Genomic DNA, 57671 nt, shown 5'->3' with positions numbered 1-57671 from the left:
GCCGGGAAAAGGAAGTGCCTGACTATCGCCGGCGGTGGGTCAGCCTGCCCAAATCGCTGGGCGACACCTTGCATATAGTCATCCAGGCAAGCAATTTTCATTACAACCGCTCGGGGGTGTATTTGCCTATCATGATAGGCACCCGGGCAGCCATGAAGCAAAAGTTCAATCGCGGGCGCCAATGGGAAATATTCGTCATGGGGGCGCTTTTCTTTATGTTTTTTTATCACCTGGTGCTCTATTTCTTTATGCCCACCTACCACAAAAGGGCTGTGGTTTACCTTGCCTTAGCTTGCTTGCTTTTTTTGATTCGAATCCCCATTGTCAACTCCGGCACTCAAGTGGTTTTTGATTTGCTTCCTGCTGCTTCATTTCATGTGCTACTCCGGCTGGAAGTTCTAAGTGTGTTGTTAGGCACACCTCTTACCGTCTTGTTTGTGCATAGCCTTTTCCCCATGCAGGGAAGGCGTAAGGTAGAGCGCCTGGTATTATTGCTTTCCGGGCTCATGATGCTGATTACTTTGTTGATGCCTGCTTACATTTACGGCTACCTGCTGCCGGTCTTGTATCTGATGCTTGTTTTTGTGTATCCCTATGTGATTGTACTTACCTACAAAGCCTGGCGTAAAAAACGCAGTGGCGCTTCTTGGCTCATGCTGGGCTACATTTCGGTGGCGCTTTTGGTGGGGCTGGAAGTGCTCTTTTTCCTTGGTGTAGTGCCACTGCCCTATGGCAATACAGCCTCAATGGGCATGTTTCTTTTCTTGCTGACGCAGTCTATAGCCCTTGCACAAATTTTTTCTGATGCGTTTCATAGAGCCGAGCGCCTTTCCGCTACTTTGGAAACGCGTGTGCAAGAGCGTACCATTGAGCTGCAAATGCAAAAAGAATACATGACACAGCTTAACCAAAGCATGATGGACAGCCTGAATTATGCCAAGCGAATACAAACGGCGGTGCTTCCGCCGGAAAAAGAGCTGAAACGGGTATTCCGGGATGGCTTCGTGCTTTATCTGCCCAAGGCAATAGTCAGCGGGGATTTTTATTGGGTATATGAAGAAAACAGTACCGTATGGGTTGCAGTGGGTGATTGCACCGGTCACGGTGTGCCGGGTGCCTTCATGGCTTTGCTGGCTAAAAATGCCCTGGATAGCGTGGTCATACAACAAAAAACACAAAGCCCCAAGGAAGTACTGGAACGCTTGGATGCCTATTTGCGCGCCCAACTTGGGCAAGACGATACAGAGCGGAAACAAGGACAAAGCTATGACGGCATGGTGCTGGCGTTATGCAAGATTGACAAAAGCCAAGATGTGCTCACTTTTGCGGGTGCCGAGCGCCCCCTGTGGCTCATTCGTAACCGGCAGTTGCAGCAATGGGAAACCAGCCGCGACCTCATTGCCGGTTATGCCCAGCAGAATAAATCGTTTGATGAGGTAACCATTGCCCTGCATCCCGGTGACAAGTTATATATGTTCAGCGATGGCTTCATGGATCAGTTTAATGGCATGAGCCGGAAAAAATTCTCCAAAAGACGCTTCGAGAGCTTGCTTGTGGATATATCGTCTTATCAGATGCAAGAGCAAAAAGACATTTTGTTTGCCACCTTTGAGCGCTGGCGTGGCAAAACTCCACAAATCGACGATGTCATTGTGGTGGGCATAGAGTATTGAAGCTTGTGTTTAGCTGATGCGCGCCCAATTCAGCTTTTCAGCTGCTTGTTTTTCCACGTGCTTGCGCAACAGCGCATATTCCGGTGCCTGCAAAGCCGGGTCGGTTGAAAGCAGTTCTTCCACTGCCTTTTTGGCTTTCTCGATGATGGGGTAGTCTTTAGCCAAATTGGTGAACATCAAACTCACGCCGCTTTGGCGAGTGCCCGTAATGTCGCCGGGACCACGTATTTCTAAATCCACATTGGCAATTTCAAAACCATCGTTGCTTTCGACCATGGTTTTTATACGGCGTCGGGCTTCACTGCTTAGCTTGTTACTTGTCATCAGGATGCAATAAGACTGCTCGGCGCCCCGCCCTACTCTGCCCCGCAGCTGGTGCAACTGAGCCAAGCCAAAGCGCTCGGCATTTTCAATCACCATGACACTGGCATTGGGCACATTCACGCCCACCTCTATCACCGTGGTGGCCACCATGATTTGTGTTTCGCCCCGCGCAAACCGCTGCATTTCATAGTCTTTATCTTGCGGGCGCATGCGTCCATGCACGATGCTCACATGATACTCGGGGAATGCCCGCCGGATGCTTTCATAGCCATCCATGAGGTCTTTCAGGTCCAAGGTTTCCGATTCTTCAATTAAAGGATAGACAAAATAAGCCTGTCTGCCTTTTTTCAGCTCTTCGCGCACAAAACCGAATACATTCAGGCGGTGCTTGTCGTAGCGGTGAATGGTGCGTACCGGCTTGCGCCCCGGTGGCAGTTCATCAATTATTGATACATCCAAATCGCTGTAAAAAGTCATGGCCAGCGTACGGGGAATGGGCGTTGCCGTCATCACCAGCACGTGCGGATATACACCTTCGTTCTTTTGCCACAACTTGGAGCGCTGCTCCACACCGAAACGGTGCTGCTCGTCGATGATGCTAAGTCCCAAGTTTTTGAATTGTACGCTGTCTTCGATAAGTGCGTGTGTGCCCACCAGTAAATCAATTTCGCCGGCTTGTAGCGCGGCAAGCAAGGCACGCCGTTCGCTTTGAGGAGTAGAGCCTGTGAGCTTAGCTACTTTGACCGACAGTTTTTCGGCAAACTCACAAAAGCCTTTATAATGCTGGTCTGCCAATATTTCGGTTGGTGCCATCAAGCAGGCTTGTGCCCCGCTGTCTATGGCAATGAGCGCCGCAATAAAAGCCACCACAGTTTTACCACTGCCTACATCGCCTTGCACCAGGCGGTTCATTTGCCTGCCCGACTTCATGTCGGCATAAATTTCGCGCAGCACACGGCGTTGCGCGTTTGTCAGGCGGAAAGGCAGGACTTCCTCGATAAAGCGCCGCGAGAGCTCTACTTTATTCAATACTTGCCCTGCAAAATGCTGTTTCCGGTAAATCTTGGCTTGCACCAAATACAGCTGAAAGAAAAATATTTCTTCAAACTTCATGCGGGTTTGTGCTTGCTCCAGAAGCTGTTTGTTTTTTGGGAAATGCAGCTGTGCCAATGCCTCTGCTTTGGGCAACAGGCCATAGCGTTGCCGGATGGACAGCGGCAAGGGGTCTTGCACGTGGGGCAATGCCATAGGCAGCAAATGGGCAATCAGGCGGCTGATGCCACGGCTGTCCAATCCTTTGCGTTTCAGCTTGTCGGTGCTGTGATACACAGGGCGCAAGCCCAGCCGCTCTTCGCCCAAAAAAGGTTCTATTTCGGGGTGTGGCATAGAGTACGCCTTCTGAAACTCCTGCACGCGCCCATACACCACATACTCTACGCCCGGCTTCAACTGCTTTCTTATCCAATCTATTTTTTTGAACCAAACCAACTCCACGGTGCCGGTGCCGTCATGAAAATAGGCAATCAAACGTCGTTTGCTGCCGCTGCCTGCTTCTTCTATACCACGCAGGAATCCGCGCAACTGCACATAACGGTCTTCTTCGACGTTCAACGCCTTCACCGTGCTGAAAGAAGTGCGGTCTTCATAGCGAAAGGGCAGGAACTCCAGCAAGTCACGGAAAGTAAAAATTCCCAATTCGGTGTTGAGCATCTGCGCCCGTTGTGGTCCCACACCTTTCAAATAAGCAATGGGCGTATCCCAAAAAGAAGCTGCGTTTTTTTCCATGCGTTTTTTAGCTTGCAAGCAAACAAATATACTCAAAAACAGGGACAGGCTTGCCCGCTGCCTGCCCTGCGTTGCTACTGCGGGGCATTCTGTGTACCTTTGTTGGTTCAATCAGTGAGCCATTGACAGATGTTACTTCCGCGATATACTCAAACATGCATAGAGGTAGGGGTTGATGAAGTGGGGCGCGGCTGCCTGGCCGGTCCGGTGGTAGCCGCCGCCGTGGTGCTGCCCGATACTTTCGACCTGCCCTTGCTCAACGATTCCAAGCAGCTGAAAGAAAAAGAGCGCATCGAACTGGCCAAAGCCATTCGCCAGCAGGCACTGGCTTATGCCGTTGCCGAAGCATCGGTAGAAGAAATAGACCGCTATAACATACTGCAAGCTACCTTTCTGGCCATGCATCGTGCCTTGGACGAAGTGTTTGCGCAACTTTCGCCCCCGCCCAACTTGATACTGGTCGATGGCAACCGTTTCAAGCCTTATCCTTTTGTAGCACACCGGTGCGTGGTAAAAGGCGACGGACGGTATGCTTCCATTGCCGCCGCTTCGATATTGGCAAAAGTATATCGTGATAATTTGATGAAAAGTCTTGCAGCTGAATTCCCGCAATATGGCTGGGCGCAGAATGTGGGTTATCCTACACCTGCCCACAAGCAAGCCATTGCCCGGTACGGCCTGACCATATGGCACCGCAGGAGCTTTAAAATACGTCCTGCCTCTGCCACCGGGCGCTAAGATATTCCAAGAAAAGAGACAAGCCGTGTCTTTTTGTTTGATTATTTCTATTTTTGAAAAACTATCTTTCTTAAAACAACGCATCTATGCAAGCACAAGAAGTAAAACACATACCGCTGGAGCATGTGCACCAAGCCATGGGCGCCAAAATGGTAGAGTTTGGCGGTTTTTTAATGCCCGTACGCTACGGCTCCGAAAAGCAAGAGCATTTGAATGTGCGTGAAAACGTGGGCGTTTTCGACGTATCGCATATGGGCGAATTTTTGGTAAGTGGCGAACAGGCACTGGATTTCATTCAGTGGGTAAGCGCCAACGACGCCTCCAAGCTAAGCATAGGCAAGGCGCAATATTCTTACCTGCCCAACGAACAAGGGGGCATCGTAGATGACCTGCTTGTGTACCGGCTCGATGACCAAGAGTACATGTTGGTGGTCAATGCGTCGAACATAGAAAAAGACTGGAACTGGCTGGAGCAGCAACGTAGCCGCTTCCCGAAAACCAACATGCGCAATGTGTCGGAAGAAGTGGCGCTGTTTGCCGTGCAGGGACCGCGTGCTGCCGACGCCCTGCAAAGCCTTACCGACGTGAGTCTGAACAATATCCCTTACTATCATTTTGAAATCGGCACTTTTGCCGGTGTGGGTGAAGTCATCATTTCGGCAACCGGTTATACAGGTGCGGGCGGCTTCGAGTTGTATGTACCTGCCCAACACGCCGAAGAAGTGTGGAATGCTATCTTTGAAGCAGGCAAAGCCTTCAATATTCAACCGGCCGGCTTGGGGGCACGCGACACGCTGCGCCTGGAAATGGGCTATTGCCTCTATGGTAATGACATAGACGACCACACCTCGCCCCTCGAAGCCGGTTTGGGCTGGGTAACCAAGTTCAGCAAACGTTTCATTGCCGATGAGCTTTTGCAAAAGCAAAAAGAAGAAGGCATTAAGCGGCGCCTTACCGGCTTCAAAATGTTGGACAGGGGGGTGCCCCGGCAAGGCTTCGAAATTCAAAACGAAGCAGGTGAAACCGTAGGCACGGTAACCTCCGGCACACTCTCACCTTCGCTCAATATAGGCATTGGTTTGGCGTATCTTCCTACCGAACTGGCAACAGAAGGCACACGCTTGTTCTTGAATATGCGCGGGCGCCAACTGGCAATAGAAGTGGTGAAACCACCTTTTATAAAAAAATAAAAAGAGCAACACTGCAGCATGAAAATAGAAGTATGCATGTCGCCGGACTTGCTGCCCCGCTATGATGTGGGGGGCAAGAGTGTGGTAGTTATCGATGTACTGCGTGCCACTTCGTGCATGGTCACTGCTTTTGCCCACGGCGTAAAGGCCATCATACCGGTAAAGGAAGTAGAGCGTTGTCGTCAATGGCAGCAAAAAGGTTATTTGGCAGCTGCCGAACGAAACGGGCAAAAAGTAGAAGGCTTCGATTTGGACAACTCGCCTTTCAGTTATATGCAAGAGCGGCTCAAAGGGCAAACGCTGGTGGTTACCACCACCAATGGCACCACGGCTATTGAAGCGGTCAAAGGCAAAGCCGCACACATACTGACAGGGGCTTTTTTGAACAAACAGGCGGTCATCGATACTCTCCGGAAAATCAACCGGGACGTGCTGCTTTTGTGCGCCGGCTGGAAAGGGCGTGTCAACATGGAAGATACGCTCTTTGCCGGTGCTGTGGTGGCAGGCATGCCTCATGCCACCATAGAAGACGATGCCGCCCTCATGGCTGCCGACCTGTATCGCTTGCACCGCCACAATAAAATGGAAATCATGCGCCACTGCTCGCATGTGCAGCGCCTCAAGCGGTTGGGCATAGAAAAAGATATTGAGTTCTGTCTGCAAGAAGACCTTTATCCGGTAGTACCTGTCTTGCAAGAAGACCGTTTGGTTGCATTCACTGCCCACCCGGCTTTTATTTCATCATCATAGCCATCACAAACCTTAGTTCAATATGAATCTGAAACGTATAGGCATTCATGCAGGAGTAGCCCTTCTCTTTTTACTCATAGCCATCGCCTACATGCCGGAAGTGCTGCAAGGTAAAATATTGCTTCAGCACGATATACTGCAAGGTGAAGCGGCTTCGCACCAAAACGAGGTATTTCACCGGCAAACAGGCGAGCAGCCCCTTTGGGCAGACAATATGTTTAGCGGCATGCCCGGCTATTTTGTGTATATGCAAACGCCGGCAAGCATTCCCACCACCTTGGGGCGGGTGCTCTTCTTCGACATGGGACTCAACCCCGCCAACTTTTTATTTTGGGCTATGCTGTGCATGTATTTGGCGGCTTGCCTGCTGGGCGCTTCACCGGCAGTGGCGGTGGTGTGTGCGCTCGCCTATGCGTTTGGAAGCTACAACATCATCAGTATTGAAGCAGGGCACATCTCAAAAGTCATTGCCATTGCCACGCTACCGGCAGTGGTGGGCAGTGTTATTTATGCTTACCGGCAACAAAGCCGTGCTTACCGCCTCTTGGCATTGTCGCTGTTACTGTTTTTTACTGCCATCCACCTTTACAGCAACCACATACAAATCAGCTACTACGGGGCTTTGATACTACTGCTGTATTTCTTTTTTGAATTGTATTTGCAGTTTCGTGCCAAAGCATGGAAGCCCTTCGTTTTCACTTCGCTGTTGCTTGTAGCAACGGCCGGCTTGGCACTGAGCACTTACAGTACCCGCCTGCTTACTACTTATGAATATAGCCGCTATTCCATTCGCGGAAAACCGGAGCTGTCAACCACCCCTTTGGCAGTGCTCGAGCCTGAAAAGAAAGACTCGCTGCAGGCAGCTGCCTCGCAAAGCGACGGCTTGGATATGGACTACGCCTTCCAATGGAGCTATGGCAAAGCCGAAAGCCTCACCTTGCTTATCCCCCACTTCATGGGCGGGGGCAGCATGTCCGGTTTAGACCAACAGTCCGGCACCTACAAGGCACTGGTACAGCTGGGGGTTCCCCCTGCCACGGCGGCCGGCTTTGTTCGTCAATTGCCTTTGTACTGGGGCGAGCAGCCCTTCACTGCCGGACCGGCTTACTTGGGGGCGGCTTTTGCTTTGATATTCCTGTTTGCGTTTTTGAGCAGCCGTCATCCCTTGCGCTGGTGGGCTATGGCATCGGTGCTGTTGTTGCTCATGATTGCTTGGGGGAAAAACTGGCTATGGTTCAACGAGTTGATGTTCCGCTATTTTCCGCTTTTCAACAAGTTCCGGGCAGTCACCATGACACTCACCCTGCTGCCTCTGCCCATGGGACTCATGATAGCCCTCTGGTGGAAAGAGTGGCGCGAACAACAGAATCAAGCCGGATGGCAAGACCACAACCGGCGCATGCTCATCTATGCCGCCGGTTCGCTTGGCGGACTGACACTGCTTTTGGCAATAGCCGGTGGGCTGCTTTTTAACTTCTCTGCCCCCCAAGACACCCAACTGATGGGCTATCTTACCCAAGCCTTCGGCAACGAACGGCAGGCATGGGCTATTATGGAAGCGCTGCGCCAAGACCGCCAAGCCATGATGCAAGCCGATGCATGGCGTAGTTTCTTCTTTATAGCTGTAGCAGCCGGCCTCTTGTGGTGGCTTATACGTCAGCCGCGCCAACAAGCCGTTTGGTGGGGCTTGGCTCTGCTTTGCCTCATTGACCTGTGGGCAGTGGATAAGAAGTATTTGAACAAAGAAGACTTCCGTTCGAAATATGAAAAAGAACGTTTCTGGCAGCCTACCGAAGCCGATAAGCAAATACTGCAAGACTCAAGCTATTTCCGGGTATTGAACCTGACGGTGAGCCCATTCAACGATGCCACTACTTCTTATTGGCACAACTCGGTGGGCGGCTATCATGGGGCCAAATTGCGCATCTATCAGGATTTGATAGAAGGCTACCTGAGCCGGCAACAATGGCACATCTACGATATGCTCAACACCAAGTATGTTATCGTAAAAACCCCCGAAGGGCAAACCCAAGTGCAACGCAACGACGGTGCCCTGGGCGCTGCCTGGTGGGTAGAGCGCTGGCGGTGGGCAAGCAATGCCGACGAAGAGTTCCGTGCACTTAAAGAGCTGCAACCTGCCGTTGAAGCAGTGCTGCGCAAAGAATATCAAACAGCCTTGGAAGAACTGGAGCCTGCCCCCGTGGACTCAAGCGAATACATACGCATCGTGCACCAAGAGCCGCATCGCTATGTGTATGAAACGCAATCGAAGCGCGAGCGACTGGCTGTATTTTCGGAAATCTACTATCCCGAAGGCTGGAAAGCAACCATCGATGGCAAAGAAGCCCCAATACTGCGGGCAAACTATGTGTTGCGTGCCTTGCGTATCCCCGCCGGCAAGCACGAAGTGCGTTTCGAGTTCCGGCCCGCTTCTTATGAAAAAGGGCAAAAGATAGACTTGGTGGCTTCGATAGTATGGTTGCTTGCTATTGCCGGCAGCATTTTCTTCGCTGTGCGCCTGCTGCGCACCACTTCTCACAAAGAATAAATGGAAAGACTATGTCGAAAAAGAAAAAGCTTGAATTTCAGAAGAGTGTACATATCAAAAACAAACGCGCTTATTTCGAATACCACATTTTAGAAACCTATGAAGCCGGCATTGTATTGACCGGCTCGGAAATCAAATCCATTCGTTTGGGCAAGGTGCAGTTGCAGCAAGCTTATTGTTACTTCGACAAGGGCGAGCTGTGGATAAAAGACATGCACATTGCTCCTTATGAACAAGGGGGGCATTACAACCACGAGCCGATGCGCCCCCGCAAGCTCTTGTTGCATAAGCGCGAACTGCGCAAGCTGCAAGAGAAACTCGAAGAGAAAGGACTTACCATCATTCCTACCCGTCTGTATATCAACAACCGGGGATGGGCAAAGGTGGAAATTGCCTTGGCAAAAGGTAAAAAACTCTACGACAAAAGGGAAACCATCAAAAAACGTGACCAAGAGCGCGAAATGGCTCGAAAAGACTGGTAAAGAAAACAAAAAGCCGGAGCATATGTTCCGGCTTTAGTGTTTGCAAACTTTTAGGTTACACAGTCTCAATAGATAGCGGCGCTTCTTCTTCGTAAAAGAAACGCTCCTTTCCGAATGCAGGCTCTAAGTCGTCCAGCCAAATGGCATTGGGGTTATACTTGGCAAAAAACAATTTACCGCTCCACTCAGGCACACGACTTTGCAGGAAACGCAAAGCAAACACTTTTTCGCCTTCCAGCTCCAAAATATCCAGTATTTGTACTTTTCCCGGTGTAGCGCTCATGCTTGGTCCACGCACGGTGCGTGCCAAACCGGATACCTGTTGGAAGGCCTTCCGGTAAATATCTAAGGCGTCGGCAAGCGTTACTGCAAAGTAATCTTGTGCCCCGGTATCCCGTGCAACGAACATGTAATAAGGGATACACCCAATCTTTACCTGCTCCTTCCACATATCGCGCCAAATAGCCGGGTCATCATTTATGCCACGCATCACCGGTGCTTGTGTACGCACTTGTGCCCCGGTAGCAATAATGCGTTTGAGTGCCTTTTGCACGTCCGGATGTGCCACTTCAACATAGTGATTGAAGTGAGCCATGAAGGCAAGCTCTACACCGCTATTCACCACACGCTCAAACAGTGCCAAAACCGCATCGGCATCCACGTCAGTAAGGAAGCGGTAGGGCCAGTAAGTAAGGGCCTTACTGCCTATGCGAATAGAGCGCAAATTAGGTAGTTTGGCATCGAGAAGCGCCCCTATATAATGCTCGAGTCGTTTAATGTTCATCACCATAGGGTCGCCACCGGTAAAAAGCACATCAGTTACTTCGGGATGTGCTCTGAGGTAGTCTATAAGCAGCTCGACCTCCTGCATGGCAAATTTCAACTCCTTATCTCCAATGAACTGCGGCCATCTAAAGCAGAAAGTGCAGTAAGCATGGCATGTTTGTCCATGACTGGGGAAGAATAAAACGGTTTCTCTATACTTATGCTGAATTCCGGTGAGTTTTACCCCATTCCATTCAGGTGTATTTTTATTGAGCTGCCCTGCCGGGTGTGGATTCAGCTTGAAGCGTATTTGACGTACAATCTCCTGAATTTCTTGTTTAGGTGCTCCACGAAGCAAAGCGTTGCTTACAGCCTCGAAATCTTCCTCGCTTAACATTTCTTTTTGAGGAAAAGTAAGCAGGAACATCGGGTCCTTTTCGAAATTGTCCCAATTGATTAGTTCATCTACGACAAAATTATTGACCTTGAAAGGCAGCACTTCACCTACGACCCGAATGGCATGACGTTCTTCCTCGCTTAAATACTGCTGAATTTGAGGAATACTTTCAAAGTTTCTTAGTGTGTACGCTTTGTACTTCATAATGTTAGCTGCTTTTGGTTTGATGATGTAGGGCAAGTAGTATAGAAAAAAACAGGAGAAAGTCAAGAAATAAATAGAGGAGCTGTCCACAGACAGCTCCTCTACCTTTGTTCTTTCACAACCATTGAAAACTACCACAAGAAACGCAGCTCAAAAGGCAGGCGTGCCTGTACCCCTTGCCAGCGTTTTACTTTTTCTATGGGCGCCAGCAAAAGACGGTATTCTTTCATGGCTTCCAACATGGCATTTTTAACGCCACTGCCACTCCCCAGTAGTTTTTCTATCCAAGGCTTTTGTCTCGGATAAAAGCGCACCCGGTAGTCATCGCCTATGCCTGCCATCTGAGCGGCAATGCGTACGGCATCATCATAGCTTCCCAACACATCGACCAAACCGCGCGCTTTTGCTTGCACACCACTCCATATTCTGCCCGACGCCACTTTGAGCAACTCTTCGCGGGGCATGCCGCGTCCTTCTGCCGCTTTGGTCGTAAATATCTCATAACCTCGCTCTATCTGCGCCTGAATGATGGCCTTTTCATCTTCGCGCATCGGGCGTGTGGGGTTCCCCAAGTCAGCATAGGGACCGGTGGTTACCTGCTCGGTAGTGATACCCAGCTTGTCGTTGAGCAGTTGGTTGGCTTCGAAAAGCACCCCAAAAATGCCAATAGAGCCGGTCAAGGTAGTGGGGCGCGCCACAATGGTATCGCAATTCATCGCCATGTAATACCCACCGGAAGCAGCCAAGTCAGACATCGAAGCCACAATCGGCTTCACACCCTTGGTCAGTGTCACTTCGCGCCACATCTTATCGGAAGCAAAGAAACTCCCTCCCGGCGAGTTGATACGCAAAACGATGGCTTTCACGCGCTCATCTTCGCGGGCTTTTTTAATTTCTTTGGCAATCTCCTCGCCGCTAATGACACCGTCGCCGCCTTTGCCGTCAACAATTTCGCCTTCGGCTACTATGACCGCAATACGATTTTTGCTTGCTTTGCCTGCACTTCGCTTGGCTTTCATGTATTTCTGTAAAGGAATGTAATTGATTTTATCCTCTGCCCCAATCGTCTTTTTTAAGCTCGCCTCCATCTCATCGGCATAAGCCACATGCGTAACCAGCCCAAAACGGCGGGCGTCTTCGGCAGTGCGCACCAGCATGGAATCGGCAATGGCACGCAACTCTCCCACACTTTTATTGCGGTTTTGAGCTATATGACGCAAGTACACTTCGTAAATACTGTTCAAATACTCGGTCAGCTGCAGGCGGTTCTCTTCACTCATATTGTCGCGCAAGAAAGGCTCCACGGCGCTTTTAAATTGCCCCACCCGGAATACCAAAGGCTTCACCCCTATTTTCTCCATCATTTTTTTCAGAAAAACCACCTCTGCGCGCAAGCCGTTGAATTCGACCAACCCAACAGGATTCAAAAAGATGCTGTCGGCAGCCGAAGCCACCAGATAAGCGCCTTCGGAATACATATCGCCATAGGCATAAACCTTCTTGCCCGACTTTTTGAAGTCAAGAATAGCGTCTTGCAGCTCTTCGAGCGTAGCCATGCCCGCCATAGCCAGCCCCCCTTTCAGGCAGATGGCTTGAATATTGTCATCGTCTTTGGCTTGGCGAATAGCCCGCAGGGCATCCAACAAACCTATGCTGCCCACCTCTGCGAAGGGCACGGGCATGTTCAGTTCTTCGAAAGGATTTTCCTCCGTACGCTCTTGAAAGCGTGCGCCCAAGGGCACGACCAATACCGATTTTTCCTTTACGGTTACCTCTTCGGCTTCAAATGCTGCGCCGGCCAAGCCGCCCAGCAAAACGACACCTAAAAACGCAAAGAGCACCAAAGCAAACAACGACGCCAAGGTGTATTTTAAAAAAGATTTCATAATGCTTATAATTTTGGGATACACAATAATAACGATTTACCGGCATAAGTTATTTTGAAAATGAAAACCATACATCATGTTTTCTTGGGATTGGGCAGCAACGAAGGCGACTCCCGGCTTTTCTTGCAACAAGCGCGGGCATTGATTGCTTCAGAGATAGGGCGCATTTGCCGGGCTTCTGCCATCTATCGCACGGCCGCTTGGGGCGTGGAAAACCAACACGACTACCTCAATCAAGTCATAGAAGTGCAAACAGCCCTTTCACCTTTGGCACTTTTGGAAAAAACCATGGACATAGAAAGGCGTCTGGGAAGGAAGCGCCTCGTGCGATGGGGCAGCCGCACCATCGACATAGACCTGCTTTACTACGACCGCTTGTGCCTCCACACGGCAGAACTGCACCTGCCCCACCCGCGCATTCCCGAACGGCGTTTTGTGCTGGTGCCAATGACGGAAATAGCCCCCGATTGGCTGCATCCCCAACTGCACAAAACGCAAACCGAGCTGTTGGCGGCCTGCCCCGACACCGGCAAAGTAGAAAAAACGGCGCTGTCTTTTCTGCCTTAAATCACTATCTTTGCGCCAAAAAAATGTTCATTGAGCCTCATCTGAACCAAGCCCCTGCCCCCGTCGGCTGGATAGAAGTGATTTGTGGCGCCATGTTTTCGGGCAAGACCGAAGAGCTGATTCGCCGCATCCGGCGCGCCAAGATAGCCAAGCAAAAGGTGGGCATTTTCAAGCCTGCCATCGATACCCGCTACCATCACGAAGAAGTAGTTTCGCATAATGCCAACTCCATTCCTTCGGTGCCGGTGCCACGGGCAGAGGACATCCTTCCACTGGCTTCGGAATACGAAGTAGTAGGCATAGATGAAGCGCAGTTTTTCGATGAAAAGCTGCCTCAAGTGGCAACAGAGCTGGCCAATCAGGGCAAACGTGTCATCATTGCCGGCTTGGATATGGACTATCAAGGCAAGCCTTTCGGCTGCATGCCTGAACTCATGGCCATTGCCGAGTTCGTTACCAAAGTACATGCCATTTGCGTGTGCTGTGGCGCCCTGGCCTCTTATTCCTTTCGCAAGGTGGCAGCCCACGATACCATCCTGCTGGGCGAAACCGACAGCTATGAACCGCGCTGCCGGCGCTGTTTCCTTTCGGAAGCCTCCCGGGAAGCATAGCTCAAGCGCTTTTTTTCTAAAAATCACTATATTTGCCCCCGTCGCATTAGGCGCTTCATGTCGTACAAAACCGCAATAAACAATGGCTTACAACACTATTCTCGAAATCTTAGGCAAAGAGGCAGAAGAGCTGCTCTCTCATGAATGTAAGACCATCTCGAAAGAGATGCTTCACCGCCCGGGACCGGACTACATCGACCGCGTGTTTGTGCAGTCGAACCGCAACCCGCAAGTGCTTCGCAGCCTGGCTACCCTCTTTGGACATGGCCGCCTGGCCAACACCGGTTACCTGTCTATTTTGCCTGTAGACCAAGGAATTGAACACAGCGCCGGTGCATCTTTTGCGCCTAACCCTATTTACTTCGACCCCGAAAATATCATCAAACTGGCTATAGAAGGTGGTTGCAATGCCGTAGCCACTACTTTCGGCAATCTGGCATTGATGTCACGCAAATATGCCCACAAAATCCCCTTCATCGTAAAAATCAACCATAACGAGCTGCTTACCTATCCCAACAAATACGACCAAGTGCTTTTTGGTTCTGTGGAAGAAGCCTGGAATCTGGGCGCTGTGGCCGTAGGTGCCACCATCTACTTCGGCTCGGAAGAATCGACCCGTCAGATTCAAGAGATAGCCGAAGCTTTTGAGCGCGCTCATGAGCTGGGCATGGCTACCATCTTGTGGTGCTACCTGCGCAACAGCAACTTCAAAAAAGATGGCGTGGACTACCACACCGCTGCCGACCTGACCGGACAAGCCAACCATTTGGGCGTAACCATCCAAGCCGATATCGTAAAGCAAAAATTACCCACCACCAACGGCGGCTTCACTGCCTTGAAATTTGGCAAAACACACGATAAAGTATATTCTGAGCTGACTTCTTCGCACCCCATCGACTTGTGCCGCTACCAGGTAGCCAACTGCTACATGGGCCGCATCGGGCTTATCAACTCAGGTGGCGAGTCAAAGGGCATGTCTGACAAGGCAGAAGCTATCCGCACGGCTATTATCAACAAACGCGCCGGCGGCATGGGGCTTATCATGGGCCGCAAGGCATTCCAACGCCCCATGAATGAGGGTGTGGAATTGTTGCATGCCGTGCAGGATGTATATCTTGCAAAAGAAATAGATTTAGCCTAATTTTAAAGAAGGGCTTCGTGCCCTTCTCTCTTTCACCAAATACCTGCGACTATGTCTTGGTTTATCAGAAAAGAAAAAAACATTCAAACCCCCACAGAACAAAAGAAAGAAGTGCCCGACGGCTTGTGGCATAAATGTGGGGAATGCAAGCAGGTAATGTTAGCTGCCGACCTCAGAGAAAATGCTTATACCTGCCTTCATTGTGGCTTCCATGAGCGTATAGGCTCCAAAGAATACTTCGAGCTGCTCTTTGATGGGGGCGTGTTCACCGAACTGAACCCCAATCTTGAATCGGCCGACCCGCTGCAGTTTGTCGATAGCAAGCCTTACCCGCAGCGCATCAAAGAAGCGCAAGCCAAAACCGGCTTGAAAGATGCGGTGCGCACTGCTTATGGCAAGATGAACGACATCGACATTGTCATTGCCTGCATGGATTTTTCATTTATTGGCGGCTCTATGGGCTCGGTCGTAGGCGAAAAAATAGCGCGCGCCATCGATTTTGCCCGTGAAAAACGTTACCCGCTGCTTATCATTTCGCGTTCGGGCGGTGCCCGCATGATGGAAGCAGGCTTCTCTCTGATGCAAATGGCAAAGACTTCTGCCAAGTTGGCTTTACTCGACGAAGCCGGCGTGCCTTATATCTCTTTGCTCACCGACCCCACCACCGGCGGTGTGACTGCCTCCTTTGCCATGTTGGGCGATTTCAACATAGCCGAACCCCAAGCCTTGATTGGTTTTGCCGGTCCGCGCGTGATTCGCGAAACCATTGGCAAAGATCTGCCCAAAGGCTTCCAAAGCTCCGAGTTTGTCTTGGAACATGGTTTTCTGGATTTTATCGTGGACAGAAAAGAGCTCAAAGACCAACTCACCGCTTTGTTGAAAATGATCTGGCTAAGCTAAGTCACCAATTCTTTTTTAAGAATACATAAAAGCCGTATGCCACAATGGAAGGCATACGGCTTCGTTTTTATTTGCTTTGCATGCCTATTTTCTTCTCCCGAAAAGACGCAGTAAAAGTAAAAACAGGTTAATAAAATCAAGGTACAGAATCAAAGCCCCCATGATGGCCTCTTTATGGTCCTCTTCGGTACCTTCGTTGCCTATCACATTCGCCTCCTTGATTTTTTGTGTGTCATAAGCAACCAAAGCCACAAATATGATGATCCCCAAAAAGGTGAGTACCCAGTACACTATGTCGTTAAAGAAAAAGATATTCACAATAGAAGCAATCAGAAAACCCACCAGCGCCATGAGCGCAATGTTACCTATGGAAGTCAGGTCTTTTTTGGTATAATATCCATAAGCGCTCATCACACCAAAAGTACCTGCCGTAATTGCGAACGTAACTGCAATAGAGTCCGTAGTAAATAGATAAACAACGATGCTAAGCATCAACCCTACTTTTGCGGCGTAAAGCAAAAATAAAAAAGTAGCTTTTCCGGCAGATAAATTGTTTATGTTGACAGAAAGATAACGAACCAACAACACCCCCGCTCCGGCGAAGCCCAAGAGTATCCACCTGCTGCTAAGAATAAACTGCGGCAATGGCTCATAAGCAGCACCCAACCAAGCCACCAAAGTAGTTACAATCAAAGCAATGGTCATCCACCCATATACTTTGGCAATAAAAGAAGCTTGCTCCAAACGGATTTGCTCTTTGGTGAGGGCTACCGCTTGTGCATTTGCGTAGGAATCCTGAGAAAGTACTTGTTTTTCCATAACTGTTTTGTTTAAAAAGTGAGACATATCTCACCCATAAACAAAGCGCGTGCCAAAATTCCCAAAAGTAAACTCAATCCCCACATGCAAACAATGATACGTCTGCCCCACTCAAAGAAACTAATAATAATTCCGGTAACGGTAATAATAGGCCTCCGGGCTATCGTCGCACTCACGACAATAGCGGTGGAAACGATTATTGGTAAACAGGCGATAAAGCAATGCCCCTGCCACAAAGCCGCCGATATGAGCCCAGAAAGCAATGCCGCCTCCCATAGAGTTGGCAAAGATGGAAAGCGTGCCGCTGGCCAACTGACCTAAAAACCAGAACAACAGATATACAAAAGCCGGTATCTCGAAGAAGTAAGGAATAAAGAAAAACGGTACCAAGAATACGATGCGGCTGTGGGGAAACAGAAACATGTAAGCCCCCATGACGCCCGAGATGGCACCTGAAGCACCTAAAGCAGGCACCGGTGAGTGCATATTAAACAAATAGTGTGTATAACTTGCCGCTATGCCACAAAGCAAATAGAAAAGCAAATAACGCCCATGCCCCATGCGGTCCTCCACGTTGTCACCAAAAATCCACAAAGTCCACATATTGCCAACAAAGTGCGCCCATCCACCATGTAAAAACATATTGGTAAGGAAAGGATAATAATCCTCCCAACCTAACAAATCCTTGTAGTAGGTGAATTTCTCCGGCACCAAACCAAAAACCCGGAAAAAAAGCTCTATTTCTTGTGGCGATAATTTGAGCTCATAAAGAAAAACCAAGGTATTCAGAATGATGATTGACATATTCACAAACGGAATACGCCGGGAAGGGATAGTATCCTGCAATGGAAACATAAGCAGCTGTTTTTTTGAGAGCAAGCAAGCTAACAAAAGCACCTTACATATTCAAGGAAACAAAGCACGATTAATCCTCCAGATAACCAAATTTTCCGGCATTGAAGTCTTCAATCGCTTGTTTTATTTCCTCAAAAGAATTCATCAAAAAAGGACCATAGTGGGCAATAGGCTCGTGAATAGGCGCGCCGCTCATCAACACCGCTTTGGCAACGGGGGTTTTAGCCCGCACCTCGAAATGTTCTCCTTCATTATCCATCAAAGCAAGTGTATGCGCAGGCACTTTGTGTTCATTTACCAGCACTTCGCCTTCTATGACCAACAAAAGGGTGTTATAATCGGCAGGTAATGATATGTCCAAAGCAGCATCTTCAGTCAACAGCTCTATATTCCACAACTCTATGGGCGTGAAGGTGTGCACTGCCCCTTTGGCACCTTTGTAGTTACCGGCAATTACATACACGGCACTGCCTTGCGCATCCAATATATACTTGCCCTGCTTTTCGCGTGTGATGCTCTGATAACGTGGCGGACTCATCTTGTATTTCGCCGGCAAATTGACCCACAGCTGTGCCACATGGAAAATTCCTCCTTGCTCTGCAAACGAACGCTCGTGATACTCTTTGTGCAATACCCCACTGCCGGCAGTCATCCACTGCACCTCGCCCGGACCAATCACATCGGCATGGCCGGCGCTGTCGTGGTGTGCCACAGCTCCCTGAAATACAAGCGTTACGGTTTCGAAGCCCCGGTGTGGGTGCCCCCCCACGCCACGCGGACGGGATGCAGGCGGGAAATAGTGCGGCGGGTTGTAATCCAACAAAAAGAAAGGACTCACACGCTGCTTGAGATTATATCCTCCCGGGAAAAAGTTACATACACGAAAACCATCACCTACCATATGGGGTGCGGGAGGTACCAAAATTCTCTCTATTTGCTTTATTTTATTTTTTGTATCCATAAAAGCTTTTTTTAAGAAAAGAACAGTTAATGTTCCAACATTAAAAATTAAACTATAGTTTTTATTTATTAGCACCATAATCTAAAAAAGCGGGCGCGTGGTTTAACTTTCGCTGTAAGAAGCGTATATTTGCAGAAAAAGATGTCCGAAAATTCAATCCCCCCCTGTCCTGCTTGTCATTCAATTTATGCTTACTTCCTTAACGATAGCCTGTGTGCCTGTCCTGAATGTGGGCATGAGTGGAGCCCCTCCGCAGAGCAAGCAGCAGAAAAAGAGGCAACCCGGGTATTGGATGCCAATGGTAATGAATTGCACGACGGCGATACTGTCATTGTCGTAAAAGACTTGCCGGTCAAAGGCGCTCCCAAAGCCATCAAAGCGGGTACCAAAGTCAAAAACATACGTCTCACAGAGGGCGAGCACAACATTCATTGTAAGATAGACGGCTTTGGTGCCATGGGACTTAAGTCGGAATTCGTGAGGAAGGCATAGCTCTTTCACTTGGCAAAATCAAAAAATCAAGTAACTTTGCCATGCCAGATAGCAGGTAGCGCCCATGAGCGCTTGAAAAGGGAATCCGGTGCAAGTCCGGAGCTGTCCCCGCAACTGTGAGCCTCTTTAAAAGGCATGTACCCTCTCTGCCACTGCCCCTTATATGTGTAGGGTGGGAAGGCGGTACATGTGAGGCAAGCCAGGAGACCTGCCTGCTGTCTTCGCATTTTCAGAGCTTTCGGGGTAAAAGCACTGAAATGACAGAGGCTTATCCGGCGCTTTGTTCATTTCGTGAATCCCCCGGGCTTTGAATGTCAAACATTCAAAGTAGCGGGAATATGTTGCGTTTGTTGTGTTGCCTTTTCATAAGTGAGTTATGTTGCTTGCCCCGGCAGCTTGCGGCACAGTCCGACAGCACGCAGGCTTATGAGCTGCGCGAGGTACTCATCACCGCACTGCCCTATAACCGTTATGGGGTTGGGCTGCAAAGCACCACAACAGACAGCCTGCTTGCCGGCTTTTTACCTGCCCAAAGTCTGGGCGATATTCTACTGCAAAACACCGATGCTTATATAAAAGCTTACGGCAGTGGGATGCTTCAAAGCATTAGTTTGCGTGGCACAGCTGCCGGGCACACCGCCGTGCTCTGGAACGGAGTCAATATCAACTCCCCCACCTTGGGCGAGGCAGACTTTTCCACCCTGCCCCTTGCCGGCGGCTACCAAGTGCAGCTCATACAGGGCGGAAGCAGTCCCTTGGCAGGCAGTGATGCCATCGGGGGCGCTATTCTTTTAGAATCCGGCAAGCAAAACAGCACTTTGCCCTTGAGCATACAGACAGCCTACCGCAGCACACAACAATGGAGTGCACGGCTGCAAACCGGCTGGAAGGCCGGCACAAAACTTAGCGGGTTTAGTCAATTGTATGGCAGCTATGCCAAAAATATTTTTGAAAACCGCCTGATTAAACCCTACCAAACAATAGATTATGCCCCCTTCCACTTCTTCGGCACCCGCCAAGAGTTTTTTTACGAAATAAAGAAAGGGCAAGAAATAAACTTTTACAGCTGGTATCACGAGCATGACCGTATCTTGCTCAGCAACAGGGCACGACAAATAGACAAAAACCTTCGTACCTTGTTGCAATACCGGGACCACAAACAACTGGCTCAACTTTCTTTTGTGCGCAATTTTTTGGAATACAACGAAAGCAGCCAAACCAACACGCATCAATGGCAGGCGCAGTATCAATATGAAATAGCTTGGAACCAAAGCCTAAGCAGCCGTGCAGGTGCGACCGCCACGCTCATACAAACCGATGTGGACAGCTACGAAGGGCAGCCCGAACGGCGGCAGTTAGAGACCTTTGTTTTTACCCAATGGGAGGCCTCTACCCGCCTGCATATAGCCCTTAACCTGAGAAAAGTGTGGGTCAATGCCTATGCCCCCCCTTTGTCACCCTCGCTGGGCTTCGATTACTTGCTGTTTTCTACAGCTGCGCTCGACATAAAAACAGGCGGAAGTGCATCATTCAATTATAAACTGCCATCGCTCAATGCCCTCTATTGGCAGCCGGGCGGTAATCCTGATATAAGACCGGAATCGGGCTTTTACAACAATATTTACTTTCAGCTCCGGCACCGGCACCACCAACAGCTCTGGCAATTGAACATAGAAGGCTTCCGCAATCATATTAATGACTGGATTTTATGGCAGCCCACACCGGAAGGGTACTGGGCGCCGGACAACCTGAAGGAAGTCTTGTCTTGGGGACTACAAACATCACTATCTCATCAACTAAGTACGCCCCGTGCCACTTTCTCACAACAACTACATTACACCTTTACACGTGCCACCAATCAAAAAGCGGTAGATGCAGCCGACTGGGCAAGCATAGGCAAGCAGCTGCCCTATGTGCCGGCACACAGGCTTAGCGGCTTGCTTAAATGGCAGCACTATCGCCAATGGCTGGTCATCGTCAACGGGCAATGGACCGGCACGCGCTACACCACTACCGACAACAAACGCAGCCTGCCCCCCTTCTGGACTATGGATGTGCACGCCGGCAAACAGTGGCAAATCCGCGACGGGCAGCTCAATTTACAAATCGGCATACTGAACATGCTTGACAAGGCCTATGAACAAATAGACAACCAACCACAACCCGGGCGGCAATATCAAGTTTCTTTGCAGTGGTCTTTTCTTTCAAACAAATAAATAAATCGTCAAACTCAAACAATCGAAGCTATGAAACAAATCAATCGTTGGTTATTGTGGCTATTGGTGGGCATAACTGCCCTGCAACTCACCGGCTGTAACAAAAAAGATGAAGCTGCCGGCGCTTATGTGAACGGTACCCTCGTGTTCAACGAAGGCAACTTCAGCGAAGGTAACGGAAGCGTAAGCTTCCTGAAAAAAGGCGAAAACACTGCCCAAGACAATGTATTCGAGACAGAAAACAACACACCCGTTGGCGGCATCATTCAATCGGCACGCAAATACGGCGAGCGCATTTACATTGTAACCAACAACCAAAACTTTGTGCGTGTAGTAAATGCAGCCACTCTCAAGCTGGAACTCACCCTTCAAGAAGGCTTGGACAACCCCATTGACGTGGCTGTCATCAATGGTAAAATTTATGTTACCAACTGGGGCCCCATAGACAAAGCCTTTGGCAGCAATCCCGAATCGTTTGTGGCTGTTTACGATGCCACCACCGGCGCATTCATCAAAAAAGTAGCCTTGAGCGTACGCCCGCAAGGCATTTGGGCATACAGCAAAAGTAAAGTGTTCATTGCCGGAGCAGGCAGCAACACCATAGAAATACTGAACACAAACACAGATGCACTCGATGGGCAAATAGTGGTAGAGAGCGGCCCCGAACGCTTCGAAGCAGACGCGAAGGGTAAGCTGTGGGTTGCTTGCAACAGCGGTTACTTAATACGCTTCAACCCCGCCACCAACACCGTGGAAAAAACCATTGCCGTGGATATGAGCTACTACCCGGTGCGCATTGCAAGTGATGGCGAATCGATTTTCTACTTCAGTGGCAACAAGATCTATAAAGTGGACGCCACCAACCCGGTGGTGCCCACGGCTCCCTTTGCAGAAGTGAGCGAGTTCAGCGCATTCAATGGCATTGGTGCCGATAAAACAACCGGCCATGTCTATGTAGGCGAAGCCGTTTATACCCGCAATGGCGGTGTCAAAGTGTTTGATGCCAACGGACAAGAAGTTACAAGCTTCACGGCCGGTATTGCACCCAACACTTTCATCGTTCAATAGAGATTCAGCTACCACACCGGAGTACTACACTACTCTCTTAAAAGGGGCGCGCACTTTGTGTTCGTCCCTTTTGTTCTGTTTGTAAACCAACTGCCTGCCTGTGTTGTTTTCTTTTTAACAGCTAACTTGGCTTTTTCAACGCCTTTCTGTTTATTTATTTGCTGTCTATACTTTTGTTTTGCTCTTTTATTGAATGACCTGTTGAAAATCATGATGAAACGCGCGGCTGCCATTCCGGTAATTATAGCCCTGTCTATCTCGCTGGGTATCTTAATTGGGGCTACCTTTTTCCAAGCTCAAGGGGAAAATACCCTGCGTAAGCGATACCCCAAAATAGAGGAAGTGCTCTCCTACATCGAGCTGTATTATGTAGATGACGTAAACCTTGAAGAGCTGACCGACTACTCCATAGAGAAGCTACTCGAGAAGCTCGACCCCCACTCGGCCTATATCCCTGCCGAAGAAACCGCCCTTGTCAATGCCGACTTGGAAGGTTCATTTGAAGGCATAGGCATTGAGTACATGTTGTTAAATGACACCATAGAAGTGGTAACGCCTTTGGCCGGTGGACCCGCAGAACAAGTGGGGCTGCTTCCCGGTGACAAAATCATACGCATCGACGGCGAAAATGTAGCCGGCATTGGCATAGACCACCTGGGCGTTTTTAAAAGACTGAGAGGAAAAAAAGGAAGCCAGGTAACCGTAGAAGTCAAGCGGCAAGGCATTCACCGCCCACTTACTTTTACCATCACGCGCGACCGCATCAATACCCAAAGTGTGTATGCCTTTATGTTTGATAAACACACAGGCTATATCAAGATATCGAACTTTGCCGCCAACACGCATCATGAATTTCAAGAAGCCCTGAAAAAACTTAAGCGGGAGGGCATGCGGGAGCTGATACTGGACCTGCGCGACAACCCGGGCGGCTATCTTGACCGTGCCACCGACATTGCCGACGAGTTCTTGCCCGATGACTATCTGATTGTGTACACCGACGGACGCGGCACCCGCTTCGATTCTAAAATAAAAGCCACCAACCGGGGGCAGTTCGAAAAGGGCAAAGTGGTCGTTCTTATTAACGAAGGCTCTGCTTCTGCGTCTGAAATCGTAGCCGGTGCGCTGCAAGACAACGACCGCGCATGGCTCGTAGGGCGTCGTTCCTTCGGCAAAGGGCTGGTGCAAATGCCCATTGACTTGCAAGACGGCAGCGAGCTGCGCCTCACCATCTCCCGCTATTACACACCCAGCGGGCGATGCATTCAAAAGCCTTATGATGGCAACAAAGACCATTATGAAGAAGAACTGTGGAAACGCTATGAGAGTGGCGAGTTGTTCCGTCCGGACAGCATTCAATTCGCCGATTCGCTCAAATTCAAGACCCGTAAAGGACGCACCGTATATGGCGGTGGCGGCATCATGCCGGACTTCTTTGTGCCTGCCGACACCGGCGCATTGGTAAAACTCGAAAGCGAGATATATGCCAGCGGTGCGCTGCAGGAAATGGCCATCCACTATGCCCGCCAAATCAACAAAAACGATTACACGCCGGCTTCATTCAACGAAAAATGGCAAATGCCCGCCCCTCTGTGGCAGTCATTCCTTGACAAACTTGCACAGAAAGAGGTAGATACAGCCCTTCTGCAAACCGATAGCACAGCCAAAGCCTCGGTTATCCACGACCTCAAGGCGCTTATCGCACGGCAACTATGGGGATATGAAGCTTTTTATTACATCTTGTATCAACAAGACCCCTTTATCCGGAAAGCCATGGAAGTGCTTCAGTTGCCCGAATAAAAGATTAACACAATCATAATCTTTAGTTAAAACTTACACACCTAAGACTTTCTTGGGTGTGTTCTTGTTTTTTCTATAGATTTGGACTTTATTGCGATAAAGTTTTGATATTTCGTTTTTTATTAAAACAAAAAGAAATCACCATGCCCTCTATACAGCATAATCTCTTAAAATTATCTTTAAAAACTGCCGGTTTGGCTTTCAGCTTCAGTAAACCGAGCGTACAGGGAATGCGCAGTCTTTTGGAGCTCATGAGTCTTTATACTTACATGCCCTGGGGCGTACACTTCCGTACGCTGGATATCGACGGCATGTATGCTGAATGGATTACCCCTTCCGACGCCCGCCCCGAAAAAGTAGTGTTATATCTTCACGGCGGCGCCTATGCTTTAGGCTCACCCAATACGCACCGGGCTTTTGTAGGGCATTTAGCCAAAGAAATTGGCGCCAATGCCTTGGTGATTGATTATCGCAAAGCACCGGAAAACCCCTTTCCTGCTGCATTGGAAGATGCCGTCAAAGCCTATGAGTGGCTTCTTCGTGAAGATTACTTACCCAAAAACATCATATTGGCCGGTGATTCGGCAGGTGGTGGTTTGTCTTTGGCTACGCTGATTAATTTACGTGACAAGCAGATGCCCTTGCCGGCAGCTGCCCTGCTCTTTTCGCCATGGGTGGACCTCACCTTAAGCGGTGAATCCATTCTCAAAAACAAAGACAACGACAAAATACTGGAAGCGTGGGAATTGCATGAAATAGGCGATGACTATGCCGGCGCCTATCCTTTGGACCACCCCTTGGTGTCGCCGCTGTTTGCCAATTTAGAGGGCTTGCCTCCTCTGCTCATACAAGCAAGCGACGGCGAAGTGCTCTATAGCGACGCTACCCGCCTGCGCGACAAAGCCGAAGCTGCCGGTGTGCGTGTGGAGCTTCAAATATGGCACGACCTCATTCACTGGTGGCACCTGTTTGGCAAGTTTTTGCCCGAAGCCGTAGAGGCTATAGAAGAAGCGGCACGCTTTGCACGCAAGGTGTGGAAAATTGGTGAGTTTGAGCACCGCTTGAAACTTACGGAAAATCAAAACGAAGGCGACAAAGCCGTTGCTTAATCTTTCTTCTTGTTCAGAGGCTTTTTGCATATCCGGAACACATAAAAAAAGCGTGTGGGTATAACACCCGCACGCCTCTTTTTTTGTTTTTTTAGGTAAGGAGGTTAGCGAACAGCCAATTCATAGAATTCGTTCACCTTCTCCCAGTTAATCACATTGTAAAACGCCTCGATGTATTCCGGACGGCGGTTCTGATACTTCAAATAGTAAGCATGTTCCCATACGTCAATACCTAAAACAGGCACACCTTGCACCGGCGCCACATCCATCAATGGGTTGTCTTGGTTGGGGGTTTGAGTAATCAACAGCTCGCCGTCTTTTACGATGAGCCATGCCCAGCCCGAGCCGAATACGCCGGCAGCTGCCTGGCTAAATTCTGCTTTGAAGGCATCGAAGTTGCCCCATTTTTTCTTGATGGCTTCCACCACATTGCCTTTCAATTCACCACCTTTCGGGCTCATGATTTGCCAATAGAGGTTGTGGTTGTAGAAGCCGCCACCGTTGTTGCGAACAGCCACAGGGTGCTTGCTTACATTTTTGAAAATATCTTCAATGCTCATGCCCTCTAAGGCAGTACCTTTTACCGCATCGTTCAGCTTGGCGGTGTAACCGGCATGGTGCTTGGTGTAGTGCAGATTCATGGTTTGCGCATCGATGTAGGGCTCCAGAGCATCTTCTGCATAAGGAAGTTTTACTTGTTCAAATGCCATAGTTTATGCTGTTTTTTTGTGAAACATGAAAGTTTTAAATAGTGAGTTGTTATAAATATAACAAGCTTTTTTTGATTTAGTTTCTAAGCTTCTTGAAAAAGTCCTTTATAAGAGCTACTGCTTCTTCGGCCAATAATCCTGCTTCTACTTGTGTTTTAGGATGCAAGATATTGGGGGCATGGCGCCGGTATCCCCGCTTCTCATCGGAAGCAGCAAACACCAATCTGCCCAGCTGCGCCCAGGCCAGTGCGCCTGCACACATGGCACAGGGCTCCAAGGTCACGTACAAAGTGCAATCGGGCAGATACTTGCCACCCAAAGCCTGCGCCGCTGCCGTAATGCACAGAATTTCGGCATGGGCGGTTACATCCAACAGGCGCTCGGTTTGATTATGCGCCTTGGCAATCAACTTTTTTTCGTGCACCAACACAGCGCCCACAGGGATTTCGCCTTGCTCATAGGCTTTTTGAGCTTCTTGCAAGGCTATACGCATGAAATAGGCATCATCAAGCATCATCGGCTTACCGGGGGAGTGGGTGGTACATCGGGCTCCGGCGCTTTTTCTACCGGCAACTGAATGTTTTTCAGCTTCACCGAGTGCATAATTTTGTCGGCAATAGGCTGCCAACGCACCTTTTCATGAATGGGGGCATTGAAATTAAACACCACAATGCGGTTATCCACCACCGTGTACATCATGTAGTAGTAGCGCTTTACGGGGGGCTTGCTTACTCCTATGGCTGATTTTTCGTCTTCTTCATCGGCCAGTATGGCGTCAAATTCCAAAATCACATAGGTGCGGCGCTTGATTTGCTCCACCGCTTCTTTATGGAAATGAATTTGAGTGTAAAGGGCTGCCAGCGTGGCTTTGTAGATGTCCTTCAACAAGGGAATATCTTCTTGTGGCCAATATTTTTCCGTAATGTTCACCCCCAAATCTATATTGCCGTAGGGGTCGGAAAGCATCACTGTGGGCTTACGGAAGTAGGCATACTTCTGCGCCAAAAAATCATCAGACATTGGCTGAAAGTCCACCGGCACCAGCATGCTTATACCCGGTGTAAGCTGCCGCCGTTTGAGCTTTATGCTGCTTTGTGCCTGTCCGCCAAAGGCAAGGCAGCTCAAAGCGAAGATAGCAACTACTACCCGCAGTTGTCTTAAAACCATAGTTGTTGTTTTTTTATGTTTTACAAAGATACAAAACCTCCTTTATCCTACGGAAAGGCATAAAATTTGATACATATTGCAAGAAATCATATCTTTGCACTTGACTGGTTCTCAAGCAACAAACCGTTCAATTATATTTTGAAACTTAAACCTTATATTCACATGAAAATAGCAGTTATCGGTACCGGTTACGTCGGCTTGGTTACAGGCACCTGTTTTGCCGAGACAGGCTATATCGTCACCTGCGTCGATATAGACGAAGAAAAAGTAAAAAAACTACAGAGCGGTATAGTCACCATCTACGAACCGGGCTTGGAAGTTCTTTTTGAACGCAACATTCAACAAGGACGCTTGAAGTTCACCACCGACTTAGCCGAAGGCATTCAAGGTGCCAAAGTCATTTTTTTGGCACTGCCCACCCCACCCGGCGAAGACGGTTCTGCCGACCTGAAATATATTCTTCAAGTAGCCGAGCAGTTGGGTCCCCTGTTGGAAGACTACACGGTAGTGGTGGATAAAAGCACCGTGCCGGTAGGTACTGCCGAGCTGGTGCGCGAGCGCATTGCCCGCCATGCCAAGGTGGAGTTCGATGTGGTTTCTAATCCCGAATTCCTGCGCGAAGGTGTGGCTGTAGAAGACTTTATGAAGCCGGAACGTGTGGTAGTAGGTACCCGCTCGGAACGCGCACGCAAAATCATGGAGCAACTGTATGCCCCCATGGTGCGCCAAGGCAACCCTATTTTGTTTATGGATGAGCGCTCGGCAGAAATGACCAAATATGCTGCCAATGCTTTCTTGGCTACCAAAATTACCTTCATGAACGAAATAGCCAACTTGTGTGAGCGCGTAGGTGCCAATGTAGATGACGTGCGCCGTGGCATAGGTACCGACTCCCGCATAGGCAAGCGTTTCCTTTTTGCGGGCATTGGCTATGGCGGCAGCTGCTTCCCCAAAGACGTGCAGGCATTGGCAAAAACAGCAGAAGAAAACGATTATGACTTCCGCATTCTAAAAGCGGTCATGCAGGTGAACCAAGAGCAAAAAACCAAGCTTATCCCTGCCTTGAAAGAGTTTTTTGGCGGCAGCTTGCAAGGTAAGCGCATTGCCGTGTGGGGGCTGTCTTTTAAACCTTACACCGACGATATACGCGAAGCACCTGCTCTGGAAAACATCAAAATTTTGTTGCAGGAAGGCGCTACCGTCAAGGCATATGACCCGGAAGCCATGGAAAATGTAAAAAAGGTGCTGGGCAACCAAATCGAGTATGCCGAAAGCCCTTATGGCGCTTTGGTCAATGCCGATGCCCTCATGATTATGACCGAGTGGCCTGTGTTCCGCACGCCCGACTTTGAGGTAGTAGGACGGCTTCTGAAACACAAAGTCATCTTCGACGGGCGCAATCTGTATGAACCCTATCAAATGGCAGAGCTGGGCTTCCACTATGTGAGCGTAGGCAGAACAAAAGTTACCCAGCCGGAAATTCAAGCATAGGCAGCTTGCAGGTGCCGGAAAAAAAACGGTACCTGCTCTTTTTTATCACCGGAAACTTTCGAAATACCATGAAAAAACGCGTATTGATTACCGGCGCTGCCGGCTTTTTGGGGTCTCACCTCTGCGACCGCTTCCTGATGGAGGGCTTTCATGTCATAGGTATGGACAACCTGCTGACCGGTAATTTGGAAAACATAGAGCACCTTTTCCCCAACCCTCATTTTGAGTTTTACCACCACGACGTATCGAAGTTTGTGCACGTACCGGGTGAATTGCACTATATTCTCCACTTTGCCTCACCGGCAAGTCCAATAGATTATTTAAAGCTGCCCATCCAAACCCTCAAAGTGGGTGCCATGGGCACGCACAATCTGCTGGGATTGGCAAAAGCCAAAAAAGCCCGCATTTTGGTGGCTTCCACTTCTGAAGTATATGGCGACCCGGAAGTGCATCCGCAATCGGAAGAATACTGGGGGCATGTGAACCCCATAGGACCACGGGGCGTATATGACGAAGCCAAGCGCTACCAAGAAGCTATCACCATGGCTTATCACCGGGTGCATGGCTTGGAAACACGCATCGTGCGTATCTTCAATACCTATGGTCCGCGCATGCGCTTAGATGATGGACGTGTGTTGCCTGCTTTCATGAGTCAGGCATTGCGTGGTGAAGACCTCACCGTATTTGGCGACGGTTCACAAACCCGCTCGTTCTGTTATGTAGATGATTTGATTGAGGGTATATTCCGTTTGTTGATGTCGGACTACCCCTATCCCGTGAACATAGGCAACCCCGAAGAAATCACCATCAAGGAGTTTGCCGAAGAAATTATTCGATTGACAGGCAGCCGGTCAAAAATCAGCTATCAGCCATTGCCACAAGATGACCCCAAGCAACGTCGCCCCGATATCACCAAAGCCCGTGAAATATTGGGATGGGAACCTAAAATAGGGCGCTCCGAAGGGCTGCGTCGCACGCTGGAATACTTCAAAGCCAAAGTGCTGCCCATTCATTCATAACATAAAAAGCAAACTTGTTGGAAAGCCCTCTTTCATCAAAAGGGGGCTTTTTTATTTACTCATCTTCATTTGTTTGCAAAATGAACACATCTTCTTGAGGACGATGCATATAATATTTTTCCCGGGCAAACTTTTCGAGTAAAGTAGGGTCGCTCTCCAATGCCCGGCGCTCTTCTTTGATAATCTCTATTGCTTCTAAGTAATATTGACGCTGGCGTTCCAATTGCTCTATTTCACGCTTCCGCTTCCACTGCGTAATCAAGTCGTTGCTATCGAAAAAGAGCATCCACAGAACGAAGCTTCCCCCTACAAGCACATAGAAATTCCGGACTAAAGAAAGCAAACGCTGCCGCATAGTTTGGAGTTTTAAACAGAAAGAAAGATAAGCATAGTGATGGAATAAAAAAAGTGCCACCCTTCCGGACGGCACTTTCAGGATGTCTATTATTTAGCCATTAAGCTTCTTCCAAGATGCGCTCCACCAAAACACGCACTTTATTTTGGGCAACCTCTACCACTCCGCCTTCCACCAGAAAGGCCACTTCTTTTGAGGCTACTCGATAGCGCACCTCACCCTTGCCCAAAGTAGAAATGATGGGTGCGTGGTTTTTCAGCACTTGAAAAGCCCCTTTGGTGCCGGGCACAAATACCGTGTCCACTTCACCTGAGAAAACGGCTTTATCAGGAGTAATGATTTCTAAGTGCAACATAGGGCTATATTTTTGAAAAACCGGGCGGCTCTGCCTTCAAGTGAGGCAAGCCGCCGGCTTCTGATGACTGATGATTTTTATTTTTTCTTGGCTTCTGCCAACATTCTTTCGCCGGCTTCGATGGCCTGCTCAATGGTACCTTTCAAGTTGAAGGCAGCCTCAGGCAGGTGGTCCAGCTCACCGTTCAGAATCATCTTGAAGCCTTTGATGGTATCCTTGATATCTACGAACTCACCCGGGATACCGGTAAACTGCTCGGCTACGTGGAAAGGCTGCGACAAGAAGCGCTGCACACGGCGTGCACGGTGTACCACCAATTTGTCTTCTTCCGACAGCTCGTCCATACCCAAGATGGCGATGATGTCCTGCAGTTCCTTGTAGCGCTGCAGAATTTCTTTCACGCGCTGTGCCGTTTCGTAGTGCTCTTCACCTACGATTTCGGGCGTCAAGATACGCGAAGTAGAATCCAGCGGGTCCACAGCCGGATAGATACCCAACTCGGCAATTTTACGCGACAATACGGTAGTAGCATCCAAGTGGGTAAAGGTAGTAGCCGGTGCGGGGTCCGTCAAGTCGTCAGCCGGTACGTACACAGCCTGTACCGAAGTGATAGAGCCACGCTTGGTAGAGGTGATTCGTTCCTGCATGGCACCCATTTCGGTAGCCAAAGTGGGCTGGTAACCCACCGCTGAAGGCATACGTCCCAAGAGAGCCGACACTTCCGAACCGGCCTGCGTAAAACGGAAAATATTGTCAATAAAGAAGAGGATGTCATTTCCTTTGCCTTCGCCTTCACCATCACGGAAGTATTCGGCGATAGCCAGACCGGAAAGGGCAACACGTGCACGGGCTCCGGGAGGTTCGTTCATCTGACCGAATACCAAGGTAGCTTGTGACTTAGCCAACTCGGCTTTGTCCACCTTGCTGAGGTCCCAGCCGCCTTCTTCCATATCCTTCAAGAAAGCCTCGCCATAGCGGATAACGCCTGACTCGAGCATTTCGCGCAACAGGTCGTTACCTTCACGGGTACGCTCACCCACACCGGCAAATACAGACATACCGGAGTATGCCTTGGCGATGTTGTTGATGAGCTCCATAATCAATACGGTCTTGCCCACACCGGCACCACCGAAGAGACCTGTTTTACCCCCTTTTACGTAGGGCTCGAGCAGGTCAATCACCTTGATACCTGTATAGAGTACTTCGGTAGAAGTAGCCAAGTCTTCGTATTTGGGCGCCGAAGCGTGGATAGAGCGTCCTTTTTGGGTTTGAGGCTGGTCGATGCCGTCGATGGCTTCACCTACCACGTTGAACAAACGGCCGCGCACCTCTTGTCCCACAGGCATTTGAATGGGGCCACCCAAGTCTATGACTTCCATGCCACGTTGCAGACCGTCGGTACTGTCCATAGCGATAGTACGCACGCGGTCTTCACCCAAATGCTGCTGACACTCTAAAATTACTTTCTGCCCATTCGGCTTGGTTACTTCCAAAGCGTTTAAGATATCAGGCAGTTTAGAGCCCTCAGCCGAGAAGCTCACGTCCACAACAGGACCAATGATTTGAACTATTGTACCTTTATTTGCCATTGCTTGCTAAGATTATAGCTATCATTAAAATTTGAATTCCTTAGGCATTCGGATGGCAAATTTAGGTGAATAATTAGTTATTACAAAAAATATTGAGCAATAAGTAGTTAAAGAGTAAGCCAAGGTATTCACAGCAAGCATAAAAAATGGGACTTCTGAGCACAGAAGTCCCATCTGTTTGCCGCAGCCGGGTGCGCACAAAACTTATAAAAGCTTTATGCCTAAAGTAAATACTATACTGGATTGCTTGTAAGGTTTGTCAGGAGAGAAGGTGGCCTGTGAGTCAGTGGGGGTAAATTGTTGTTCAGTCAAGCCCAGTTGGTAGCGCAAATCCAGGCTTAAACGGCTAATGTCGGCACCTAAACCAAACTGCAAAGACCAAAGCGACTGCTTTTCTATGTCTATACTAAAAGTAGGGAAGTTGGGGTCTTCTATCTCCAACTCTCTGCTGAGTGGGGTGGTCAACACGGGCCCTACCTGCAAGCGTGCCCCCAGAGGACCTAACCCTACCCGGTAGCCCACCAACAAACCAAAATCGATGGCTTGTATCTTTTGTGTAACTCTGCCATCCGATACCTTGTCTTTAAAGGCTGCTGCATACTGTGCATACACCAACTCCGGCTGAATATGCAAGCCGGTAGCCGGCACATTGATGCGTGCCCACAGCCCGCCGGTGACGCCTATTTTCATGCTTTCCTTCGAAAAGTCGTAGCCGTCTTCGGGCAGCTGCGAAAAAGAGGTACCGTTGGCGCCTAATTTAAGTCCCAAATCAAAAAAGGGCACATCTTGTGCAAAGGCAGCAGTGCCGCACAAGAGCAGCGTCAAACTTAGGATGAGTAAGTGTTTTTTCATAGGAAACAGATGTTTGGTTATCAATGCTTTGAATTTAGAAAAATATTTCAATTTTTTCCACAAAAAAGCCACAAGACAGGCCTTGATTCCGGCCCGCAGCCTACAAGCAACGCAGAGAAGCCAAAAAGAAAAGTAACGTCACGCATTCGCTTATTTGCTGAATAGCCCCCAGGCAATCGCCCGTATAACCACCAATTTTGCTTTTAAAATAACGGTACATCCACAGTTGAGTAAGGTAAACCAAAGCGGCGGCGGGCAATGCCATATACCCCATGCCTGCAACTGCCAGCATGAAGGTAATGACACAGGCAACATAAAAACCGGTTGTGCTAAGTCCTTTGGCTACCGGTTTCACTTTACCGGTGGCATCCCTCCGGGCATATATGCCTGTTTTGATGGTGCACACGGCAGCCCAACGGCTCAACACAAAGGCAGCCATCGCCCCTCCGGCAAACAGCAACACGCCTTGTTCCAGCAACTGCCACAGCAGCACCCAGCGCAGCGAAAGTCCTCCCCATAAGCCCACGGCGCCGTAGGTACCCAGGCGGCTGTCTTTCATAATTTCAAGGATTTGCTGCGCCTGCCATCCCCCGCCGAAGCCGTCGCAGGCATCTGCCAGCCCATCTTCATGAAAAGCGCCCGTCAGCCACACGGAAAACAACAAGGCAAGCAGTGCCGCCACGCCGGCATGCGAAGTAAGTAAATAAAGCATCCAGCCGGTGCCAATGCTCAAAAGCGCCACCAGCGCCCCTACCAATGGGAAATAGCGCGTTGCTTCACTTAAAAGCAGCGGATCATGGCTTGCCATGCCCGCAGGCACGGGCAAGCGGCTGTAAAACATCTGCGCGGTAAAATACAGCGCCAGCTCGCGCCGGAAGACTGAACGCTTTTTAGTAGAGCACACGGAAACGAATGGTTTGCGGAATGGCTTTCAGCTCATTGATAAGTGCCTGGTTATAGTCTTTGTCTATGTCGGTGATTACATAGCCAATTTGCTCGTTGGTTTTTAAATATTGTCCCAAAATGTTGGCTTCGTGCTTGGCTAAAATACTGTTGATTTGTGCCAAAATACCGGGCACATTGTGGTGAATATGTAGCAAACGGTGGGCTTGTTGTTGGGCAGGCAGCTGTAGATTGGGCAGGTTTACACTACCATAGGTGCTCCCCGTATTCACATAGTCGATGATTTTTCCCGGCACGAAGTTGCCTATATTTTCCTGTGCTTCTTGTGTGCTTCCGCCTATGTGGGGCGTCAAAATCACATTGGGCAGCCCTTGCAGCACCGACACAAACGGCTCTTCGTTCGACTTAGGCTCTTCGTGGAACACATCCACGGCTGCCCCCCGCAGCTTGCCGGTGCGTATGGCATCAGCCAACGCATCGACATCGACCACAAAACCACGGCTCAGGTTCAACAAAATAGCGCCGTCTTTCATCTTGGCAATGGCTGCTGCGTCTATCATGTTCCGGTTTTCGGGGCGCCCGTCCACATGCAAACTTACAATGTCGGCAACAGCCAGCAGCTCGTCCAAGCTGCTGCAAGCTTTGGCATTGCCCAAAGCCAACTTATCCACAATGTCATAGAAATATACTTCCATTCCCAAGGCTTCGGCAAGCACCGACAGCTGCGCCCCAATGTTGCCATAGCCCACAATGCCCAGCTTTTTGCCCCGTATTTCATGGCTGTTTTTAGCCGACTTCATCCAGCGTCCGGCATGTGCGGCTTTGTCCTTATCAGGAATACCGCGCATCAGCATAATCATTTCGCCAATAGCCAGCTCCACCACGCTGCGTGTATTGCTGTAGGGCGCATTGAAAACAGCGATGCCCCGCTTGGTGCAATAGTCCAAATCGATTTGGTTGGTGCCTATACAAAAAGCCCCCACGGCCATCAAGCGCTTGGCATGAGCCAGCACGCCGGCTGTCAGTTGCGTTTTGGAACGGATTCCCAAAATAGAGACATCCCCTATCCGCTCTTTTAGCTCTTGTTCATCGAGTGCAGTGGCAAGGCGCTCCACCTGATACCCTTCTTTCTGAAAGATATCCACTGCTATGGGATGCACCCCTTCGAGCAACAATACTTTAATACGATTCTTCGGATATGAAAATTTCATAGGTAATTTATGTCTGTATAAAAATTCATCCAAGGCGGGCAAAACAGCATCGGCATGAGCCAACACTTTTTCGCGTTGCACATTCTCGGCAAAGGCATAAAAGGCATTGGCTAAACCGGCTGCTTTGATTTCGTAGTCTGTATAACCGTCGCCTATCACATATACTTCTTCGTCGGGCAGCTGCCACGACTGCAACAGCTTCACCTTCCCCCGGTCATGTGCCAAAGGTATGCTTTCGTCATAACCCGTAACATAGCCTTCCGAATCAAAAAGAAAACGGTTGGCAAAGACCTGTTCGGGACGGATGCCCAAGGTAGCCACTACCGGCTCTATGAATTCCCGGAAACCACTGGATATAATGCGTATGTTCTGCCCATATTCTTGAAAAAAACGCTCATTTCGCCGGAAAGAAGGACTTATTTCTTCTTTCAAGCGCTCTACCAAGCACTCAATATGGCGACGATGGGGGCGAATCAAAGCCAAACGTTCTTTCAAAGATGCCGCAAAGGAAAGCTCGCCATTCATGCCCTGCTCGGTAATTTGCCGGATGGTGCGCAAGCGCTCTTCTTTTTCAGGATGGTCCTGCAAAGCTATTTCGGCAAGCAAATCCAAGCCTTCCACCCGCGTAAAAGTACTGTCGAAATCAATGATGACAAGCATAAAGCAAAGCATTTAGCGAATATTCGCTAATCAACAAAAACTATCCTTGAGATGCAAAAAATAATGTGTATCTTTTTCGCATTCTACAGGCAACACTATGAACTACTTGGCGCATTGTGTGCTCTCGGGCAAAGATCCCGAAGTTTTATTTGGTAACTTCATTGCTGACAGCGTACGAGGCAGGGCGACTTCCGGCTATCCTCCCCGTATGCTGCGGGGCATTCAGCTACACCGTGCCATTGACACCTACACCGATGCGCATCCGCTGGTGCGCCATAGCAAATCGTTGCTATGGGCTACACAAAAGCATTATGCAGCTGTTGTCGTGGACTTGGTCTATGACCATTTTCTGGCGGCGCACTTCGAACAACTCTTCAAGCGCTCTTTGTGGCATTATACCCAAGAAGTGTATGCAATCATAGATTCATTTGCCGCTTATATGCCGCCCCGTGTGCAGCACTTTTTTCCCTATATGAAAAAGCAAAACTGGCTGTATGAGTACCGCCGGTGCGAAGGGCTGCACCGTGCACTCGAAGGCATCGGGCGGCGCAGCCGGTATGCCAACCGCCTGTCGGTAGCCATCCGCGACATAGAACAACACTACGAAGCATTGAAAAATGACTTTTTCGCTTTCTTTCCCGAAGTACAGCAATTCAGCAAACAATGGCTCGCACATCAATCTACATAGGCTTGTGTTGGTTGTGTTGGTGTTTCGGGCTGATTTCTTGCTCGCCGAACAAAAAGTCAAACACCGAAAAGCAATCGCCGGCCACTTCGCCGGAAATACCGCAATGGCAACCACCGGCTGCCGTATGGCCCCATGAGCCAAGCTCACTACGGGGCATCAATCGCGTGCTGCAAAAGATGATAATAGGTGACAGTGTGCGTATTGTGTGTTGGGGGAACAGCATTACCTACGGTTTTGCGCCTACCTATCCGGAACAGAAGTATTTGCCTTATCCGCAAGAGTTGCAGCGTGCTTGGCAAAAACGCTACCGCAATCCTTTTATTGAAGTCATCAACCTGGGGCACCCCGGCTGGCGCAGCGAACAGGCACTGGCACATATAGAAGAAGTGCTTCAGCTGCACCCGGACCTTTGCTTCATTCACTTTGGAATCAACGACGCTGTGAGCAACTACCCTTTTTCTTGGTATGCCCACAACCTTGAACAAATGGCGGGGCGGCTGCAGCAAGCCGGCATCGAGCCGGTTTTTCTTACTCCCACGCCTATTTTGCAGTATGCCCCCGAAAGAGTGGCAGCCTATGCGCAACAATTGCCCGCCTGGTGTGCCGGGCGCGGCCTGCTCTGCATCGATGTGCATCATGCTTTTCAAGAGCATTTGAAGCGCGAAAAGCTGACTTTGCATCAAGTGCTGCTCGACGGCATTCACCCCGATGCGCCCTACTACCGGTGGATTGCCGACGCCGTTTTTGACTGGTGGCTCAATTTGCCTTTGTTGACAGACAAATAAAATTCGTACCTTGAGCTATCTTATGGCTTGACATCAGTTCACTAAATAAATGCCTGGTATGTTCTTATTTGAGCTTCACCTGCCCCTTCACGAGGCAGTGCCTGTATTTGCTCTTATGATGCTCATCATGCTGCTTGCCCCCATGATATTCCGGCGCTTAGGGCTGCCCGGCATGGTGGGGCTCATTCTTACGGGCGCCCTGGTAGGTCCCAATGGGCTGCATCTGCTCGAGCGCGAAGGAAGCATTGCCTTGTTTGGTGAAGTAGGGCTTATGTATATCATGTTTTTAGCCGGTCTGGAAATCGATATATTCGAGTTTAAACGCAACCGGAACAAGAGCCTCTTCTTTGGAAGCATTACTTTTTTGATACCTCAACTGGCCGGTTTTTATGCAGGAAAATACCTGCTGGGCTATTCTACGGCTTCTTCTTTACTGCTGGGCAGCATTTTGGGGGGGCACACGCTTTTGGCTTACCCCATTGTCAGCCGCTTTGGTATCAACAAGTCGCGCATTGTTACCATCATCATTGGTGGCACAGTCATCGCCGAACTGCTGTCGTTGCTTATGCTGGCAGCCGTAGAAGGGCAAGGCAGCGACACTTCTTATTGGTTCTGGCTTCGTTTGGGCGGCTTGTTTGCAGCCTGCACCGCCCTTATCCTGTGGGGCATGCCGCGTTTGAGCCGTTATTTTTTTAATCACGGCAGCCAAGACGGTGTGGCACAGTATATTTTCATACTCACCATGGCTTTTTCGGGCGGCGTGTTGGCAGAGCTTGCCGGCATGGAGCCCATCATAGGTGTTTTTCTTGCCGGCTTGGCACTGAATCCGCAAATCCCTCACCGTTCGGTGTTGATGACCCGCATTGAGTTTGTGGGCAATGCTTTGTTTATTCCTTTTTTCTTGGTGTCGGTAGGCATGCTGGTAAAGTTTAGCGGACTGTTTGGCAACTGGCACAATGTTTTGGTTTTGCTGCTTATACTGACCATCGCCATAGCTTCGAAATGGCTGGCCGCCTGGCTCACTCAAAAATTGTTGCGGTTTTCGCCCAATGAGCGCCAACTGATGTTTGGGCTAAGCACGGCACGTGCGGCGGCAGCCCTGGCGGTGGCTTTGGTAGGTTTTGAAAATCAACTACTGAATGAGTCGGTACTCAATGCCACCATCATCATGATTATGGTTACGGGCTTTGTGAGTTCTCTGTTCACTGAAAAGGCCGCCAAAAAGCTGGTTGAGGAGCTGGGCGCTTTACCGGCAGATATGAAAAGGCACAATAATCACAGCCATGTGCGGCTGTTGGTGCCGGTAGCCAACCCTCAAACTGCCGATAAGCTGATACAACTGGCGCTTTATTTACAACCCGGGCAATCGAGCGCCCCTGTTTACTGCCTTTCTATTTTACAAAGCCAGCGGCAAGAAGTGTCAACCGCTGCCATTGCCGACCGGCAGGAAGACATTTTGGGGAAGCTGTCTGAATATCTTTCTCTTCAAGAAGGAAGCATAAAGGTAGTAACCCGCATCCATGAAGACATTGCAGGCGGTATTATCCGCGCCTCACAAGAGTTGATGGTGAGCGATGTCATTATTGGCTGGCACGGAAAGCGCACTGCCCGTGAACGTATTTTTGGCACCATAGAAGACGAGTTAATAGCGCATTTGGAACAGACCCTTTGGGTGTGCAAATTGCAACGTGCACTCAATACCTTTGAACAACTCATCTTGATAATTCCCCCCAATGCCGAATGGGAAGAAGGCTTTTTGCATTGGCTTTCTTTGTTGCACAACTTAGCCAAGCAGCTGGATTTGAGCATTCGCATGCACTGCACACACTCCACCCGTTTTGCGGTAGATAAGTTTCGACAAGGCAACAAACAGGCGGCCACCGTGCCCTTGCATGTAGAAGTAGAACCTCATGAAAACTTGCAGGACATTGCTTATTTTGCTTCGACGGCAGGTGAAAATAACCTTTTTGTGTTTGTATGTGCCCGCCGAAACAGCATTTCCGACTACCCACAGCTCAAAGACATCGACCGTTTGGTCTTGGAACATTACAAACAACAAGACTGCTTACTGGTATATCCTAAACAAACCCCTACCCCGGGCAGCTTGGTGGAAATGCGCACAACCGTGGAAGAAGAAGTCACCAACTTACGCAGTGTTGACGAAGCACAGGTGCGCTCAAATTGACTTTTCTTTTCTATATTTTTGTTCTTTCAACAGAACACAAAACCTGTGATTATGAGCAAGGCTAAACAAAAAATAGAAGAACAAGACAAAAAGCGGCAAATCATAGAAGAGGTAAAAAAGATTTTTCGTGCCTATCTCGAGAACAAGCAACTACGAAAAACCCCCGAACGCTTTGCCATCCTCGAAGAAATTTATTCCCGCGAAGGGCATTTCGACGTAGAGTCCTTGTATATCAGCATGAAGAACAAACAATACCGGGTAAGCCGTGCCACGGTGTACAACACCCTCGATTTGCTTGAAGAGTGCGACTTGGTCATAAAGCATCAGTTCGGGCAACAAACCGCGCAATATGAGCGTGCCTACGGCTATAAACAGCACGACCATCTCATTTGCACCGACTGCCACCGTGTACTGGAATTTTGTGACCCACGCATCCAACAAATTCAAGACATGGTAGGAAAAATCATGCAGTTTGACATCCTGCACCACTCCCTGATATTGTATGGACGTTGCAATAAAGAAAATTGCGAGTACAAACAAAGCCTTCCTTCGCAGGATGAAGCTTCGAAAGACACCAACGACTAACCACCCAAAAAGCGCTCTTCCATGGGCAAGCAAGAAAACCAACCGGTGAGGCTTTTGCGCGTGCGCCGGGCAGGCAGCACTTCGTGCCACACTTCTGCACTTTGCATAAGCACTGCCCGTCCTGCCAAAGGTAGCACCTCTGTGTGGCTTCCGTCAGCTTCGTACACCCTCAAAGCCCCTCCGTCCTGTTCTTGCCAATCTTTGTTCAGGTAAAGAATGAGCGTTATTTGACGATAGGAGGTTTTTTCGAACTGGTCTAAATGCTTTTTGTAAAAAGCACCCGGCGGATACACCGCTACATGTCCTTCATAGTAGTTGATAGGCAAGAAAAAAGCACGGCGAAATGCCTCCATCATGGCATCTACTTGTTGCCAAAAGTATTGAATGACGGCTTCTGTGTCGCCACGGTCAAGCCAATGAATGAAGTCGCTGCGTATTTCACGTATGACTTGTTGTTCTGCCTGCCGCCCTATGGCTGCCCGGTGAAACAAGTCCGATGCCGCACCCTGCCAAGGCACTGCCTGCTCCATGGCCTCAATGAAGCGCTCATCGAAAGCGTCATCAATTACCACCCACCGTCGCTGTGCTAAGGTGTCCAAAACTTCATCATCTTCCCAAAAAGGCTTTATCATGACTACAAGCAGTTTTGAAAGCGTGCAAATGTAATGCTTTTTTCTTTTCTTATAGTTCATTCCATTTTAAACCTGAAAACGTATGAAAAAAATAGGTGTTTTTACTTCCGGTGGCGACGCCCCCGGCATGAATGCAGCCATACGGGCAGTGGTCCGCACAGCCATTTATAAAGAAATAGAAGTGGTGGGCATCCTGCGTGGATACAATGGTATGATTGGCGGCCACTTCGTACCTATGCAATCGCACAGCGTAAGCAATATCATACAAAGAGGGGGCACCATATTGAAGTCGGCACGCAGCAAAGAGTTTATGACCTACGAGGGGCGCAAGAAAGCCTTTGAGCAGCTGCAAAAAGCCGGCATCGAAGGGCTTATTGCCATCGGTGGCGACGGCACTTTTACCGGTGCCAAGGTCTTTTATGAAGAGTTTGGCATTCCTACCGTGGGCATTCCCGGCACCATAGACAACGACCTTTATGGTACCGACTACACCATCGGGTACGATACGGCCATCAACACGGCGCTGGATGCCATCGACAAAATACGGGATACTGCCGACTCACACGACCGTTTGTTTTTTATAGAGGTCATGGGGCGCGACTCCGGCTATATTGCCATTGCCTGCGGCATAGCCGGCGGCGCCGAGCTGGTCATGGTACCCGAAACGCTTACCACCATCGATGAATTGGTGCAAACCATCAATCAAGGCTGGCGGCGCTCCAAAACCTCTTCAATTGTGATAGTAGCCGAAGGCGACGAGGAAGGCAATGCCCACGAAATTGCGGCAAAAGTAGCCGGTCAGCTGGAAGGCAAGTACGACATACGTGTGTCCACCTTGGGGCATATCCAAAGGGGGGGCTCACCTACTGCCCGCGACCGCATTTTGGCAAGCCGCTTGGGTGTGGCTGCCGTAGAAGCTCTGCTCAGCGGAAAGCAAAATATCATGGTGGGCATCGTCAACGATGAAATCACCCATGTTCCGTTTGAAGATGCCATTCATAAAGAAAAACCCATCAGACAAGAGTTGATTGACTTGGTGCGCATCCTGAGCATATAGGCAGTCTCGTGGTTTTTTCTTATTTTTGAACGGTAAAGTACTACTTTTATCAAAACGGCATTTTCTTCTTCGTCTATCTTTCTTAAAAAAATACCAATCATCATGGCAACGCAAACCAAACGCAGCACGCAAGAATACCTTGAACTGGAAGAGCGCTACGGGGCTCACAACTACCACCCTCTGCCGGTAGTGTTAAGCAAAGGCGAAGGTGTTTATGTGTGGGATGTAGAGGGCAAGCGTTATTTCGACTTTCTGGCAGCCTACAGTGCCGTCAATCAGGGGCACTGCCATCCTAAAATCATACAAACGCTTATAGAGCAAGCGCAAAAGCTTACGCTCACTTCTCGTGCTTTTTACAATGATGCCCTTGGCGAATATGAGCAGTTCGTAACACAATACTTCGGCTTCGATAAAGTACTGCCCATGAACACAGGTGCCGAGGCAGTGGAAACCGCCATCAAGCTCTGCCGAAAATGGGCTTATGAGAAAAAGGGGATTGCCGACGGCAAAGCCAAAATTATTGTTTGTGAGCACAACTTTCACGGGCGCACTACCACCATCATCTCTTTTTCTTCTGACCCCGATGCCAAGAACCATTTCGGGCCTTACACCCCCGGCTTCGTAAGCATTCCTTATAATGACCTGGATGCACTCGAAAAGGCACTTCAAGACCCCGACGTAGCCGGCTTCCTGGTGGAACCCATACAAGGCGAGGCAGGTGTGTTTGTCCCTGACGATGACTATATAGCCAAAGCAGCAGCGCTTTGCCGTCAACACAATGTGTTGTTCATTGCCGATGAAATACAAACCGGCATTGCCCGTACCGGCAGCTTATTGGCTGTATGCGGCAATTGTAGCTGTCAAGGGCATTGCGAACGCCAAGCCGGCAGCTACACGCGTCCCGACATCCTTATTTTAGGCAAGGCTTTATCCGGCGGTGCTTATCCGGTTTCCGCCGTATTGGCAGATAACCATATTATGGAAGTGATTCGTCCGGGCCAACATGGCTCTACCTTTGGCGGCAACCCTTTGGCTTGCCGTGTGGCCATCAGTGCCTTAGAGGTGGTGCGCGATGAACAGCTGGCACAAAACGCGCGTAAGCAAGGCGAACGCTTCCGTGAACGTATGCGCGATTTGCAAAAGCGTTTCCCCGATAAAATCAAAGAAGTGCGTGGGCGTGGGTTGATGAATGCCATCGAAGTGCACGAGAAAGAAGGGCGCACTGCCTGGGACCTCTGCTTGATATTGAAAGACTTGGGCTTGCTTGCCAAGCCTACCCACGGCGATAAAATTCGCTTCACCCCGCCGCTGGTAATCAGTGATGAAGAGCTCGAAGAAGCTTGCAACATCATAGCACAAGCCTTCGAGCGCTTCTAATGCCTCTCTTTGTTTTGAGTTTTCACTTCTTTTTTTGTACCTTAAGTAGGCAGACGGTTTCTCTGCCTACTTTATTATTTTGCTCTTTTTGCAACTAAAATTAAGACTATGCACATTGAAGGCATTCACTTTGTGGTGAACAATCAGGGGAAACGGGTGGCGGTGCAAATAGACCTGAATAAACACCGTGACCTGTGGGATGAATTTTATTTTCAATGGATTTTGATGAAGTGGTGGCAAGAGCTCGACCGCTATTGGAAAGCCACCTTGCGCGAAGCCATCCGGCTGGATGAAGACGAGCCTTCAGTGCAAGACCTGATGACCATCGCCGGCTTGCGCTCTTTGCGCCTTACCTACCCCGACATGGACGACTTGCGTCCCGTAGCTGTACTTGAAGAACTTGAAGACTTGATTATTGCCCACACAGCGATAACCGACCTTTCACCACTAAGCAACCTGCCTCATCTTTACCATCTGGATTTGATGCATACCCGCGTGGAATCCATTGAGCCTTTGCGTAACCTGCGGGGCTTGCATGAGCTTTACCTCCACCATACACGAGTCAAAGACCTTAGCCCTTTGACACAAATGCCACAACTGCAAATATTGGCTATCGGTGAAACGGAAATAGAAGACATCGGTGCACTGGCACACACACGCCGCCTGCAGAAACTGTTTGCCGCCCGCTGTCAGGTGAAAGACCTGACACCCCTGCAATATTGCGAAAAGCTGGAAGTACTCAATTTAAAATACACTCCGGTCAGTGATATTTTACCTTTGAAGAAGCTGCGCAATATCGAAGAGCTCTACATTCAAGGCACACAAGTGGCCGACCTGGAACCCCTGCGGGGCAAACCCTATTTGCAAGAGCTTGGCATCAGCCATACCCCTGTAAAGACACTGGCCCCCATCTGGAACCTGCGCAGTCTGCGGACCCTCTATTGCTATCATACCCAAGTGCCCCAAGAAGAAATAGAGCGCTTCAAAGAAGAGCACCCCCGCTGCAAAGTGGTGGAAATAGCCATGGAAACAGCCGAGCTGCAAATTGAAAATGAAGACTACAGCGATAAAAAATCATAACTTTGCATACATAATCCGATGCATCTATGAAAAAACATTTCTATGCTTTGTTGAGCTGTGTGCTGCTGTACATGTCGCATGCGGCTGTGGCACAAAAAAAAGCAGATAGCCTTATTGCCGGACAATGGCAGTTGGTGGCGCTCGAAATCCCTACTTATGAAGAGTTGATTCGCAACGCCCCGCCTGAACAAAAACAGCAGTACCGCAATGAAATAGCTACACTTATTCGCTACTCTTCTTTTGAGTTTCGCCCGGATGGTACCTATGCCATCTACTTTGCAGGCAGCCGTGAAGAAGGCACTTGGCGCCTCGACCCTTCGCTCTCCAAACTGTGGATTCGACGCAAAGAAGCCGACGGCTCTTTTGCCGAAGAAACTTTTATTGCCATTGAACGTCTGGAAAAGAACGAAATGGTTTTGCTCAACGATTACGAATCGGGCGAGATTATACGCATGAAGCTCAAACATCTGAAAAAATGAGTACACAGAAAATCTTAATAACCGGCTCCAACGGGCTGTTGGGGCAAAAGCTGTTGGCTCTTTTAGGACAAGATGAGCAGTTGCAAATCATTGCTACTTCGCGTGGCACCCCCCGTGCTACTTTGCCTGCCAATGCGGTGTACATCAGCATGGATGTAAGCCGGAAAGAAGAAGTGGAAAAAGTAGTGCGCCTGCACCGCCCCGATGCCATCATTCATACCGCAGCAAAGACACAGGTAGATGAGTGCGAACAAGACCCGGCAGACTGCTTTCTGCAAAATGTAGAAGCCGTGCGTCATATAGCAGAAGCCGCTGCTCAATACAATGCTTTTTTGCTTCATCTCTCCACCGACTTCATTTTTGACGGCCAGGCCGGACCTTACAAAGAAGAAGACACCCCCCACCCCATCAGCATTTACGGGGAAAGTAAACTCCGTGCCGAGCAATTGATTCAATCAATGGACAATCTCCGGTGGGCAATAGCCCGCACGGTGCTGGTATATGGCTATTCGCCAACGCTCAGCCGGAGCAATATAGTATTGTGGGCAATCGACGCGCTCGAGCAACAAAAGCCCATCAAGGTGGTTGATGATCAGTGGCGCACCCCCACCCTGGCAGAGGACTTGGCAGACGGCTGCGTGCGCATAGTCAAACAACAGGCAACGGGCATATGGCATCTATCGGGCGAAGAGCTGATGACACCTTACGAGATGGTGATGCGCATCGCACGTTACTATGGCTATTCTACCGAAAGAGTAGAGCGTGCCGATGCCTCTTCGTTCACACAACCAGCCAAACGTCCGCCCAAAACCGGCTTCATTATAGACAAAGCCAAGAAGCACCTGGGCTATCAGCCGCATAGCTTCGAAGAAGGTTTGGCACTCATTCGAAAACAGATGCAGACAGAAACAGTGAGTAAAAACACTTGAAAAACCGGGCTGTCATGCGCGCTATGCTCCGCTTCTTTCGCCGCCATTTTCTGATGAGCCGTCGTGAGCTGTATGGCATGCTTGTGTTAACGGTTCTTTTGGGATTGTGGCTGGGCAGCGCCCACTTGGCTGCCCACTATTTTAGCTCAAGGGCACTGCCTCTTCCGCCCCCTCAGCTCGACAGCCTGGCAAGCAAACTACCCGATGACGGTGCGCCTGTAAGCAAGGCGCACAAAAAACAAAGGTACACGGCAAAAGAGTTGTTCTTTTTCGACCCCAACACGGCTACCCTTACCGACTGGCAGCGCTTAGGTGCCCCCCAATGGCTGGCCAAGCGCATCCGGGCATATTGTGCCAAAGGGGGACGCTTTCGCAAGCCTGAAGACCTGCAAAAGATATACGGCTTTCCGCAAGAGCTTTACCAAGCCTTGGCGCCCTATGTACGGATAGATACCACAGCTCATGTCTCCCAATATGCTTTTCCCAAACAAACGCAAACATCCGGAACCATTCAATCTAAACGGAAAGCGTATTCAAAACCGCTGCTTATTGAGCTCAACACAGCCGACACGGCCTCTTTGAAACAACTGCGGGGCATAGGCAGTGCCTACGCCCGGCGCATTGTGCGCTATCGCGACTTGCTGGGCGGCTTTTACACCGTAGAGCAACTAAAAGAAGTGTATGGTTTGCCGGAGGAGACTTACCAAAGCATTTTGCCTCACCTTACCATCGACACCACTCACCTGCGCCTGATTCCCATTAACCAAGCCGATGCAGAAACACTTGCCCGCCACCCCTACCTCAACCGAAGACAGGCACAAGCGATTGTAGCCTACCGCACCCAACACGGTGCTTTTCAACACGCCGGTGACTTGAAGAAAATCAAAGCATTCAGCCCGGAAGAAATAGAACGTTTGATACCTTATCTTGCCTTTTAAGCAAACAATTTGCCTGCACAGGTGCTTTTTAAAGTAACAAGACAACAAGCAGTCATGGGAAAGTACAGTATTAAAGAAGTGGAACACCTTTCGGGCATCAAAGCGCACACGCTGCGTATGTGGGAACAGCGTTACGGCATAGTGCAGCCCAAGCGCACCGGCACCAACATACGTTATTATGATGATGCAGACCTGCGCCGCCTGATGAACATAGCCCTGCTTACCAAACACGGCATGCGCATATCGAAAGTGGCCAAAATGAGCGATGAGGAATTACAAGAAGCCGTTCTACAATTGGAAGCACAGAACAACGGGCAAGAAGAGACCATCAATGCACTGGCACTGGCCATGTTGGAACTCGACGAATACCGCTTCGAGAAGGTGCTCTCCACCGCTATTGTAAAACATGGCTTCGACAAAACCTTTCTTGAAATTGTGCATCCTTTCATGAAGCGCGTAGGGCTTTTATGGCAGACGTCGGCTATCTGCCCTGCCCACGAACACTTTATTTCCTGCCTTATCCGGCAAAAACTGATAGTGGCCATAGATGCACAGGCGGTCAATCCCCGCTCTGACAAAGCCCGTTTTTTGTTGTTCCTTCCCGAAGGCGAATGGCATGAACTTACTTTGCTTTTTTCTCATTACCTCATCAAAAAACAGGGCTTTCCGGTGCTTTATTTGGGGCAGTCGGTGCCTATGAACGACGCCGTGGAAGCTTACCGCCAATGGCAGCCCGAATACCTTCTGACAGTCATCACGACACATCCCCCCATCAAAGAAATGCAGGCTTTTCTTTATGAACTTTCCGAAACTTTTTCGAAATCAAAAATGCTTATCACGGGACATAATGTCGTAGGACAAGGTTGGGACATGCCCGACAACCTTCATTTGCTCAATAAAATAGAAGACTTGGTTTATTTTCTGGAATCCATTGCATGATACGCCAACTATTGCTTTGCTTGTTTTGTATGAGCTTGCTTGCCGGTTGTGCAGACAGTAGCCGGAAAGTAGAACAAGAGAGCATGCGCTTTAAAACCACCGACGCCAGCCGTTTGTATTTTCACAATGTGCGTTCTATTCGCTACCACATAGAAGAAATTGGGAAAGACCGCATGCAACTATGCCGGCATAAGGATTTTTTAGATGCACCTTTGCCGCTTTATCCCGTAATTGCCAACAACTACATGTATGATGAAGCCTACATTGTGCATGAAATGGCCGACTCGCTGCGCCAAAGTGGCGCCTTTTTGCTTGTGGGCAATCCTGCAGGCGATACGCTTTCGTTGGATTTGCGCACTCATGAAGCCCACTACCGTTTTGCACAGGCGCTTTACAACGCCATTGTAGAAGACTTGCCGCTGCAAATATGTGTGCAGAGCCGCTGCCATAGCTTTCTGAACGATAAAGACATGCGCAAAACGGTACGTCTGGTCTATAGAGATTACTTTCGCCTGGTGCAGCTTTTCAAATAAAAAAGCAAAGAGAAGCAGGACTTCCTGCCTCTCTCTCTTACATTCACCGGCTGTGTATTGTTTTTTTATTCATCATCAGTGACGACGGTGCTGTCGTCGCCATCATCTATCACAAGGTTTTCATCCTCGCCGGCTTTGATATCGATAGGCAGCTCCCGGCCTTGCAGCAGTTCTGCACGAATTTGTTGTTCCAGCTCGTCGGCGAGTTCGGGGTTGTCGCGCAGCAATTCAATCACTTTTTCGCGCCCTTGTGCCAGCTTGGTGTCGCCATAAGAATACCAAGAGCCGGACTTTTTCACGATGCCAAGCTGCTCTGCCAAGTCGATAATTTCGCCCAGCTTCGACACTCCTTCGCCATACATAATATCGAACTCAACGGTTTTAAAGGGGGGCGCCACCTTGTTTTTCACTACTTTTACACGCGTGCGGTTGCCCACTATCTCTTTGTCCTTTTTGATAGAGCCTATACGGCGAATGTCAATCCGCACACTGGCATAGAATTTCAAGGCATTGCCCCCGGTTGTGGTTTCAGGGTTGCCAAACATCACGCCTATTTTCTCGCGCAGCTGGTTGATGAAGATACAGCAGCAGCTGGTTTTGCTGATGACACCGGTAAGTTTACGCAAGGCTTGGGACATCAAGCGGGCTTGCAAACCCATTTTGCTGTCGCCCATTTCGCCCTCCAACTCGGCTTTGGGCACCAAAGCCGCCACCGAGTCCACCACAATAATATCAACGGCACCTGAACGAATCAGATGCTCCGTGATTTCGAGTGCCTGCTCGCCGCTGTCGGGCTGTGAAATCAGCAGGCGTTCGGTATCGATGCCCAATTTTTGAGCATAAATGGGATCAAAAGCGTGCTCGGCATCTATGAATGCTGCAATGCCGCCTTGTTTTTGGGCTTCGGCAATGGCTTGCAGGGCCAAGGTGGTTTTACCCGAAGACTCCGGTCCGTAGATTTCAATAACGCGACCACGGGGGAAACCGCCCACGCCTAAGGCAATATCGACCATAAGCGAGCCGGTAGAGATAACCGGTATATCCATTTTTTGGTTATCGCTCAGGCGCATCACTACCCCTTTGCCATAGGCTTTTTCCAGTTGCGCTATGGCATTTTGCAAGCTGGCTAATTTGGGGTCGTTGGTTTGTTCGTCTTTTTTCTTTGCCATGGTTGTATGTATTTATCCTTGGTTTTCAGTTAATAAAACAAATATAAGGGCTTACTCCTTCTTTTTTATGCGGACTACGCAAAACGGCGCTGCCACTCTTCGGCAATTTGTCCTTCATTGAGCCATACGCCCCGGTCTGCCATTTTTGCGAGCTCTTTGTGGTGTGTTACGATAATAAAAGCGGTGCGAAAGTCATCGCGCAACTTCAAAAAGAGTTCATGCAGATGAACGGCATTGGCTTCGTCGAGGTTGCCGCTGGGCTCATCTGCCAACACAAGACGGGGCCGGTTGACCAACGCCCGTGCTACTGCCACGCGTTGCGCTTCGCCCCCCGAAAGCCGCCCGGGTTCGTGGTGTGCTCTATGTGCCACGCCTAAGTATTCAAGCAGATGGGCTGCCCGTTCATAGGCTTCCGTTTTGTCCATGCCTTGAATCAGGGCAGGCATGGCAGCATTTTCCAGCGCCGTAAATTCGGGCAGCAGGTTATGAAACTGAAACACAAAGCCCAGGTCCTGATTCCTGATTTTATTGAGCTGCTTGGCAGAAGCCCGGTGCAAGGGCTTACCGTCGAGCAGCAACTGCCCGCGGTCCGGGGTGTCGAGGGTGCCCAAAATATGCAACAAGGTGCTTTTGCCTGCGCCGGAAGCACCCATTACCGAAAGCACTTCGGCTTCTTGCAACTCCAGATGCACGCCTTTGAGCACCTGCACATTGCCGTAAGATTTGTGTATGTCGATGGCTTGTAGCAACATAAACTGATATTTGTTTCAAGTTACACCAAAATGAGCAAAAGAAAAAGGACTGCCTTGCGGCAGCCCCGAGATATGGAAAGCAAAACACTTCAAAGAACTTACTTTGCATAGTTGATAGCCCGGGTTTCGCGAATCACGGTTACTTTTATTTGCCCGGGGTACTGCATTTCTTGCTCTATCTTTTGTGCTATTTCGAAAGACAGCATGCTTGCCTGCTCGTCCGATATGTTTTCGGCATCGACCATGACGCGCAGCTCGCGGCCGGCCTGCAAGGCGTAGCACTTGTACACACCATCGAAAGAAAGCGCCAAGGCTTCCAGGTCTTTGAGGCGCTGCAAGTAAGACTCCATCACTTCGCGACGCGCCCCGGGGCGTGAGCCGGAAATGGCATCGCAAGCCTGCACGATGGGGGCTATCATGGTAGTCATTTCTATTTCGTCGTGGTGTGCCCCAATGGCATTGCACACATCGGGATGCTCTTTGTATTTCTTGGCAAGTTCCATGCCCAAGATAGCATGTGGCAAGTCGCTTTCTTCGGGATACACTTTGCCTATGTCGTGCAGCAAGCCGGCACGTTTTGCCATCTTGGCGTTCAAGCCCAGTTCGGCAGCCATGATGCCACAGAGTTGAGCCACCTCTTTTGAGTGCTGCAACAGGTTTTGCCCATACGACGAACGGAAGCGCATGCGCCCTACCAACTTGATGAGCTCGGGGTGCAAGCCATGGATGCCTAATTCGATGGCCGTGCGTTCCCCTATTTCTATGATTTCTTCTTCTATGTGTTTTTCTACTTTGGCCACCACTTCTTCAATGCGGGCGGGGTGTATGCGTCCGTCTTGTACCAAACGGTGCAAAGACAGGCGGGCTATTTCGCGCCGTACGGGGTCGAAGCCCGAAATAATGACTGCTTCGGGGGTGTCGTCCACGATGATTTCCACGCCGGTGGCTGCTTCCAGCGCGCGGATGTTGCGTCCTTCGCGTCCAATGATTTTGCCCTTGAGCTCATCGGACTCCAAAGGAAATACCGACACGCAGTTTTCAATGGTATGGTCGGTAGCCGTGCGCTGAATGGCTTCCAGTATGATTTTCTTGGCTTTCTTGTTGGCGGTAATTTTGGCTTCTTCCAAGATGTCTTTGATGTAGGAAGAAGCTTTGGTTTGTGCTTCGGCTTTCAATGATTCCAGAAGCTGCGCTTTTGCCTCCTCGGCAGTCATGCCGGCAATTTTTTCCAAGCTTTTAATTTGCTGTTGCAGCAAGCGCTCGGCTTCCTCGCGTTTTTTGGCGATCACCTCGGTTTGCTGGCTCAAAGAGCTTTCGAGTGCTTTGAGCTCGGCTTCTTTGGCTTTGATTTGCTCAATTACTTTATTCAGGTTTTGCTCTTTTTGTTTGAGCTTTGCCTCATTGTTGAGCAATATGTTTTTCTTTTTGGCTACCTCCTCGTCAAATTCTGCTTTCAACTGCAAGAACTTCTCTTTGGCAGCCAATTCTTTTTCCTTGCGTATGTTTTCGGCTTTGGTTTCTGCCTCACGCAGGATTTGCTCGGCACGTGCTTGTGCTTCTTCTTCTAACTTTTGAGAGGCTTTTTTGAAAATAGCCCTCCCGATAAGGACTCCACCGCCCAATGACAGCGGTATCAACATCCAATATAGCCATTCCATAACATTACTACTTTTGAAGGTTCTACCATATAATGCCCTTCAATAGCGCAATGCGTGGGAATGGGAGGGATTGACTGTCAGCGGATGGCTTTTTCGGAACGCTGCAGGGTGAGGTCAACGATTTCTTCTAAGGAATTAATTTTTGATAGAATCAGGTCTTCACAGGCTTCTAAAGCTTCTTTCAAGTTTTCTTTTTCCATAGAGCAGTCCACGGCATAAATAGCCAGCAGGTCCTGCGAGTCGGTCACCCCGTAAACGTCCTTATAGTGCTTCAGTTGTTGGTTTATTTTTTTGCCCACCGCCCGTAAGCGTGCTTCATCCTCGCGGTCCACCTCCATAGGATAAGACCGCTCGGCAATACGCAGGGTGATGGGTAATTTTTGACTCATAGTCAATATTTTATTTTAAGACAACAACTTGATACATTTATCTATTTCCGCGATATATTCGTCAATCTTCGCTTTTAGCTCCTCCGCATCCTTTGCATCAGGCGCTATTGAAGCAACAATTTTACTAATTTTATATTGATTTTGAAAGTTAATTAGTTCCGTATTTAATCGTTTGACTAAGTCTTTCAACTTATTATTTTCTTCTTTGAGCTGCTTATTTTCTTCCAATAATATTTCATGTGCTGCTACCAATTGCAGCACTTTTTCTTCGAACAGTTCGATTCGCTGTAATATTTTATCGTAATTTTCCATTCATTTCTTATGCACTATTCGCGAATAACGGCTCCCAGCTCTTTTTTGTAAGCGTCCATCAGCTTCTGCATGGTTTTGTCTATAACCTTATCTGTCAATGTTTTGGTTTCATCTTGCAGAATAAAGCTGATGGCATAGGATTTTTTACCTTCGCCAATATTATTGCCTTCATATACGCTAAACAGGTTGATGTGTTTCAGAAGTTTGTTTTCGGTACGCCAAGCAAGGGCTTCTACTTCTTGCCAAGTGACTTGTTTATCGAGGACGAGCGAGAGGTCGCGGCGCACAAACGGGAATTTGGGCAGCTCCCGGGCAGTGTAATCATCATGGTAGTGGGCGGTGAGCCAATCCCAATCCACATCGGCAAACCACACTTCTTGTTTGATGTCAAGCATGCGGGTTATCTTGGGTTGTACCAAGCCGGCGGTTGCCACGGCATGCCCCTCTACCAAATAGCGGATGCCATAGCCCCACTGATCGGCGGGTGCCGCCGCTTTGGTAAATTTATTTACACGCATGCGCTTCAACAGGCGCTCAACGATGGTGGCCAAGTCGTGATATTGAGTAGCTTGCGTGGCCTGTGACCAGTGTTCTGGGTGGCGATTACCGGTTATCCATATACCCAGCCGCTCTTTCTCGCCATAGGCTCCATCGGTAGTTTGGAAATATACTCTACCAAACTCAAATATCTTTTGATATTTGCGCTGCCGGTTCAGGTTGTGCGCTATGACTTCCAGTCCGGAAAACAGCAGGGAACTGCGCAGCACACTAATTTCTTCGCTGGTATAATTGAGCATGCGAACAGGCTGCCCCCATGCCGATTCGCTGAGCCGCCCGGCATAAGCAGGCTTGGTGAGTGAGTTGGTAATGACTTCGTACAGCCCTTGCGATGCCAGGAAGTCTGCTATAGTATCTTGCAGGTGCTTTTTGTCTTGGGCAGGCGCCGGAAATGGCGAAATAAACGACGTATGCAAATGCTCTGACAGAGGCACGCGGTCGAAGCCATAGATACGAAGCACTTCTTCGGCAATGTCGGCAGTGCCGGTTACATCCACACGGTAGGGCGGTACACTCAGCGCCATGCCTTCTTCTGTTTCTTCTTCTATGAGAATGTCGAGGCCGGTTAGTATGCGCCGCACTTCTTCTTTGGGAATCTCTATGCCCAAGAGGGTAAACAAACGCTCGTATTTCACAAAGAAGCGGCGGTTCTCAATGGGCTGCGGATACACATCTACTATTTGAGCTGCTGCCTTGCCACCGGCAAGTTGTGTTATCAAATAAGCGGCACGTTGTAAAGCTACGAGCACCATGTTCGGGTCGGTGCCACGCTCGAAACGGAAAGAGGCGTCGGTTTTCAGGGCATGTCGTGCCGAAGTTTTTCGTATGTAGGTTGGGTTGAAATAGGCACTTTCCAAAAATACGCGCCGGGTAGTGTCTTGAATACCGGAATGCAAGCCCCCCATCACACCGGCCATTGCCAGCGGTTTCACTGCATCGCAAATCATGAGGTCGTGGGCAGAAAGTTTGCGTTCTTCTTCGTCTAAGGTAACAAAGGGGGTACCTTCGTCTAAGGTCTTTACTATGATTTTGTTGCCTTCGATACGGTCGGCATCGAAAGCATGCATGGGTTGCCCCAGCTCATGCATCACATAGTTGGTGACATCCACCACATTGTTGATGGGCTTAAGCCCGATGGCTTTGAGGCGCTCTTGCAACCAAGCCGGCGAAGGGGCTACTGCAACGCCTTCTATCAACAAGCCTGCATAGCGGGGACAAGCTTCCGGGTTTTCTATTTCCACGGAAATGGGCGAAGGGGTTTCGGGGAACGTCTGCTGAACAGGCGGCATTTGTATGGGACGGCCCAAGAGGGCTTTCAGGTCGCGGGCTACGCCCAGATGCGAAGCCGCATCGGCACGGTTGGGGGTTAGGCCTATTTCAAGCACAGTGTCGCGATAAGGCTTAAAAAATTCGGCGGCAGGTGTTCCGTTGGGCAAGTCGGTATCGAGCACCATAATGCCTTCATGACTGCTGCCCAAACCTATTTCGTCCTCGGCACAAATCATGCCTTCCGACACTTCGCCACGTATTTTGGCTTTTTTGATTTTGAATGGTTCGCCTTCCTTGGGGTAAAGCGTAGCGCCTACCAAAGCTACTACTACTTTTTGCCCTTTGGCCACGTTGGGCGCACCACATACAATGGGCAAGGGCTGCTCCCCTCCCACATCTACCAAGGTTTTTTTCAATTTATCGGCATTGGGATGGGGCTCACACTGCAGCACTTCGCCTATAACCAGCCCTTCAAGGCTGCCGGGAATGGCTTCATACGAATGCAGTTGTTCCACTTCCAAGCCGGCATGCGTGAGTTTTTGGGCAATCAGTTCCGGGCTTTGATCATCTATTTCGATAAAGTCTTTAAGCCATTGATAGCTAATTTTCATCGTATTAATTCAATTTAACCGTTTTACAATATAGGTATAATCCGGTCAAATTTACGTATTTTTTCCGGCTCTTTTATGTGAAGCAGCTTGTACAATTCACAGGCTTTTTGCAGCTTTAAGCTTCAATGTGTTGTGATGATTTAATTTTTCCGGGAAATGAACAGCATTTTTTCAGTAGCCTTGTTTTTGCCGGTGGCTTATTTATTGGGCTCCATACCTTCATCGGTATGGATAGGCAAGCGTTTTTTTGGGGTAGATGTACGCAAACATGGTAGCGGTAATGCCGGTGCCACGAACACCTTCCGTGTGTTGGGCAAAAAAGCCGGCAGCATCGTGCTTTCGCTTGATATATTGAAAGGTTGGGTGGCTACTCAATTGCCGGTGTGGCTGCATACGGAAGTGGACATAGACCGCCTATTTTTATGGCAGATGGCATTTGGCTTGTGTGCTATCTTAGGGCATGTGTACTCCGTTTTTCTGAATTTCAAAGGGGGAAAAGGTGTAGCTACTTCTTTGGGAATGGCTATTTCTCTGCACTGGGGCGCTTCGGTGATAGCCGTGGTGGTATTTTTGGTGGTGTTGCTCTTGAGTCACTTTGTGTCTTTGGGCTCTATGTTGGCTACTTTGACTTTTGCCTTGGTGGTTTCTTTTGACCTGCTGGGAAGCACCAGCCTTTATTTCAAATATTTTGCCTGGCTGATGGTAGCGCTGGTTACTTATACGCACCGCAGCAACATCCGGCGTTTGCTTCAAGGCAATGAAAACAAGGTATATCTTTTCAAATCGAAGAAGTCAGCGCGTGAGTCGTAGGTAGCTTTGCCGGGTTTTGTAGATGGCCATATGACGGCTGTCTTCTTCTGTCCAGGGGTAAGGGCGGATGGTCAACTCCGGAGCGGTTTTCAATTCCAACAGGAAGCTGTCATCACCGGTCAGGGCTTGCAGTAGTTCTGCCAAGAAACGGCAACAAGCCAGCGGCTGACGCACCACTTGCTCTTCGGTGAAGCGCACGACTACCCATCCTTTATCTGTAAAAAAACGGTTGCGCCGGTCATCTGCCCCTATATAGTGCGTAGGTTCACCATGAGGCAAGCTATAGGGCTCATCTATTTCTACGTCAATCCACAGGCCGTGGGGTTCGTAATACAGCACGAAGTCGGGAAAATAGTGGTCATCTTTAATCCTAAGTGCCAAGTTATCGAATACGCATCCCGGGAAATAGCGTTTTAAATACTTGAAAAAATAGGCTTCGCTGCTTCCGCGCTGCGGCTGATGGCTCAGGCGCTCCGGCGCATTCGCACCATAATAAGACGAAGGCAAAAATACTAAGGGATAGCGTTCGTTATCTGCTTGCCATTGTGGCGAAAAATGCTTGTTTGCCGGCTTGATGTCGCTGCCACGAAAGAAGCGCGCTGCCAACCATAAAAGAAAAAACAAAATTAGGATACTAAGCAACATAAGTACGGTGGTGATTCGTAAAGTTGGGTTTTTGATGCGGGTAATTTAAAGAAAAAGTGTTTTATAAGCTGTATGAGCAAGTGAGGGCTACACTATAAGGTTGTTTAAAGTTAAAAAATTAAAAAGAGCGAATGCCAACTTTCTTTTTGTTTTGTAAAGAAGAAAGAAATAAATAGTATTCGCTCAAAAAGATATGGTATTAAACAAAGATATAATAAAAAAGAGATTTGCCCGCATTGAACGTTCGGCAGAAAGAATAATGCAAAAGTTCAAGCTTGGCAAATTGTCAGTGCGATACTGTATCGTTTAAAGACCGGTTGTCAATGGCGGGAATTGCCGGTAAAACATTTTTTCAAAGTGAAATACGGTTGGCAAAGCGTGTATTACCATTATCGTAAATGGAGCATGGACGGCAGTTGGGAAAAGGTATGGAATAAGCCGGTACACAAGTATGCAGGCAGCTTGGAATTATCTTGTACGGCACCTATACACCGGCTAAAAGAGGAGGCAAATCGGTAGGCTATCAAGGGCGTAAAAAAAGTAAAACAACCAATATGTTATTGCTTACCGACAGTCAAGGCATTCGGTTGGCTGTCAGCCGGCCAATGGCAGGAAACCATCATGATGCATATAAGTTAAATGAGCATTTCAACGATATGCTACAAAAGTTAGAAAAATCGTGCGTTCCGACACAAGGGTTGTTTCTGAATGCGGATGCAGGTTTTGACACAAGGGAATTTCGCAAGCTTTGCAGTAGTCGTGAAATCATCGCCAATATTGTAGAGAATGGCAGAAAATCAAAAAGTAAACAAGGAAAGTATATTTTTGACCGCTTGCTTTACAAATACAGATTTGTCATTGAAAGAATCAACGCTTGGTTAGACGCTTTTAAGGCGATTTTAGTCCGTTTTGAAACCAAAGATGAAACTTGGAAGTCCTTGTGGTTATTGGCTTTTACCGTAATTTTACTCAGGAAACTTTAAACAACTTCTAAGTCAATGTGTAGCAAGAAGTCATTAAAACCGAAATAGCAAAAACAAATGCTAAATTTAAAAAAAATTTCTTCATACTTTTTTTAATTTAATTTTCCCTACTCATAAGGCTTTTCGGTTTCACCCCGTTTTTTAAGTGGTTTCTGGTCTCCACCTTGAAAGTTCAATATTGTTAATCTAATTCAATTGGGTGGTCAGCCCTTTTTTAACCATTGTCATTTTTCTAAACTTGCCCATAACGGTAAAGTATAAATGCAGTAGCGGATTAAACTCTCTTAATTATCTGCTTACAAATGACTTTAAAAACAAACAACCACTTTGAATTTAGCATTAAACCCGCTATTGCATTTATACCTTGTTAGGTGTAGTTTTTTTTATTCCAAGGTAAATATTTCCAAATGATAAAATTCCATTAAAAATAATTATTGCTAAATTTAAATTTTTATTAGCATCGTAATTTTTGAAATATGCAATTGATGTACAAAATATTACTGAATAAATGATGTAAAGATTTCTGTTTCCTTTTCTAAATGGGATAGAAATTAAAAACAGGAAAAATATATCAATAAACCGACTGTCAATCAACTCTAAACGTCTGATAATTAATGTTGAAATAGTTAGAATTGCAAAGTAAAATGCAATTAGTAAATTAGATTTTGTGTTCATAATATTATAAAATTAATGGTGTTAAATAAACTTCTATTAAAGA

55 protein-coding genes and 1 riboswitch (1 of these 56 only partly in view) are annotated in these 57671 nt (G+C 48.9%); of the genes, 32 read left to right on the top strand and 23 right to left on the bottom strand.

The window, feature by feature from the left end:
* Window positions 1-1673 carry the 3' portion of a PP2C family protein-serine/threonine phosphatase gene (locus K384_RS08420; RefSeq protein WP_169737639.1) on the top strand. It extends 373 nt beyond the left edge of the window, so 1673 of the gene's 2046 nt are visible here — the last part of the coding sequence; the start codon falls outside the window, past its left edge; its stop codon occupies window positions 1671-1673.
* Between the two features lie 9 nt (window positions 1674-1682).
* Here the strand turns inward: K384_RS08420 and recG are convergent, their stop codons facing one another.
* Window positions 1683-3782, bottom strand: coding sequence for an ATP-dependent DNA helicase RecG (gene recG, locus K384_RS08415; protein WP_038031340.1), 2100 nt, complete (start codon window positions 3780-3782; stop codon window positions 1683-1685).
* A 129-nt stretch (window positions 3783-3911) separates the two neighbouring features.
* On the opposite strand from recG, the gene K384_RS08410 reads away from it, so the two are divergent.
* From K384_RS08410 to smpB, 5 genes are all read left to right on the top strand, one after another.
* Window positions 3912-4520, top strand: a complete 609-nt coding sequence (locus K384_RS08410; RefSeq protein WP_038031339.1) for a ribonuclease HII — start codon at window positions 3912-3914, stop codon at window positions 4518-4520.
* An 86-nt stretch (window positions 4521-4606) separates the two neighbouring features.
* Entirely contained in the window at window positions 4607-5710 is a 1104-nt protein-coding gene (gene gcvT, locus K384_RS08405) for a glycine cleavage system aminomethyltransferase GcvT (RefSeq protein WP_038031337.1), read from the top strand.
* Window positions 5711-5728: 18 nt separating this feature from the next.
* Window positions 5729-6460, top strand: coding sequence for a 2-phosphosulfolactate phosphatase (locus tag K384_RS08400; protein WP_051633260.1), 732 nt, complete (start codon window positions 5729-5731; stop codon window positions 6458-6460).
* A gap of 22 nt (window positions 6461-6482) precedes the next feature.
* Window positions 6483-9008: a YfhO family protein gene (locus K384_RS08395; protein ID WP_038031334.1), complete on the top strand. Its 2526-nt coding sequence runs from the start codon at window positions 6483-6485 to the stop codon at window positions 9006-9008.
* 11 nt (window positions 9009-9019) lie between these two features.
* Window positions 9020-9490: an SsrA-binding protein SmpB gene (gene smpB, locus K384_RS08390; protein WP_038031331.1), complete on the top strand. Its 471-nt coding sequence runs from the start codon at window positions 9020-9022 to the stop codon at window positions 9488-9490.
* Between the two features lie 55 nt (window positions 9491-9545).
* Here the strand turns inward: smpB and K384_RS08385 are convergent, their stop codons facing one another.
* Window positions 9546-10856 (bottom strand): KamA family radical SAM protein, encoded by a 1311-nt coding sequence (locus K384_RS08385; protein WP_038031328.1) that lies wholly within the window; start codon window positions 10854-10856, stop codon window positions 9546-9548.
* Between the two features lie 131 nt (window positions 10857-10987).
* Window positions 10988-12742, bottom strand: coding sequence for a signal peptide peptidase SppA (gene sppA, locus K384_RS08380; protein ID WP_038031325.1), 1755 nt, complete (start codon window positions 12740-12742; stop codon window positions 10988-10990).
* A gap of 60 nt (window positions 12743-12802) precedes the next feature.
* On the opposite strand from sppA, the gene folK reads away from it, so the two are divergent.
* The 4 genes from folK (at window position 12803) to accD (ending at window position 15961) form a co-directional block, all read left to right on the top strand.
* The gene (gene folK, locus K384_RS08375; protein WP_038031323.1) at window positions 12803-13309 is read left to right on the top strand and encodes a 2-amino-4-hydroxy-6-hydroxymethyldihydropteridine diphosphokinase; all 507 of its coding nucleotides are present in this window, start codon (window positions 12803-12805) and stop codon (window positions 13307-13309) included.
* 23 nt (window positions 13310-13332) lie between these two features.
* Window positions 13333-13920 (top strand): thymidine kinase, encoded by a 588-nt coding sequence (locus K384_RS08370; RefSeq protein WP_038031321.1) that lies wholly within the window; start codon window positions 13333-13335, stop codon window positions 13918-13920.
* Between the two features lie 82 nt (window positions 13921-14002).
* Complete coding sequence (locus K384_RS08365; protein ID WP_038031319.1) at window positions 14003-15061, top strand: class I fructose-bisphosphate aldolase; 1059 nt, start codon at window positions 14003-14005, stop codon at window positions 15059-15061.
* Window positions 15062-15112: 51 nt separating this feature from the next.
* Entirely contained in the window at window positions 15113-15961 is an 849-nt protein-coding gene (gene accD / locus K384_RS08360) for an acetyl-CoA carboxylase, carboxyltransferase subunit beta (RefSeq protein ID WP_038031315.1), read from the top strand.
* A gap of 84 nt (window positions 15962-16045) precedes the next feature.
* On the opposite strand, the gene K384_RS08355 is transcribed toward accD, so the two are convergent.
* The 3 genes from K384_RS08355 to K384_RS08345 form a co-directional block, all read right to left on the bottom strand.
* A complete protein-coding gene (locus K384_RS08355; RefSeq protein WP_038031312.1) occupies window positions 16046-16780 on the bottom strand; it encodes a Bax inhibitor-1/YccA family protein in 735 nt (244 codons plus the stop codon).
* Between the two features lie 120 nt (window positions 16781-16900).
* The gene (locus tag K384_RS08350) at window positions 16901-17635 is read right to left on the bottom strand and encodes a rhomboid family intramembrane serine protease (RefSeq protein ID WP_038031310.1); all 735 of its coding nucleotides are present in this window, start codon (window positions 17633-17635) and stop codon (window positions 16901-16903) included.
* A gap of 70 nt (window positions 17636-17705) precedes the next feature.
* Window positions 17706-18596 (bottom strand): pirin family protein, encoded by an 891-nt coding sequence (locus tag K384_RS08345; protein ID WP_038031308.1) that lies wholly within the window; start codon window positions 18594-18596, stop codon window positions 17706-17708.
* A 141-nt stretch (window positions 18597-18737) separates the two neighbouring features.
* Here K384_RS08345 and K384_RS08340 point away from each other — a divergent pair, with 141 nt between their 5' ends.
* The 5 genes from K384_RS08340 (at window position 18738) to K384_RS08315 (ending at window position 25278) form a co-directional block, all read left to right on the top strand.
* Window positions 18738-19088: a zinc ribbon domain-containing protein YjdM gene (locus tag K384_RS08340; RefSeq protein ID WP_038031306.1), complete on the top strand. Its 351-nt coding sequence runs from the start codon at window positions 18738-18740 to the stop codon at window positions 19086-19088.
* Between the two features lie 36 nt (window positions 19089-19124).
* Window positions 19125-19318, top strand: a riboswitch (cobalamin riboswitch).
* A 108-nt stretch (window positions 19319-19426) separates the two neighbouring features.
* The gene (locus K384_RS08335; protein ID WP_038031303.1) at window positions 19427-21304 is read left to right on the top strand and encodes a TonB-dependent receptor plug domain-containing protein; all 1878 of its coding nucleotides are present in this window, start codon (window positions 19427-19429) and stop codon (window positions 21302-21304) included.
* A gap of 30 nt (window positions 21305-21334) precedes the next feature.
* Window positions 21335-22372 carry a DUF5074 domain-containing protein gene (locus K384_RS08330; protein WP_038031301.1) on the top strand — a complete coding sequence of 346 codons (1038 nt, stop codon included), beginning with the start codon at window positions 21335-21337 and terminating at the stop codon, window positions 22370-22372.
* 210 nt (window positions 22373-22582) lie between these two features.
* The gene (locus K384_RS08320; protein WP_038031299.1) at window positions 22583-24169 is read left to right on the top strand and encodes a S41 family peptidase; all 1587 of its coding nucleotides are present in this window, start codon (window positions 22583-22585) and stop codon (window positions 24167-24169) included.
* A 230-nt stretch (window positions 24170-24399) separates the two neighbouring features.
* Entirely contained in the window at window positions 24400-25278 is an 879-nt protein-coding gene (locus K384_RS08315) for an alpha/beta hydrolase (protein ID WP_169737638.1), read from the top strand.
* 104 nt (window positions 25279-25382) lie between these two features.
* On the opposite strand, the gene K384_RS08310 is transcribed toward K384_RS08315, so the two are convergent.
* The 3 genes from K384_RS08310 to K384_RS08300 form a co-directional block, all read right to left on the bottom strand.
* Window positions 25383-25988 carry a superoxide dismutase gene (locus tag K384_RS08310; protein WP_038031298.1) on the bottom strand — a complete coding sequence of 202 codons (606 nt, stop codon included), beginning with the start codon at window positions 25986-25988 and terminating at the stop codon, window positions 25383-25385.
* Between the two features lie 76 nt (window positions 25989-26064).
* Window positions 26065-26502, bottom strand: a complete 438-nt coding sequence (locus tag K384_RS08305) for a nucleoside deaminase (protein WP_038031410.1) — start codon at window positions 26500-26502, stop codon at window positions 26065-26067.
* Window positions 26502-27155 carry a hypothetical protein gene (locus tag K384_RS08300; RefSeq protein ID WP_038031297.1) on the bottom strand — a complete coding sequence of 218 codons (654 nt, stop codon included), beginning with the start codon at window positions 27153-27155 and terminating at the stop codon, window positions 26502-26504. Before K384_RS08300 ends, K384_RS08305 begins: the two co-directional genes overlap by 1 nt.
* A gap of 162 nt (window positions 27156-27317) precedes the next feature.
* On the opposite strand from K384_RS08300, the gene K384_RS08295 reads away from it, so the two are divergent.
* Window positions 27318-28646 (top strand): UDP-glucose dehydrogenase family protein, encoded by a 1329-nt coding sequence (locus K384_RS08295; protein WP_038031409.1) that lies wholly within the window; start codon window positions 27318-27320, stop codon window positions 28644-28646.
* A gap of 68 nt (window positions 28647-28714) precedes the next feature.
* The gene (locus K384_RS08290; RefSeq protein ID WP_038031408.1) at window positions 28715-29665 is read left to right on the top strand and encodes a UDP-glucuronic acid decarboxylase family protein; all 951 of its coding nucleotides are present in this window, start codon (window positions 28715-28717) and stop codon (window positions 29663-29665) included.
* A gap of 55 nt (window positions 29666-29720) precedes the next feature.
* Here K384_RS08290 and K384_RS08285 read toward each other — a convergent pair whose 3' ends face one another.
* The 6 genes from K384_RS08285 to serA all read right to left on the bottom strand — a co-directional run bounded on the left by K384_RS08285 (window position 29721) and on the right by serA (window position 35590).
* Window positions 29721-30020 carry an FtsB family cell division protein gene (locus K384_RS08285; protein WP_038031296.1) on the bottom strand — a complete coding sequence of 100 codons (300 nt, stop codon included), beginning with the start codon at window positions 30018-30020 and terminating at the stop codon, window positions 29721-29723.
* 100 nt (window positions 30021-30120) lie between these two features.
* On the bottom strand, window positions 30121-30372 hold the full coding sequence (atpC, locus tag K384_RS08280) for an ATP synthase F1 subunit epsilon (RefSeq protein WP_038031406.1): 252 nt from the start codon (window positions 30370-30372) through the stop codon (window positions 30121-30123).
* Between the two features lie 80 nt (window positions 30373-30452).
* Window positions 30453-31964, bottom strand: coding sequence for a F0F1 ATP synthase subunit beta (gene atpD / locus K384_RS08275; RefSeq protein ID WP_038031294.1), 1512 nt, complete (start codon window positions 31962-31964; stop codon window positions 30453-30455).
* Between the two features lie 204 nt (window positions 31965-32168).
* Window positions 32169-32816 (bottom strand): porin family protein, encoded by a 648-nt coding sequence (locus K384_RS08270; RefSeq protein WP_038031293.1) that lies wholly within the window; start codon window positions 32814-32816, stop codon window positions 32169-32171.
* 100 nt (window positions 32817-32916) lie between these two features.
* On the bottom strand, window positions 32917-33720 hold the full coding sequence (locus tag K384_RS08265) for an adenosylcobinamide-GDP ribazoletransferase (protein WP_038031291.1): 804 nt from the start codon (window positions 33718-33720) through the stop codon (window positions 32917-32919).
* Complete coding sequence (gene serA / locus K384_RS08260) at window positions 33707-35590, bottom strand: phosphoglycerate dehydrogenase (protein WP_245605294.1); 1884 nt, start codon at window positions 35588-35590, stop codon at window positions 33707-33709. The genes K384_RS08265 and serA overlap by 14 nt, the downstream gene beginning before the upstream one ends.
* Before the next feature lie 97 nt (window positions 35591-35687).
* On the opposite strand from serA, the gene K384_RS08255 reads away from it, so the two are divergent.
* Genes K384_RS08255 through K384_RS08240 form a run of 4 tightly spaced genes read left to right on the top strand, consistent with a single transcriptional unit; the run spans window position 35688 to window position 39833 of the window.
* Entirely contained in the window at window positions 35688-36278 is a 591-nt protein-coding gene (locus K384_RS08255) for an acyl carrier protein phosphodiesterase (protein ID WP_038031288.1), read from the top strand.
* The gene (locus K384_RS08250; RefSeq protein WP_084147171.1) at window positions 36254-37063 is read left to right on the top strand and encodes an SGNH/GDSL hydrolase family protein; all 810 of its coding nucleotides are present in this window, start codon (window positions 36254-36256) and stop codon (window positions 37061-37063) included. Before K384_RS08255 ends, K384_RS08250 begins: the two co-directional genes overlap by 25 nt.
* 58 nt (window positions 37064-37121) lie before the next feature.
* Window positions 37122-39248, top strand: a complete 2127-nt coding sequence (locus tag K384_RS08245) for a cation:proton antiporter (RefSeq protein WP_051633257.1) — start codon at window positions 37122-37124, stop codon at window positions 39246-39248.
* A gap of 51 nt (window positions 39249-39299) precedes the next feature.
* Window positions 39300-39833, top strand: coding sequence for a Fur family transcriptional regulator (locus K384_RS08240; RefSeq protein ID WP_051633256.1), 534 nt, complete (start codon window positions 39300-39302; stop codon window positions 39831-39833).
* On the opposite strand, the gene K384_RS08235 is transcribed toward K384_RS08240, so the two are convergent.
* Complete coding sequence (locus tag K384_RS08235; protein WP_051633255.1) at window positions 39830-40465, bottom strand: 2OG-Fe(II) oxygenase; 636 nt, start codon at window positions 40463-40465, stop codon at window positions 39830-39832. The two genes, K384_RS08240 and K384_RS08235, sit on opposite strands and share 4 nt — an antisense overlap.
* 82 nt (window positions 40466-40547) lie before the next feature.
* Between K384_RS08235 and pfkA the strand changes: the two genes are divergently transcribed.
* The 8 genes from pfkA to K384_RS08195 all read left to right on the top strand — a co-directional run bounded on the left by pfkA (window position 40548) and on the right by K384_RS08195 (window position 47797).
* Window positions 40548-41522, top strand: coding sequence for a 6-phosphofructokinase (pfkA, locus tag K384_RS08230; RefSeq protein WP_038031281.1), 975 nt, complete (start codon window positions 40548-40550; stop codon window positions 41520-41522).
* A 102-nt stretch (window positions 41523-41624) separates the two neighbouring features.
* Window positions 41625-42899 (top strand): ornithine--oxo-acid transaminase, encoded by a 1275-nt coding sequence (gene rocD, locus K384_RS08225; protein WP_038031279.1) that lies wholly within the window; start codon window positions 41625-41627, stop codon window positions 42897-42899.
* A 108-nt stretch (window positions 42900-43007) separates the two neighbouring features.
* Window positions 43008-43979: a leucine-rich repeat domain-containing protein gene (locus K384_RS08220; protein WP_038031277.1), complete on the top strand. Its 972-nt coding sequence runs from the start codon at window positions 43008-43010 to the stop codon at window positions 43977-43979.
* 26 nt (window positions 43980-44005) lie between these two features.
* Window positions 44006-44458: a hypothetical protein gene (locus tag K384_RS08215; RefSeq protein ID WP_038031274.1), complete on the top strand. Its 453-nt coding sequence runs from the start codon at window positions 44006-44008 to the stop codon at window positions 44456-44458.
* On the top strand, window positions 44455-45387 hold the full coding sequence (rfbD, locus tag K384_RS08210) for a dTDP-4-dehydrorhamnose reductase (protein WP_038031273.1): 933 nt from the start codon (window positions 44455-44457) through the stop codon (window positions 45385-45387). The genes K384_RS08215 and rfbD overlap by 4 nt, the downstream gene beginning before the upstream one ends.
* Window positions 45388-45401: 14 nt before the next feature.
* The gene (locus K384_RS08205; RefSeq protein WP_051633254.1) at window positions 45402-46325 is read left to right on the top strand and encodes a ComEA family DNA-binding protein; all 924 of its coding nucleotides are present in this window, start codon (window positions 45402-45404) and stop codon (window positions 46323-46325) included.
* Window positions 46326-46379: 54 nt separating this feature from the next.
* A complete protein-coding gene (locus K384_RS08200) occupies window positions 46380-47264 on the top strand; it encodes a MerR family transcriptional regulator (protein WP_038031397.1) in 885 nt (294 codons plus the stop codon).
* Window positions 47261-47797 carry a hypothetical protein gene (locus K384_RS08195; RefSeq protein WP_038031271.1) on the top strand — a complete coding sequence of 179 codons (537 nt, stop codon included), beginning with the start codon at window positions 47261-47263 and terminating at the stop codon, window positions 47795-47797. Before K384_RS08200 ends, K384_RS08195 begins: the two co-directional genes overlap by 4 nt.
* A gap of 65 nt (window positions 47798-47862) precedes the next feature.
* On the opposite strand, the gene recA is transcribed toward K384_RS08195, so the two are convergent.
* The 6 genes from recA to pheT form a co-directional block, all read right to left on the bottom strand.
* Complete coding sequence (gene recA / locus K384_RS08190; RefSeq protein WP_051633253.1) at window positions 47863-48966, bottom strand: recombinase RecA; 1104 nt, start codon at window positions 48964-48966, stop codon at window positions 47863-47865.
* 74 nt (window positions 48967-49040) lie between these two features.
* Window positions 49041-49718 carry an ABC transporter ATP-binding protein gene (locus tag K384_RS08185; RefSeq protein ID WP_038031269.1) on the bottom strand — a complete coding sequence of 226 codons (678 nt, stop codon included), beginning with the start codon at window positions 49716-49718 and terminating at the stop codon, window positions 49041-49043.
* Between the two features lie 98 nt (window positions 49719-49816).
* The gene (gene rny / locus K384_RS08180; RefSeq protein WP_038031266.1) at window positions 49817-51376 is read right to left on the bottom strand and encodes a ribonuclease Y; all 1560 of its coding nucleotides are present in this window, start codon (window positions 51374-51376) and stop codon (window positions 49817-49819) included.
* A 77-nt stretch (window positions 51377-51453) separates the two neighbouring features.
* The gene (locus tag K384_RS08175; RefSeq protein ID WP_038031264.1) at window positions 51454-51765 is read right to left on the bottom strand and encodes a cell division protein ZapA; all 312 of its coding nucleotides are present in this window, start codon (window positions 51763-51765) and stop codon (window positions 51454-51456) included.
* Between the two features lie 15 nt (window positions 51766-51780).
* Window positions 51781-52077, bottom strand: coding sequence for a hypothetical protein (locus K384_RS08170; RefSeq protein ID WP_038031262.1), 297 nt, complete (start codon window positions 52075-52077; stop codon window positions 51781-51783).
* 14 nt (window positions 52078-52091) lie between these two features.
* Window positions 52092-54515, bottom strand: a complete 2424-nt coding sequence (gene pheT / locus K384_RS08165) for a phenylalanine--tRNA ligase subunit beta (RefSeq protein WP_038031260.1) — start codon at window positions 54513-54515, stop codon at window positions 52092-52094.
* 156 nt (window positions 54516-54671) lie between these two features.
* On the opposite strand from pheT, the gene plsY reads away from it, so the two are divergent.
* Complete coding sequence (gene plsY, locus K384_RS08160) at window positions 54672-55325, top strand: glycerol-3-phosphate 1-O-acyltransferase PlsY (RefSeq protein WP_038031258.1); 654 nt, start codon at window positions 54672-54674, stop codon at window positions 55323-55325.
* Here plsY and K384_RS13405 read toward each other — a convergent pair.
* Window positions 55308-55970, bottom strand: coding sequence for a PDDEXK family nuclease (locus tag K384_RS13405; protein ID WP_051633252.1), 663 nt, complete (start codon window positions 55968-55970; stop codon window positions 55308-55310). The two genes, plsY and K384_RS13405, sit on opposite strands and share 18 nt — an antisense overlap.
* Window positions 55971-56252: 282 nt before the next feature.
* Between K384_RS13405 and K384_RS13680 the strand changes: the two genes are divergently transcribed.
* Both K384_RS13680 and K384_RS13675 read left to right on the top strand, forming a co-directional pair.
* Window positions 56253-56489: a transposase gene (locus K384_RS13680; RefSeq protein WP_084147168.1), complete on the top strand. Its 237-nt coding sequence runs from the start codon at window positions 56253-56255 to the stop codon at window positions 56487-56489.
* Complete coding sequence (locus K384_RS13675) at window positions 56444-56953, top strand: transposase family protein (RefSeq protein ID WP_169737637.1); 510 nt, start codon at window positions 56444-56446, stop codon at window positions 56951-56953. The genes K384_RS13680 and K384_RS13675 overlap by 46 nt, the downstream gene beginning before the upstream one ends.
* Window positions 56954-57671: the final 718 nt, after the last annotated feature.

It is taken from the genome of Thermonema rossianum DSM 10300, assembly GCF_000426825.1.
Classification (GTDB): domain Bacteria; phylum Bacteroidota; class Bacteroidia; order Cytophagales; family Thermonemataceae; genus Thermonema; species Thermonema rossianum.
The sequence above is the reverse complement of the archived record's forward strand: the minus strand, read 5'-3'. Positions and strand labels throughout refer to the sequence as shown.

Bases quoted from the DNA above. Each gene is read 5' to 3' on its own strand.
- K384_RS08395 (WP_038031334.1), top strand. From the start codon at position 6,483: ATGAATCTGAAACGTATAGGCATTCATGCAGGAGTAGCCCTTCTCTTT.
- K384_RS08250 (WP_084147171.1), top strand. From the start codon at position 36,254: ATGGCTCGCACATCAATCTACATAGGCTTGTGTTGGTTGTGTTGGTGT.
- smpB (WP_038031331.1), top strand. From the start codon at position 9,020: ATGTCGAAAAAGAAAAAGCTTGAATTTCAGAAGAGTGTACATATCAAA.
- K384_RS08335 (WP_038031303.1), top strand. From the start codon at position 19,427: ATGTTGCGTTTGTTGTGTTGCCTTTTCATAAGTGAGTTATGTTGCTTG.
- K384_RS08370 (WP_038031321.1), top strand. From the start codon at position 13,333: ATGTTCATTGAGCCTCATCTGAACCAAGCCCCTGCCCCCGTCGGCTGG.
- K384_RS08285 (WP_038031296.1), bottom strand. From the start codon at position 30,020: ATGCGGCAGCGTTTGCTTTCTTTAGTCCGGAATTTCTATGTGCTTGTA.
- K384_RS08195 (WP_038031271.1), top strand. From the start codon at position 47,261: ATGATACGCCAACTATTGCTTTGCTTGTTTTGTATGAGCTTGCTTGCC.
- recG (WP_038031340.1), bottom strand. From the start codon at position 3,782: ATGGAAAAAAACGCAGCTTCTTTTTGGGATACGCCCATTGCTTATTTG.
- atpD (WP_038031294.1), bottom strand. From the start codon at position 31,964: ATGGCAAATAAAGGTACAATAGTTCAAATCATTGGTCCTGTTGTGGAC.
- K384_RS08185 (WP_038031269.1), bottom strand. From the start codon at position 49,718: ATGTTGCTACAAGCCATCGACATACACAAATCTTACGGCAATGTGCAG.
- K384_RS08295 (WP_038031409.1), top strand. From the start codon at position 27,318: ATGAAAATAGCAGTTATCGGTACCGGTTACGTCGGCTTGGTTACAGGC.
- sppA (WP_038031325.1), bottom strand. From the start codon at position 12,742: ATGAAATCTTTTTTAAAATACACCTTGGCGTCGTTGTTTGCTTTGGTG.
- K384_RS08315 (WP_169737638.1), top strand. From the start codon at position 24,400: ATGCGCAGTCTTTTGGAGCTCATGAGTCTTTATACTTACATGCCCTGG.
- recA (WP_051633253.1), bottom strand. From the start codon at position 48,966: ATGGCAAAGAAAAAAGACGAACAAACCAACGACCCCAAATTAGCCAGC.
- K384_RS08255 (WP_038031288.1), top strand. From the start codon at position 35,688: ATGAACTACTTGGCGCATTGTGTGCTCTCGGGCAAAGATCCCGAAGTT.
- K384_RS08205 (WP_051633254.1), top strand. From the start codon at position 45,402: ATGCGCGCTATGCTCCGCTTCTTTCGCCGCCATTTTCTGATGAGCCGT.
- K384_RS08290 (WP_038031408.1), top strand. From the start codon at position 28,715: ATGAAAAAACGCGTATTGATTACCGGCGCTGCCGGCTTTTTGGGGTCT.
- gcvT (WP_038031337.1), top strand. From the start codon at position 4,607: ATGCAAGCACAAGAAGTAAAACACATACCGCTGGAGCATGTGCACCAA.
- K384_RS08305 (WP_038031410.1), bottom strand. From the start codon at position 26,502: ATGCTTGATGATGCCTATTTCATGCGTATAGCCTTGCAAGAAGCTCAA.
- serA (WP_245605294.1), bottom strand. From the start codon at position 35,590: ATGCTTGTCATCATTGATTTCGACAGTACTTTTACGCGGGTGGAAGGC.
- K384_RS08300 (WP_038031297.1), bottom strand. From the start codon at position 27,155: ATGGTTTTAAGACAACTGCGGGTAGTAGTTGCTATCTTCGCTTTGAGC.
- K384_RS08340 (WP_038031306.1), top strand. From the start codon at position 18,738: ATGTCCGAAAATTCAATCCCCCCCTGTCCTGCTTGTCATTCAATTTAT.
- folK (WP_038031323.1), top strand. From the start codon at position 12,803: ATGAAAACCATACATCATGTTTTCTTGGGATTGGGCAGCAACGAAGGC.
- K384_RS08270 (WP_038031293.1), bottom strand. From the start codon at position 32,816: ATGAAAAAACACTTACTCATCCTAAGTTTGACGCTGCTCTTGTGCGGC.
- K384_RS08410 (WP_038031339.1), top strand. From the start codon at position 3,912: ATGTTACTTCCGCGATATACTCAAACATGCATAGAGGTAGGGGTTGAT.
- accD (WP_038031315.1), top strand. From the start codon at position 15,113: ATGTCTTGGTTTATCAGAAAAGAAAAAAACATTCAAACCCCCACAGAA.
- K384_RS08310 (WP_038031298.1), bottom strand. From the start codon at position 25,988: ATGGCATTTGAACAAGTAAAACTTCCTTATGCAGAAGATGCTCTGGAG.
- pfkA (WP_038031281.1), top strand. From the start codon at position 40,548: ATGAAAAAAATAGGTGTTTTTACTTCCGGTGGCGACGCCCCCGGCATG.
- pheT (WP_038031260.1), bottom strand. From the start codon at position 54,515: ATGAAAATTAGCTATCAATGGCTTAAAGACTTTATCGAAATAGATGAT.
- K384_RS08235 (WP_051633255.1), bottom strand. From the start codon at position 40,465: ATGATAAAGCCTTTTTGGGAAGATGATGAAGTTTTGGACACCTTAGCA.
- K384_RS08175 (WP_038031264.1), bottom strand. From the start codon at position 51,765: ATGAGTCAAAAATTACCCATCACCCTGCGTATTGCCGAGCGGTCTTAT.
- K384_RS08330 (WP_038031301.1), top strand. From the start codon at position 21,335: ATGAAACAAATCAATCGTTGGTTATTGTGGCTATTGGTGGGCATAACT.
- K384_RS08385 (WP_038031328.1), bottom strand. From the start codon at position 10,856: ATGAAGTACAAAGCGTACACACTAAGAAACTTTGAAAGTATTCCTCAA.
- plsY (WP_038031258.1), top strand. From the start codon at position 54,672: ATGAACAGCATTTTTTCAGTAGCCTTGTTTTTGCCGGTGGCTTATTTA.
- K384_RS08245 (WP_051633257.1), top strand. From the start codon at position 37,122: ATGTTCTTATTTGAGCTTCACCTGCCCCTTCACGAGGCAGTGCCTGTA.
- K384_RS08355 (WP_038031312.1), bottom strand. From the start codon at position 16,780: ATGGAAAAACAAGTACTTTCTCAGGATTCCTACGCAAATGCACAAGCG.
- K384_RS08365 (WP_038031319.1), top strand. From the start codon at position 14,003: ATGGCTTACAACACTATTCTCGAAATCTTAGGCAAAGAGGCAGAAGAG.
- K384_RS08240 (WP_051633256.1), top strand. From the start codon at position 39,300: ATGAGCAAGGCTAAACAAAAAATAGAAGAACAAGACAAAAAGCGGCAA.
- K384_RS08400 (WP_051633260.1), top strand. From the start codon at position 5,729: ATGAAAATAGAAGTATGCATGTCGCCGGACTTGCTGCCCCGCTATGAT.
- K384_RS08215 (WP_038031274.1), top strand. From the start codon at position 44,006: ATGAAAAAACATTTCTATGCTTTGTTGAGCTGTGTGCTGCTGTACATG.
- rny (WP_038031266.1), bottom strand. From the start codon at position 51,376: ATGGAATGGCTATATTGGATGTTGATACCGCTGTCATTGGGCGGTGGA.
- K384_RS08350 (WP_038031310.1), bottom strand. From the start codon at position 17,635: ATGTTTCCATTGCAGGATACTATCCCTTCCCGGCGTATTCCGTTTGTG.
- rocD (WP_038031279.1), top strand. From the start codon at position 41,625: ATGGCAACGCAAACCAAACGCAGCACGCAAGAATACCTTGAACTGGAA.
- K384_RS08200 (WP_038031397.1), top strand. From the start codon at position 46,380: ATGGGAAAGTACAGTATTAAAGAAGTGGAACACCTTTCGGGCATCAAA.
- K384_RS08220 (WP_038031277.1), top strand. From the start codon at position 43,008: ATGCACATTGAAGGCATTCACTTTGTGGTGAACAATCAGGGGAAACGG.
- K384_RS08345 (WP_038031308.1), bottom strand. From the start codon at position 18,596: ATGGATACAAAAAATAAAATAAAGCAAATAGAGAGAATTTTGGTACCT.
- rfbD (WP_038031273.1), top strand. From the start codon at position 44,455: ATGAGTACACAGAAAATCTTAATAACCGGCTCCAACGGGCTGTTGGGG.
- K384_RS08170 (WP_038031262.1), bottom strand. From the start codon at position 52,077: ATGGAAAATTACGATAAAATATTACAGCGAATCGAACTGTTCGAAGAA.
- K384_RS13405 (WP_051633252.1), bottom strand. From the start codon at position 55,970: ATGTTGCTTAGTATCCTAATTTTGTTTTTTCTTTTATGGTTGGCAGCG.
- K384_RS08320 (WP_038031299.1), top strand. From the start codon at position 22,583: ATGATGAAACGCGCGGCTGCCATTCCGGTAATTATAGCCCTGTCTATC.